The 57,671-nt window shown below is 68.9% G+C and carries 51 protein-coding genes and 2 pseudogenes (1 of these 53 running past the window's edge); 27 read left to right on the top strand and 26 right to left on the bottom strand.

The annotated features are described in order from the left end of the window. Positions 1 to 277: the final stretch of a hypothetical protein gene (locus ON37_RS15720; RefSeq protein ID WP_040720317.1), read on the top strand. It extends 977 nt beyond the left edge of the window; 277 of the gene's 1,254 nt are visible here — the last part of the coding sequence; its start codon lies beyond the left edge, outside the window; its stop codon occupies positions 275 to 277. A 159-nt stretch (positions 278 to 436) separates the two neighbouring features. Further along, complete coding sequence (gene nrdR, locus ON37_RS15715; RefSeq protein ID WP_040720294.1) at positions 437 to 913, top strand: transcriptional regulator NrdR; 477 nt, start codon at positions 437 to 439, stop codon at positions 911 to 913. Here the strand turns inward: nrdR and hrpA are convergent, their stop codons facing one another. Next, positions 914 to 5,044, bottom strand: coding sequence for an ATP-dependent RNA helicase HrpA (gene hrpA / locus ON37_RS15710; protein WP_040720293.1), 4,131 nt, complete (start codon positions 5,042 to 5,044; stop codon positions 914 to 916). 128 nt (positions 5,045 to 5,172) lie between these two features. Between hrpA and ON37_RS32950 the strand changes: the two genes are divergently transcribed. From ON37_RS32950 to ON37_RS15695, 4 genes are all read left to right on the top strand, one after another. Next, positions 5,173 to 5,358 carry a hypothetical protein gene (locus ON37_RS32950; RefSeq protein WP_157171464.1) on the top strand — a complete coding sequence of 62 codons (186 nt, stop codon included), beginning with the start codon at positions 5,173 to 5,175 and terminating at the stop codon, positions 5,356 to 5,358. 103 nt (positions 5,359 to 5,461) lie between these two features. Next, positions 5,462 to 6,094, top strand: a complete 633-nt coding sequence (locus tag ON37_RS15705) for a Pr6Pr family membrane protein (protein WP_040720292.1) — start codon at positions 5,462 to 5,464, stop codon at positions 6,092 to 6,094. Between the two features lie 123 nt (positions 6,095 to 6,217). Next, on the top strand, positions 6,218 to 7,441 hold the full coding sequence (locus tag ON37_RS15700; protein WP_040720291.1) for an aminotransferase family protein: 1,224 nt from the start codon (positions 6,218 to 6,220) through the stop codon (positions 7,439 to 7,441). Between the two features lie 155 nt (positions 7,442 to 7,596). After that, positions 7,597 to 8,232, top strand: coding sequence for a DUF5134 domain-containing protein (locus tag ON37_RS15695; RefSeq protein ID WP_157171463.1), 636 nt, complete (start codon positions 7,597 to 7,599; stop codon positions 8,230 to 8,232). Between the two features lie 16 nt (positions 8,233 to 8,248). Here the strand turns inward: ON37_RS15695 and ON37_RS15690 are convergent, their stop codons facing one another. The 3 genes from ON37_RS15690 to ON37_RS15680 form a co-directional block, all read right to left on the bottom strand. Then, a complete protein-coding gene (locus ON37_RS15690) occupies positions 8,249 to 8,944 on the bottom strand; it encodes a PhzF family phenazine biosynthesis protein (RefSeq protein WP_040720289.1) in 696 nt (231 codons plus the stop codon). Positions 8,945 to 9,044: 100 nt separating this feature from the next. Continuing rightward, the gene (gene ahpD / locus ON37_RS15685) at positions 9,045 to 9,584 is read right to left on the bottom strand and encodes an alkylhydroperoxidase, AhpD family (RefSeq protein WP_040720288.1); all 540 of its coding nucleotides are present in this window, start codon (positions 9,582 to 9,584) and stop codon (positions 9,045 to 9,047) included. A gap of 15 nt (positions 9,585 to 9,599) precedes the next feature. After that, positions 9,600 to 10,187: a peroxiredoxin gene (locus tag ON37_RS15680; protein ID WP_040720316.1), complete on the bottom strand. Its 588-nt coding sequence runs from the start codon at positions 10,185 to 10,187 to the stop codon at positions 9,600 to 9,602. A gap of 136 nt (positions 10,188 to 10,323) precedes the next feature. On the opposite strand from ON37_RS15680, the gene ON37_RS15675 reads away from it, so the two are divergent. The 3 genes from ON37_RS15675 (at position 10,324) to ON37_RS15665 (ending at position 12,855) form a co-directional block, all read left to right on the top strand. Then, a complete protein-coding gene (locus ON37_RS15675) occupies positions 10,324 to 11,232 on the top strand; it encodes a hydrogen peroxide-inducible genes activator (RefSeq protein WP_040720287.1) in 909 nt (302 codons plus the stop codon). A gap of 60 nt (positions 11,233 to 11,292) precedes the next feature. Next, positions 11,293 to 12,102 (top strand): MBL fold metallo-hydrolase, encoded by an 810-nt coding sequence (locus tag ON37_RS15670; RefSeq protein ID WP_040720315.1) that lies wholly within the window; start codon positions 11,293 to 11,295, stop codon positions 12,100 to 12,102. Positions 12,103 to 12,402: 300 nt separating this feature from the next. Continuing rightward, positions 12,403 to 12,855 carry a gamma-glutamylcyclotransferase family protein gene (locus tag ON37_RS15665; RefSeq protein WP_051031638.1) on the top strand — a complete coding sequence of 151 codons (453 nt, stop codon included), beginning with the start codon at positions 12,403 to 12,405 and terminating at the stop codon, positions 12,853 to 12,855. Between the two features lie 117 nt (positions 12,856 to 12,972). On the opposite strand, the gene speD is transcribed toward ON37_RS15665, so the two are convergent. The 4 genes from speD to ON37_RS15645 form a co-directional block, all read right to left on the bottom strand. Further along, complete coding sequence (gene speD, locus ON37_RS15660; protein WP_040720286.1) at positions 12,973 to 14,190, bottom strand: adenosylmethionine decarboxylase; 1,218 nt, start codon at positions 14,188 to 14,190, stop codon at positions 12,973 to 12,975. Between the two features lie 8 nt (positions 14,191 to 14,198). Next, entirely contained in the window at positions 14,199 to 15,311 is a 1,113-nt protein-coding gene (locus tag ON37_RS15655) for a type III PLP-dependent enzyme (RefSeq protein WP_444543879.1), read from the bottom strand. Positions 15,312 to 15,547: 236 nt separating this feature from the next. Then, positions 15,548 to 18,055: a DEAD/DEAH box helicase gene (locus tag ON37_RS15650; RefSeq protein ID WP_040720285.1), complete on the bottom strand. Its 2,508-nt coding sequence runs from the start codon at positions 18,053 to 18,055 to the stop codon at positions 15,548 to 15,550. A gap of 67 nt (positions 18,056 to 18,122) precedes the next feature. Then, positions 18,123 to 19,055 (bottom strand): PAC2 family protein, encoded by a 933-nt coding sequence (locus ON37_RS15645; RefSeq protein ID WP_040720284.1) that lies wholly within the window; start codon positions 19,053 to 19,055, stop codon positions 18,123 to 18,125. A gap of 252 nt (positions 19,056 to 19,307) precedes the next feature. Between ON37_RS15645 and ON37_RS15640 the strand changes: the two genes are divergently transcribed. Together ON37_RS15640 and ON37_RS32445 are read left to right on the top strand one after the other, a co-directional pair. Further along, positions 19,308 to 20,093: a DUF5642 family protein gene (locus ON37_RS15640; protein WP_157171462.1), complete on the top strand. Its 786-nt coding sequence runs from the start codon at positions 19,308 to 19,310 to the stop codon at positions 20,091 to 20,093. 1,107 nt (positions 20,094 to 21,200) lie between these two features. Continuing rightward, a complete protein-coding gene (locus ON37_RS32445; protein ID WP_157171461.1) occupies positions 21,201 to 22,499 on the top strand; it encodes a DUF4192 domain-containing protein in 1,299 nt (432 codons plus the stop codon). A gap of 23 nt (positions 22,500 to 22,522) precedes the next feature. On the opposite strand, the gene galE is transcribed toward ON37_RS32445, so the two are convergent. Together galE and ON37_RS15625 are read right to left on the bottom strand one after the other, a co-directional pair. After that, entirely contained in the window at positions 22,523 to 23,503 is a 981-nt protein-coding gene (gene galE / locus ON37_RS15630; RefSeq protein ID WP_040720283.1) for a UDP-glucose 4-epimerase GalE, read from the bottom strand. Between the two features lie 3 nt (positions 23,504 to 23,506). Further along, positions 23,507 to 24,193 carry an iron-dependent transcriptional repressor DtxR gene (locus ON37_RS15625; RefSeq protein WP_040720282.1) on the bottom strand — a complete coding sequence of 229 codons (687 nt, stop codon included), beginning with the start codon at positions 24,191 to 24,193 and terminating at the stop codon, positions 23,507 to 23,509. 251 nt (positions 24,194 to 24,444) lie between these two features. Between ON37_RS15625 and ON37_RS15620 the strand changes: the two genes are divergently transcribed. The 3 genes from ON37_RS15620 to ppc all read left to right on the top strand — a co-directional run bounded on the left by ON37_RS15620 (position 24,445) and on the right by ppc (position 31,249). Beyond that, positions 24,445 to 25,677, top strand: coding sequence for an acetoin utilization protein AcuC (locus ON37_RS15620; RefSeq protein ID WP_040720281.1), 1,233 nt, complete (start codon positions 24,445 to 24,447; stop codon positions 25,675 to 25,677). After that, positions 25,670 to 28,363, top strand: coding sequence for a bifunctional acetate--CoA ligase family protein/GNAT family N-acetyltransferase (locus ON37_RS15615; protein ID WP_040720280.1), 2,694 nt, complete (start codon positions 25,670 to 25,672; stop codon positions 28,361 to 28,363). The genes ON37_RS15620 and ON37_RS15615 overlap by 8 nt, the downstream gene beginning before the upstream one ends. 99 nt (positions 28,364 to 28,462) lie before the next feature. Continuing rightward, positions 28,463 to 31,249 carry a phosphoenolpyruvate carboxylase gene (ppc, locus tag ON37_RS15610; protein WP_085997305.1) on the top strand — a complete coding sequence of 929 codons (2,787 nt, stop codon included), beginning with the start codon at positions 28,463 to 28,465 and terminating at the stop codon, positions 31,247 to 31,249. 155 nt (positions 31,250 to 31,404) lie between these two features. Here the strand turns inward: ppc and ON37_RS15605 are convergent, their stop codons facing one another. The 3 genes from ON37_RS15605 to ON37_RS34185 all read right to left on the bottom strand — a co-directional run bounded on the left by ON37_RS15605 (position 31,405) and on the right by ON37_RS34185 (position 34,437). After that, positions 31,405 to 32,373: a sigma-70 family RNA polymerase sigma factor gene (locus ON37_RS15605; protein ID WP_040720278.1), complete on the bottom strand. Its 969-nt coding sequence runs from the start codon at positions 32,371 to 32,373 to the stop codon at positions 31,405 to 31,407. Positions 32,374 to 32,507: 134 nt separating this feature from the next. After that, positions 32,508 to 34,070, bottom strand: coding sequence for a DUF7782 domain-containing protein (locus ON37_RS15600; RefSeq protein WP_051031634.1), 1,563 nt, complete (start codon positions 34,068 to 34,070; stop codon positions 32,508 to 32,510). Between the two features lie 70 nt (positions 34,071 to 34,140). Continuing rightward, positions 34,141 to 34,437 carry a DUF3099 domain-containing protein gene (locus ON37_RS34185; protein WP_051031643.1) on the bottom strand — a complete coding sequence of 99 codons (297 nt, stop codon included), beginning with the start codon at positions 34,435 to 34,437 and terminating at the stop codon, positions 34,141 to 34,143. A gap of 389 nt (positions 34,438 to 34,826) precedes the next feature. Between ON37_RS34185 and ON37_RS15590 the strand changes: the two genes are divergently transcribed. The 3 genes from ON37_RS15590 to ON37_RS15580 all read left to right on the top strand — a co-directional run bounded on the left by ON37_RS15590 (position 34,827) and on the right by ON37_RS15580 (position 36,815). Next, positions 34,827 to 35,060: a DUF3039 domain-containing protein gene (locus ON37_RS15590; protein WP_040720277.1), complete on the top strand. Its 234-nt coding sequence runs from the start codon at positions 34,827 to 34,829 to the stop codon at positions 35,058 to 35,060. Between the two features lie 256 nt (positions 35,061 to 35,316). Further along, the gene (locus ON37_RS15585) at positions 35,317 to 35,958 is read left to right on the top strand and encodes a hypothetical protein (RefSeq protein WP_157171460.1); all 642 of its coding nucleotides are present in this window, start codon (positions 35,317 to 35,319) and stop codon (positions 35,956 to 35,958) included. Positions 35,959 to 36,050: 92 nt separating this feature from the next. Next, a complete protein-coding gene (locus tag ON37_RS15580; RefSeq protein ID WP_040720275.1) occupies positions 36,051 to 36,815 on the top strand; it encodes a hypothetical protein in 765 nt (254 codons plus the stop codon). On the opposite strand, the gene ON37_RS15575 is transcribed toward ON37_RS15580, so the two are convergent. Further along, a complete protein-coding gene (locus ON37_RS15575) occupies positions 36,725 to 37,846 on the bottom strand; it encodes a YihY/virulence factor BrkB family protein (RefSeq protein ID WP_083893018.1) in 1,122 nt (373 codons plus the stop codon). The genes ON37_RS15580 and ON37_RS15575 overlap by 91 nt on opposite strands. A gap of 251 nt (positions 37,847 to 38,097) precedes the next feature. Here ON37_RS15575 and ON37_RS15570 point away from each other — a divergent pair, with 251 nt between their 5' ends. Continuing rightward, positions 38,098 to 39,819 carry a DEAD/DEAH box helicase gene (locus ON37_RS15570; RefSeq protein WP_040720274.1) on the top strand — a complete coding sequence of 574 codons (1,722 nt, stop codon included), beginning with the start codon at positions 38,098 to 38,100 and terminating at the stop codon, positions 39,817 to 39,819. A 60-nt stretch (positions 39,820 to 39,879) separates the two neighbouring features. Here ON37_RS15570 and ON37_RS15565 read toward each other — a convergent pair whose 3' ends face one another. Next, positions 39,880 to 40,491 carry a TetR/AcrR family transcriptional regulator gene (locus ON37_RS15565; RefSeq protein ID WP_040720273.1) on the bottom strand — a complete coding sequence of 204 codons (612 nt, stop codon included), beginning with the start codon at positions 40,489 to 40,491 and terminating at the stop codon, positions 39,880 to 39,882. A 105-nt stretch (positions 40,492 to 40,596) separates the two neighbouring features. Between ON37_RS15565 and ON37_RS15560 the strand changes: the two genes are divergently transcribed. After that, on the top strand, positions 40,597 to 41,337 hold the full coding sequence (locus ON37_RS15560) for an SDR family NAD(P)-dependent oxidoreductase (RefSeq protein WP_040720272.1): 741 nt from the start codon (positions 40,597 to 40,599) through the stop codon (positions 41,335 to 41,337). Positions 41,338 to 41,368: 31 nt separating this feature from the next. Here ON37_RS15560 and ON37_RS15555 read toward each other — a convergent pair whose 3' ends face one another. Both ON37_RS15555 and ON37_RS15550 read right to left on the bottom strand, forming a co-directional pair. Further along, positions 41,369 to 41,914, bottom strand: a complete 546-nt coding sequence (locus ON37_RS15555; RefSeq protein ID WP_040720271.1) for an SWIM zinc finger-containing protein — start codon at positions 41,912 to 41,914, stop codon at positions 41,369 to 41,371. 1 nt (position 41,915) lies between these two features. Next, a complete protein-coding gene (locus tag ON37_RS15550; protein WP_040720307.1) occupies positions 41,916 to 43,670 on the bottom strand; it encodes a DEAD/DEAH box helicase in 1,755 nt (584 codons plus the stop codon). Positions 43,671 to 43,774: 104 nt separating this feature from the next. Here ON37_RS15550 and ON37_RS15545 point away from each other — a divergent pair, with 104 nt between their 5' ends. Continuing rightward, the gene (locus ON37_RS15545; protein ID WP_245553215.1) at positions 43,775 to 44,545 is read left to right on the top strand and encodes a TetR/AcrR family transcriptional regulator; all 771 of its coding nucleotides are present in this window, start codon (positions 43,775 to 43,777) and stop codon (positions 44,543 to 44,545) included. Positions 44,546 to 44,615: 70 nt separating this feature from the next. On the opposite strand, the gene ON37_RS15540 is transcribed toward ON37_RS15545, so the two are convergent. Continuing rightward, complete coding sequence (locus ON37_RS15540) at positions 44,616 to 44,810, bottom strand: DUF7455 domain-containing protein (RefSeq protein ID WP_030517230.1); 195 nt, start codon at positions 44,808 to 44,810, stop codon at positions 44,616 to 44,618. Between the two features lie 420 nt (positions 44,811 to 45,230). Here ON37_RS15540 and ON37_RS15535 point away from each other — a divergent pair, with 420 nt between their 5' ends. Genes ON37_RS15535 through ON37_RS15525 form a run of 3 tightly spaced genes read left to right on the top strand, consistent with a single transcriptional unit; the run spans position 45,231 to position 47,286 of the window. Then, positions 45,231 to 45,605: a DUF952 domain-containing protein gene (locus ON37_RS15535; RefSeq protein WP_040720270.1), complete on the top strand. Its 375-nt coding sequence runs from the start codon at positions 45,231 to 45,233 to the stop codon at positions 45,603 to 45,605. Positions 45,606 to 45,620: 15 nt separating this feature from the next. Beyond that, a complete protein-coding gene (locus tag ON37_RS15530) occupies positions 45,621 to 46,103 on the top strand; it encodes a cation:proton antiporter regulatory subunit (protein ID WP_040720269.1) in 483 nt (160 codons plus the stop codon). Positions 46,104 to 46,107: 4 nt separating this feature from the next. After that, positions 46,108 to 47,286, top strand: coding sequence for a cation:proton antiporter (locus ON37_RS15525; protein WP_040720268.1), 1,179 nt, complete (start codon positions 46,108 to 46,110; stop codon positions 47,284 to 47,286). Here ON37_RS15525 and ON37_RS15520 read toward each other — a convergent pair. From ON37_RS15520 to ppgK, 6 genes and pseudogenes are all read right to left on the bottom strand, one after another. Continuing rightward, on the bottom strand, positions 47,251 to 48,108 hold the full coding sequence (locus ON37_RS15520; protein ID WP_174362109.1) for a rhomboid-like protein: 858 nt from the start codon (positions 48,106 to 48,108) through the stop codon (positions 47,251 to 47,253). The genes ON37_RS15525 and ON37_RS15520 overlap by 36 nt on opposite strands. A gap of 94 nt (positions 48,109 to 48,202) precedes the next feature. Next, positions 48,203 to 48,475, bottom strand: a complete 273-nt coding sequence (locus tag ON37_RS34685) for a hypothetical protein (RefSeq protein WP_339374456.1) — start codon at positions 48,473 to 48,475, stop codon at positions 48,203 to 48,205. A gap of 135 nt (positions 48,476 to 48,610) precedes the next feature. Further along, positions 48,611 to 48,873 (bottom strand): annotated as a pseudogene (locus ON37_RS34680) (MHYT domain-containing protein); the annotation flags it as partial. A gap of 421 nt (positions 48,874 to 49,294) precedes the next feature. Next, complete coding sequence (locus ON37_RS15510) at positions 49,295 to 50,884, bottom strand: Na+/H+ antiporter (RefSeq protein WP_040720267.1); 1,590 nt, start codon at positions 50,882 to 50,884, stop codon at positions 49,295 to 49,297. Positions 50,885 to 50,980: 96 nt separating this feature from the next. Further along, positions 50,981 to 52,363 (bottom strand): RNA polymerase sigma factor, encoded by a 1,383-nt coding sequence (locus ON37_RS15505; RefSeq protein ID WP_040720266.1) that lies wholly within the window; start codon positions 52,361 to 52,363, stop codon positions 50,981 to 50,983. A 151-nt stretch (positions 52,364 to 52,514) separates the two neighbouring features. Next, complete coding sequence (gene ppgK, locus ON37_RS15500; RefSeq protein WP_040720265.1) at positions 52,515 to 53,273, bottom strand: polyphosphate--glucose phosphotransferase; 759 nt, start codon at positions 53,271 to 53,273, stop codon at positions 52,515 to 52,517. A gap of 118 nt (positions 53,274 to 53,391) precedes the next feature. Between ppgK and ON37_RS15495 the strand changes: the two genes are divergently transcribed. Beyond that, a complete protein-coding gene (locus ON37_RS15495) occupies positions 53,392 to 54,303 on the top strand; it encodes an inositol monophosphatase family protein (protein WP_051031632.1) in 912 nt (303 codons plus the stop codon). A gap of 47 nt (positions 54,304 to 54,350) precedes the next feature. On the opposite strand, the gene cei is transcribed toward ON37_RS15495, so the two are convergent. Then, positions 54,351 to 55,028, bottom strand: a complete 678-nt coding sequence (cei, locus tag ON37_RS15490) for an envelope integrity protein Cei (protein WP_040720303.1) — start codon at positions 55,026 to 55,028, stop codon at positions 54,351 to 54,353. Positions 55,029 to 55,540: 512 nt separating this feature from the next. On the opposite strand from cei, the gene ON37_RS15485 reads away from it, so the two are divergent. Further along, positions 55,541 to 55,843, top strand: a complete 303-nt coding sequence (locus ON37_RS15485; RefSeq protein ID WP_025351469.1) for a DUF4193 domain-containing protein — start codon at positions 55,541 to 55,543, stop codon at positions 55,841 to 55,843. 63 nt (positions 55,844 to 55,906) lie between these two features. On the opposite strand, the gene ON37_RS15480 is transcribed toward ON37_RS15485, so the two are convergent. Beyond that, positions 55,907 to 56,350, bottom strand: a complete 444-nt coding sequence (locus ON37_RS15480; protein ID WP_040720302.1) for a DUF3093 domain-containing protein — start codon at positions 56,348 to 56,350, stop codon at positions 55,907 to 55,909. Between the two features lie 228 nt (positions 56,351 to 56,578). Here ON37_RS15480 and dut point away from each other — a divergent pair, with 228 nt between their 5' ends. Together dut and ON37_RS30990 are read left to right on the top strand one after the other, a co-directional pair. Further along, positions 56,579 to 57,076 carry a dUTP diphosphatase gene (gene dut, locus ON37_RS15475; protein ID WP_083893017.1) on the top strand — a complete coding sequence of 166 codons (498 nt, stop codon included), beginning with the start codon at positions 56,579 to 56,581 and terminating at the stop codon, positions 57,074 to 57,076. Continuing rightward, positions 57,073 to 57,671, top strand: a pseudogene (locus tag ON37_RS30990) (hypothetical protein); the annotation flags it as partial. The gene dut and the pseudogene ON37_RS30990, both read left to right, overlap by 4 nt.

The raw sequence follows: 57,671 nt of genomic DNA, 5'->3' as shown, positions 1-57,671 counted from the left end.
CAGCTTCGCGCCGACCACGGTCTCGGCCGTGGTGAACGGACGCATGATGTCGTTGCGGACACCACTACCCGATTTCAACTGGGCCGACCGCGAGCCGCGGTGGACCTACATCACCGGTGATCTGGTGCCGTGCTACGAGCGCATGCAGGCCGATCCGCGGCTCGCGCAGCAGGTCCTGTCGGTGCCGTTCGCGGGCGATCTCGCCGCGGGTCGCCTGCTCAATCGCCTGCCGGATCTGCTCACCGATCTGACCGCGCAGTGGCAGTTGGCCGGTTGAACTGCGGACCCGCTGGGTCCGCCCGGCCCGGGGGAAATGCTGTCCGGGTATCCTGAAAGACGCTCAGGACATGTGTGGTGAGTCGGTTCGTTCGACATGACGGGTCGAGGGTAGGCAGCTCATCGCAGACCGACCGCAGGCATCGACGAAGGATCCCGGATGCATTGCCCGTACTGTCGGCACCCGGATTCGCGGGTGGTCGACTCGCGTGAGGCCGAGGAAGGTAGCGCGATCAGACGCCGTCGCGCGTGCCCGCAGTGCGGGCGCCGCTTCACCACGGTCGAGACCGCGATCCTTTCGGTGGTCAAACGCAGCGGCGTCACCGAACCGTTCAGCCGCGAGAAGGTGATCCGCGGGGTGCGGCGGGCCTGCCAAGGCCGCGAGGTCGATGACGATGCGCTGAACCTGCTGGCCCAGCAGGTTGAGGACGCGGTGCGCGCCAAGGGGTCGCCGGAGGTGCCCAGCCACGAGGTCGGCCTGGCCATTCTCGGTCCGCTGCGCGACCTCGACGAGGTGGCCTATCTGCGCTTCGCCTCGGTCTACCGGTCCTTCAGTTCCGCGGACGATTTCGAGCGCGAGATCGCCGACTTGCGCCGGCACCGGGCCGACCGATCGGTCGCGGCCGGCGCGGACTGATCACCGCGACCGACGGCCCGCCGGTGAGGTTGCGATGGCGTCGATCGCCTTGATGATCCGCTTGGCGGAGACCGGATAGGGCGTTCCCAGCTGCTGGGCGAACAGGCTCACCCGCAATTCCTCGATCATCCACCAGATTTCGGTCACATCGGCGCCGGCGCGGCGAGCTTCCGGCAGCCGATCGAGCAGCCGAGCGTAGGCGGTGTGCACCCGGTCCAATTCGGCGGCGCCCTGCCGATCGCGATCGGCCGATGCGGGGAGCGCGCGCAACCGCGCCTCGGCGGCGTTCAGGTAGCGGGGAATTTCCCGCAGCCGGGTGCTGCCGAATTCGCCGATGAATCCCGCGAAGACCAGATCATCGAGCTGTCCCGCCACATCGTCGGCGATGTCGCGGTCGGTGGTCTCCGACAGCGCCGCCCGCACCCGGTGCGCGGCGGCGAGAATCGGCACCACGAGGGTCAGGATGCGCGCGACCGTGCCGGCGAATTGCGGCCGGATCCGTTCGACCAGTTCGGCGAAGCGTTCGGGGCTGCGAACCGGGCCGCCGTGCGCGGCGATCAGCTCGTCGGCCGCACAGGCTCGGCAGTCCTCGATCAGGGCATCGAGCGAGCCGTACGGATTCTGGCTCAGCGCCAGCCGATCGGCGGCGGACAGACCGGCGGTCACCGCGCGCTGCGCCGTCGGCAACTCCCGTAGCAGCAGGGCGCGGGTACCCACCCGCATCGCGGCGCGCTGTGCCGCGGGGGAGGAGAGCACCCGCACCGCGACCCCGTCGTTCTCGCTGACCAGGGCGGGGTAGCCGGTGATGGTCTGGCCGCCGACCTCGCGGCGGATCGTCTGCGGTACGGTCCCGAGCGTCTGCGCGGTCCATACTGTGGCTGGTGGTCGTTCGGCCGCGCTGGTCGCCTTCGCCACCGACTGCGACACCTGCTGCGAGAGTTGGGTTTTCAACGCGGCGAGATTCTTGCCCCGGGCCAGGATCTCCCCGTCGGCGCCGGTCACCGCGAACGTCATCCGCAGGTGGTCCGGCAGTGAACCGGGGTCGAGATCTGTCGGCGCGATCGGCGTCGAGGCCAGCGCCGACAGTTCCCGTGCCAATCCGGTGCGTAGCGGTTCGGCCCGCGGCGTGAGCCGCGCCAGCGCCGCCCGCGCGAAGTCCGGCGCGGGAACGACGGTGCGCCGCAACTGTTTCGGCAAGGTCTTGATCAGCGCGGCGGCCAGCTCCTCACGCATACCGGGGACCAGCCAGTCGAAGCCGACCGCCCGGACATGAGCGAGCTGGGCGACCGGGATGTGGACCGTCACACCGTCGTCGGCCTGACCCGGCTCGAACTGATAAGTGAGGGGAAAACTCAACTCGCCTTGGCGCCAGCTGTCCGGGTAGGCGGCCGGATCCAGCGCGGCGGCCTGTTCGTTGACGACGGTCGCGGTCGAGAAGTCCAGCTGGTGCGGATCCTCGCGTTGCGCCGTGCGCCACCAGGTGTCGAAATGCCGCACCGACACCACATCGGCGGGAATGCGCTGATCGTAGAAGTCGAACAGCACCTGATCATCGACCAGGATGTCGCGGCGACGCGCCCGATGCTCCAAATCGGCGACGTCGTCCAGGAGTTCGCGATTGCGGTGGAAGAACCCGTGCCGGGTCTGCCATTCTCCCTGCACCAGGGCATGGCGGATGAACAGCTCGCGCGACAGCTGCGGATCGATCCGCCCGAAATCGACGCGGCGCTGAGTCACCAGCGGCACGCCGTACAGGGTGACGCGTTCGTAGGCCATCGCCGCGCCCCGGCGCGCGGACCAATGCGGTTCGGAGTAGCTGCGTTTGACGAGATCGCCGGCGAGACGTTCGGCCCACTCGGGCTCGATCCGGGCCGCCATCCGGCCCCACAGCCGCGAGGTCTCGACGAGTTCGGCGGCCATCACCCAGCGCGGTGGTTTCTTCGCCAGCGCCGAGCCCGGGAAGATCATGAATTTCGCCCCACGCGCGCCGAGGAATTCCCGCGATTCGGCCTCGCGGACCCCGATATGCGACAGCATGCCGGCCAGCAGAGCGCGGTGGACGGCATCGCCGTCCCACGGCAGATCGGATGAATCATTCTGCGCGGCAATCGAATCCGGAACCGACCAACCGAGGCTGCGGGTGATGGTGCGCAATTGTCCCTGCAGATCCTGCCATTCGCGGATCCGCAGATAGTGCAGGAACTCCTCCCGGCACATTCGCCGGAACTGGTTGGCGGACCTGGCCCGGCGCTGATCCCGCAGGTAGTCCCACAGCCGCAGGTAGGCCAGAAAGTCCGAGCCCTCGACGGTGAACCGGGCATGCTTGGTGTCGGCCGCCTGCTGGAATTCCGCCGGGCGTTCGCGCACATCCTGAATCGACAGCGCCGCGACGATCACCAGGACCTCGGCCAGACAGCCGTTGGCCTCGGCGGCGACGAGCATCCGGGCCATCCGCGGATCGACGGGCAACTGAGCCATCTGGCGACCGACCGGCGTCAGCTCGAGGTCGTCCCCGCCCTCCGGCGCCCGCACCCGGACCTCCGGTGCCGCCCCGCCGCCCGCCTTGCCGCCGCGCCGGCGTCGATTCCCTCGCGCCGGTGTGGTTGTCGCGGTCGAGTCGGACCGCCGGGCCAGGGCGCCCAGTTCCAGCAGCAGCGCGATGCCGTCTCGGATGGCACGGCGATCCGGCGCCTCCACGAACGGAAAACTCTCGATATCGCCCAGCCCGAGCGCGGTCATCTGCAGGATCACCGCGGCGAGATTGGTTCGCAGGATCTCCGGTTCGGTGAATGCCGGGCGGGCTTCGAAGTCGTCCTCGGAGTAGAGCCGGATACAGATGCCGTCCGCCACGCGGCCGCAACGACCGGAACGTTGCCGCGCCGATGCCTGCGAAATCGGTTCGATCGGCAGCCGCTGCACCTTGGTGCGCATCGAATACCGAGAGATGCGCGCGGTGCCCGGATCGACCACGTAGCGGATGCCCGGCACGGTGAGCGAGGTTTCGGCGACATTGGTCGCCAGTACCACCCGCCGACCCGTATGCGGCTGGAACACCCGATGTTGTTCGGCCGCCGACAGCCGGGCATAGAGCGGAACGATCTCGGTGCGGGGCAGTTTCAGGTCTCGCAGGGTATCGGCGGTATCGCGGATCTCGCGCTCACCGGACAGGAAGACCAGGACATCGCCGTCACCCTCGGCCAGCAGTTCCCGGACCGCGTCGGCGATGGCGTCGGTCTGGTCGCGCGGCTCCGCGGCGGCGCCCCGGGCCGACGAGCGTCCACCGCGCGGGGCGGATTCGGCCTCGTCCAGTTCGTCGTCGTCGCTGGTGGCCGACATCTCCGGAGCCAGTGGCCGGTACCGGATCTCGACCGGATAGGAGCGGCCGGACACCTCGACGATCGGCGCGGGCGTGCCCGAGTCCGGATCGGCGAAGTGGCGGGCGAACAGCTCCGGGTCGATGGTCGCCGAGGTGATGACGACCTTGAGGTCGGGCCGCTTGGGCAGCAGCGATTTCAGATAGCCGAGCAGGAAGTCGATGTTGAGGCTGCGCTCGTGTGCCTCGTCGATGATGATCGTGTCGTAGCGGCGGAGCAGGCGATCGCGCTGGATCTCGGCCAGCAGGATGCCGTCGGTCATCAGTTTGATCAGGGTGCGGTCGGAGGCCTGATCGGTGAACCGGACCGTATAACCCACCACGTCACCCAATTCGGTGCCGAGTTCGGCGGCGATCCGTTCGGCGACGGTGCGTGCCGCCAGCCGGCGCGGCTGGGTGTGGCCGATCGTGCCGCGGATGCCGCGCCCCAGTTCCAAGCAGATCTTGGGGATCTGGGTGGTCTTCCCGGAGCCGGTCTCACCCGCGATCACGACGACCTGATTCGCCGCGATCGCGGCGGCGATCTCGTCGCGATGCGCGGATACCGGCAGTTGTTCCGGGTAGCGAATCTCCGGGACGGCGTCGCGACGGGTCTCGATGCGGGCCTGTGCCGCGACGATCTCCCGGTCCAGCCGCTCGATCTCACCGTCGTCGCCGCGAACCTTGTCCAGCCGTCGGCGCAGCCGGTGTTCGTCGCGGATGGAGAGGTCGGCCAGGCGAGCGCGCAGCTCGCGAGCGGTGGCGGCAGTCGAGGTCATTGCATCGACCAGCGTAGCGAAACCGCGCGACCCGCCCGCTTCGGCGCTGGTCCAGCTCGGATAACCGAACTGTTGCTATCGCTGTGATCTTGTTCCGTCGGCCCGCCCAGGTATGTCACCATCGGCCCATGACTGCTGGTTCCGGAACGCCGATGTGGGTCCGCGCGCTGCGGGTGATGTCGGTACTGCTGGGCATCGCCGCTCTCGTCCGCGAACGCGTGCGCGCGGTCGTGACGACCGCTGCGCCCGCCCGGCACCGACCCGAGCGGGCAAGCGCGCAACCGACCCGGCGCACCTCCTTCGGGTCCGCGTAGCCGATGCCGATCCCGGTCGCCGGACGCCGGTCCGGCGACCGGGGCCCGCGCGGCGCGGGTGGGAAAACCACTGAGCTCGGGCCCGGTATGCGAGGATCGAGCGATGATCGCCCGTGCGGGGACGCCGATATGGATCCGAATACCGCGCCTCGCCGTCGCCGTCCTGGGAGCCGTTGCGCTGCTGTGGATTCCGCTTCGGGTCAGTGGCTCGGCGACCTTCTCGCTCGGTAACTACTTCAGCTACTTCACCGTCCAGTCCAATATCCTCGGGGTGCTGGTGTTGCTGATCGGCGGCGTCCTGGATCCGCGGTCGCCGCGCTGGCAGGCCGTGCGGGGTGCCGTGACGCTGTATCTGCTGATCACCGGTGTGATCTATGCCGTGCTGCTGGCCGGTATCGACGTCATGCTCACCGACAAGTGGGTCAACGACACCATGCATCGGGTACTGCCCATCGTGCTGGTCGCCGACTGGATCCTCGTCTCGGCCCGGTTGCGCGTTTCCCCGGCCCTGATCGTGGGCTGGCTCGCGTATCCGATCGTCTACTGCGGCTACAGCCTGATCCGCGGTGAGCTCGTGCACTGGTACCCGTACCCGTTCCTCGACCCGCGCGGGCAGGGCTACCCCTCGCTGCTGATCGGCGTGGTGATCCTGGCGGTGGTGATCACGATGATGGCGATCGCGGTGGCTTGGCTCGGCGCCGTGCGCGGGCGTCGCGACGCCGCCGTCCCGGTGTGACGTCGCGGTAGCCGACGGGTTGCGAGGAGTTCCTGCTCGTGCCCGGAACGGGTGGCGCGGGTAACCTGGCGGCGCGGGCGGGGGTTTGCCCGTGACCACCGGACGAGGGAACAGGAGCCGACCATGGGTGCGTTGTGGCACGGATTCGCGGATATGGGCGCAGTGGAACGCGACGGCGCATTCGTGGTGTCGCGCGGGGAGGGTGTCTACATCTGGGACGAGGCCGGCCGCCGCTACCTCGACGCCACCGCCGGGCTGTGGTTCACCAATGTCGGGCACGGCCGCCGCGAAATCGCCGATGCGGTGGCGGCCCAATTGTCGACCCTGGCGCACTATTCGAACTTCGGTGACCTCACCGCACCCGTGACGCAACGGCTGGCCGAGCGGCTGTCGGAGCTGGCGCCGGTACCCGGCAGCAAGATCATGTTCACCTCCGGCGGTTCGGATTCGGTCGACACCGCCGCGAAGATGGCCCGCCGCTATTGGCGGGAACTGGGCCGTCCGGAGAAGACCCTGCTGGTCGGCCGTCGGCTCGCCTATCACGGTATGCACGTCGGCGGCACGGCGCTGGCGGGGATCGCGGTCAATCACGAGGGTTACGGCGAGCTGATGGCCGACACCCGCACCGTCGATTTCGATCGCGCCCAGGCACTTCGGGAACTGATCGACGAGGTCGGGGCGGAGCGAATCGCCGCCTTCTTCTGTGAACCGATCATCGGCGCCGGCGGTATCCACCTGCCGCCGGAGGGATATCTGGACGAGGTGCGCCGGCTCTGCCGGGACAACGACATCCTGTTCGTCGCCGACGAGGTCGTCACCGGATTCGGTCGGATCGGCGGATCCTGGTTCGCCTCCACCCGGTTCGGTCTGGAACCGGATCTGATGACCACCGCAAAGGGGCTGACCTCCGGTTATCTACCGATGGGCGCGGTGTTCGTGGCGCCGCGGGTCGCCGAACCGTTCTTCGGCGGAGGGGTGTGGTTCCGGCACGGCTACACCTACGGCGGTCATGCCGGATCGGCGGCCGCGGCCATGGCCAACCTCGACATCATCGAGCGCGAGAATCTGCTCGACGCCAGTAAGAACGTGGAATCGCTGCTGCACGAACACCTCGCGCCGCTGGCGGGTCACCCCCGGGTGGCCGAGGTACGCAGCGGGCTGGGCGCGGTGGCCGGTGTTCAGCTCGCCGATCCCGCCGACGGTCCGGCGATGGTGAAAGCGCTTCGCGCACAGGGTGTTTCCAGTCGCGCCGCGGGGCAGGGCGCGTTGCAGATCTCGCCGGCATTCGTCATCGAGGACCAGCAGGTCGCGGAACTGGCGGCAGCGCTGGAACGCGCATTGGGCTGAGCCGGGCCCCGCTCCGGCGGGGTGGGATGTGCGTGATGCATCCGGCCTCGGCGCCGCCCCTGCGCCGCCGAAACCGAGCGGAGGGGCGGCGCGTACCACCGCGACATGCGAGCATGAAAGACGCGCGGAGGTGCCGCGGCGGAAGGCGGTGGGGTGTGGGCTCTTTCGTGACCGAGCACGCGATGCTGCGCTGGGCCGTGGCGGCGGCGTTCGTCGTCGCGGCGGCGATCGTGCTCGTGCGTCATCTGGCGGTGCCGCTCGCCCGGGAGGGCGCCGAGCCGACGGGTGCGGCGACACCGTGGTCGGCCGATCACGAATCCGATGCCGCGCACCTGTTGATGTGTCTGCTCATGCTGGCGATGGTGCTGTTTCCGGCCGCCGCCGCACCGGATGCGCTGCGTGGCGTGCTCATCGCCATGATGGTGGTGTACGCCGGACTGCTGCTGATGCGAATCGGGCACCGGCACACCGCCTTCGGCGGATCGTCCGGGTTCCGAGTTCCCGCGGTCGCCTACCATCTGGTTGCGGCCGGAGCCATGCTCTGGGCGACGGCGGGTCATCACCACGCGTCCGCCGAGGCGGGTACGGACCGGCTTCCGGTGCTGCCCGTCGCGATCCTCGCTGCCGTGTTCGTGCTCGATGCGGTGCTGATGCTGATTCCGCGCACGAGAACCATGCTGTGGCATCGCGTCTCGCATCCGACCGGGCCGCCCGGTGCGCTCGGCGCGGTGCCGCATGTGGTGATGGATCTGGGAATGGCCTATATGCTCGTCGCCGCGGTCGCGGGCTGAGCCGGTCGGCCGAACCTCAGATGAGAACCGGATGGTCGGCGACGACGCGGCCGCCCAGGCGGACCCAGCCGTCGGAATCCCATTCGGTGAACAACTGTGAGCCCGCGCCCTGTGTGATGATCAAGCTTCGCCGCAGCTGTGCGGTGAGCGCGATCGCCGCCGCACCGGTGGCTTCGTCCTCGGCGATTCCCAAGGCCGGGGCGAACATTCGAGCGTGGACCGCACCGCGCGCCTCGTTCGTCCACGCCCACACATAATGCTGTCCGTCGGTGAAATGCCGGGGATCGACCGTGTCGAGGAATGCGGCGTCGGAGAATTCGTCGAAGGTGAATTCGGGGGCCCATTCCGCACGGACACGGATCCAGATCAAACCGTCGTCGAGCATCTGGATCTCGACGGGACCGGCCTGGACGTCGATGATCTTCACCGGTTGGCCCCGGTCGGCCAGCCACCACGCCGCACCGACCGTGGGATGGCCGGCGAAGGGCAGCTCCCGGGTCGGGGTGTAGATCCGCATCCTGGCCCGTCCGGAGACCGGGTCGTCCACGACCACCGTTTCGCTGTGCCCGACGCGCGCCGCCAGCAACTGGTGATCGACGTCGGTGACCGCCGCCGCGCGCACGATGCCCAGTGGGTTGCCGAGCTTGCCCGTGACATCGGTGAAGACCCGCACCACCTCGACCTGCGCGCCGTCGCTCTCCCATTGGCTCATGCTGCCCCAGCGTACCCGCGGCAATCGGTGGTAGCAGGCCGTGAACGACACGATGCCCCCGTCCCGATCGACGGGACGAGGGCATCGGTGCGGGCGATGATCAGACCGCGGCGGCGGCGAGCGTCTCCTGGGCCTGGACGGCCTGGCCGACACCGGCGACGATCGCGGCCACCCGCAGCGCCTCGAAGATCACCTCGCGCGACACACCCGCCTCACGCAGGGTGTGCTCGTGCGCCTCCAGGCAGTGCTGGCAGCCGTTGATCGACGACACCGCGAACGACCACAGCTCGAAATCGGCTTTCTCGACACCCGGGTTGCCGATGATCTGCATCCGCAGACCGGCGCGCAGATCGTCGTAGCGGCCCTCCAGGAACGCCCGGCCACGGTAGAACACGTTGTTCATGCCCATGATCGAGGCGGCGCCCAGGGCGGCGTTGTAGGCCTCGGCCGACAGGGTGTCGGCGGCCTCTTCGCCGATCTCGCGCAGCGTGGTGGCCGACCGGGTGGCGGCCGCCGCGGCGAGTAGGGTGCCCCACAGCTGCTGTTCGTTCAGCACGGTCGAGCGTGCGATGGACGACAGGTTGAGCTTGAGGTCCTTGGCGTATTCGGGAAGCGAATTCTTCAGGTTCTCTACGGACACTGCGCGTTACTCTCCTCAGACGCTGGCGGCCAGTAGTTCACCGGCGTTGATGGTCGGGTCGCCCTTCTTCCAGTTGCAGGCGCACAGCTCGTCGGACTGCAGAGCGTCGAGCACCCGCAGCACCTCGTCGACGTTGCGGCCGACGGAACCGGCGGTCACCGAGACGAACTGGATCTCGTTGTTCGGGTCGACGATGAAGGTGGCGCGGTCGGCGACACCGTCGGCGTTCAGCACACCGGTCGCGGTGACGAGCTCCCGCTTGAGGTCGCTCAGCATCGGGAACGGCAGGGTCTTCAGATCCTCGTGCTGGGCCCGCCACTGGAAGTGGACGAACTCGTTGTCGACCGACACACCCAGCACCTGGGCGTCCCGGTCGGCGAACTCGTCGTTCAGCTTGCCGAAGGCGGCGATCTCGGTCGGGCACACGAAGGTGAAGTCCTTCGGCCAGAAGAAGACGATGCGCCACTTGCCGGCGTGGTCGTCACTCGAGATCTGGGTGAAGTAGTCGTCGGGCTGCTGCGCGTTCACCTTCGACAAGTCGCCGCCGATGACCGCCGTCAGGTTGTAGGCGGGGAACTGGTCGCCGATGGTCAGCAGAGCCATGTTGTCTCCTTCGTCGTAGTGGGACACGGGTGACGGGCCGCCTGGGTGCGGCGGGACACCGTCGAAGCATTCGCTGTCGATCATGCCCAAAACCCAGTAAAAGGTAAAGGTGATCAGTTGCACTACACTGATAGGCGTGACTGATCAGACTTATCAGCCCACCCTGTCACAGCTGCGTGCGTTCGTGGCGATCGCGGAGTATCGCCATTTCGGCACCGCTGCGGCTCATCTGAATGTGAGCCAACCCACGTTATCGCAGGCGTTGGCATCACTGGAAAACGGACTGGGTTTGCAGCTGATCGAACGCAGCACGCGGCGAGTTCTGGTGACCGCGGCGGGCAAACGGCTGCTGCCGCAAGCGATGGCGACGCTCGAAGCCGCCGACCGATTCGTCGCCACCGCCGCCGGCGACGGACTCGGCGGCACGCTGCGGATGGGGATCATTCCCACCGTGGCGCCCTATGTGCTCCCGACGCTGCTACCGGAGTTACGGCGTCTCCTGCCTGCGTTGGTACCGCACGTCATCGAGGACCAGACCGCGCGGCTGCTCGACGGCCTGCGCAGCGGCGTCTTGGACGTCGCGATGATGGCCCTGCCCGCCGATGCCACCGGGATGGTCGAGATCCCGCTCTACACCGAGGAATTCGTATTGGTGACACCGCTCGGGCACGAGCTGGCCGGACGCACCGATCTCGCGCCGGCGGCACTCGACGAACTGCCGCTACTGCTGCTCGACGAGGGGCACTGTCTGCGCGACCAAACCCTCGACCTGTGCCGCTCCGAGGAGGTGCGGCCGGGGCCGGTCGGTGATACCCGGGCCGCATCACTGACCACGGTGGTGCAATGCGTCGGCGGCGGCCTCGGCGTCACCCTGATTCCGGAAATGGCCGTGGCGGCCGAAACCTCCCGCGGCACATTGGATATCGCGCGATTCGCCGCCCCCGCGCCGGGGCGAACCATCGGCCTGGTCTTCCGCGGCTCCACGGCACGGGTCGAGGACTACGAGCAACTCGCGGAAATCATTCGCGCCCAACGTCCGAACTGAGAAATCGTGGCCCCGGACGCCCCGATTGACCGGCCGGTGAGCGTCTGGAACGCTCGGCGCGTGCGGATTCATCATCTCAACTGCGGCACCATGGCCTTGGGCATGGTGGACCACTGCCTGCTCGTCGAGACCAGGACCGGGTTGGTGCTGGTGGACACCGGATTCGGGCTCGACAGTGTCCGAGATCCGGCGCGCTTCGTGGGGCCCGGGCGCTACCTGCTCGGCATCCGTCCGGCCGAACACCACACCGCGATCCGGCAGATCCAGGCACTCGGCTACGACCCGGCCGATGTGCGCCACATCATCCTCACCCACCTGGACCTCGACCACGCGGCGGGCCTCGCGGATTTCCCGGAGGCCACGGTCCACGTCCACGGCCCCGAGTTCCGTGCGGCGACCGCGGGGCGGACGCTGGCGGAGCGATTGCGGTATCGCGCGGCGCAGTGGGCGCACGGTCCGCGCTGGATGGTCAACGAACTCGAGGGCACCGACGAGTGGTTCGGTTTCCGCGCCGTGCGCGATCTGCCCGGGGTGCCGCCGGAAATCCTGGTGGTCCCGCTACCCGGCCACACCCGCGGCCACATCGGAGTGGCGATCGACACGGGTGCGGGCTGGCTGCTGCACGCCGGCGACGCCTTCTACGTCGCCAGCGAGATCGACCCGGCCGGTCCGAAAACACCGCTGCTGTGGTGGACCTACGAACTCGGGTCCATCGTGCGCGGCGCCTATCAGGAAAACCGGCGGCGGCTGGTGGAACTCAACCGGAACCACGGTGCGCAGATCACCATCGTCAACTCCCATGATCCCGAGCTGTTCGCCCGCGTCAGCGGGAATTCGGTGCGATCGGCGGGGCACGGGGAGATTCGCTGACTCCCCGCGATCGGGCAGCGTTGCCCGCGAGCGATGCCGATCGCATGCGGACGGCGACCGCCGAGTGTCGGCGGCGAATGCGCACCCGGCTACACCGCACGGCATTGACCAGCGCAAACCGAGGCGGTGACCGAGGTCACGTTTACCCGATGTGAAGCCCGCGCGGCGCATTCGGCACAGTGGAGGGATGCGATACCGGTGTGCGAGCAGGAACAGGTGGGTCGTCCGAGCAACTGATCGGCGAATGTCGGTCGTGGCCGCGGGGGCGCGCTCGGTCCGCAGGAGTGAGGAGTGCCCGCGATGAGCGCGGCGAAGAAGCCGGCACCGCAACGCCGGGCCCGTCCGGACGATCCCGGGCCCGACTTGTTCGCCTACGGCACCCTGCAGTTCGGTCCGGTGCTCGAGGTGCTGCTGGGTCGCACTCCGGAGATGGATGTCGGGGTCGCCCGCGGGTGGCGGGTGGCGGCGCTGCCGCAGCGGCTGTATCCAGGTCTGGTCGCCGAACCGGGGCGGATGGCGGGCGGGCTGGTCCTGCGGGGCCTGACCGCCGCCGACTGGCGGATCATCGAGGCCTTCGAGGATCCCGAATACGATCTGCGGCCGATCGAGCTGATCGGGTACGACCAGCCCGTGCGCACCTTCGTGTGGTCGTCGGCGGTCACCGGAAACGACTGGTTGCCCGAGGTATTCGTCTCCCACCATCTCGACCGCTACGTCGAGCGCACGGCCGAATGGCGGCGTGAACGGGCCTGACCGACAGCAGGACCGCCCGGGTCCGGTTCCGGGCGGTCCTACTCGTATTCGCTTGGCGCGCAACGCGATCTCGCTGCGCTCGGGTGGGTGACCACACCCGGGATCGGCGGCCGGACGTCAGGCGCGGGCGGCGATCGCGCGCAGTGCGTGCGGTTCGATCGCGCCCCGGATCAGGGCCCGTTCGTCCACGGTCTCCGCACGGTAGGGCAGCTGCGGCAGCCGCTTGCACATCACCGCGACCGGATCGTCGATGCGTTCGGAGACCCCGAACAGGAACGTCCACTCGTGTTCGTCGCTGCCGTAGGGGACCACGGTGTCGAACAGGTCGGTGAACCGCTGCCAGGACCGCTTCAGGGTTTCGTTGCGCCACATGGTCGGGCAGCCGGCCTGCGCGGCGAGCACGCCGCCCTCGGCCAGCAGTGCCTTACATCGCGTGAGGAATTCCTCCTCGTAGAGGCGGTTGTGCTGGGCGTCCTCGACCCGCTCGTCGGGAAGGTCGATGACGATCACGTCGTAGCGGGTGCCGGCGGCCTCGGCCTCGGCCAGGAAGTCCCAGCCGTCGGCGTAGTGCATTCGGATCGCGCCCTCACCGCGGACCGCGGCCTCCAGGTCGGTGGGCGTATAGCCGTAGGGCAGATGCCGGGCGCACAGCTCGACCTCCATCCGGTCGATATCGACGTGGTCGACCCGCGTCGCCCCCGCGGCCACCGACATCTGGCTGGCCACGCCCTCACCGGAGCCGATGATCAGCACGTTGTCGAGTTTGGCGGCCAGCGCGTACGCCGGAACGAGCATCGCCTCGTGGTAGGTCAGCTGGGAGAACTCGGTGGACTGCCGATCGTCGTCGGAGAACAGCGAGATGCCCTGCGCGGTGCGGGCGATCACCATGTGCTGGAACGGAGTGCGCGCGTCGACGATCACCTCCGACAGGTCCCAGACCCGGGTGAGCCCCGCACCGACCGGCTCGTGCACCCGGCGGGCATGGTGCCCGCGCTGCACGACCTCCATGTGCACGCTCTGCGGGCTCAGGGCCTCCTGCAGCAGTTCGACCGCCTTGGTCGCGCCCGCGCCGATGCTGCCGCAGGTGAACACGTCGACGAAGATGTCGCCGGACTCCGGATAGGTGTGGATCGAGGCGTGCGATTCCGACAGCAGCGCCAGCACCGTCACCCCGTGCGGCTCGAACTTCTTGTGTACCACCTCGCAGATCGTCACTCCCGCGGCGAGCAACGATTGTCGAAGCGCTGTTTCGAGTCGTTCGAGATCGTCGCAGAGGGCTACGTCGACACCACCGAACTCGGCCAGCACGTGCCAGCCGGTGAATTCTGCCGTCATGGGCAAACTCACTCTCGCTCAGCGCCGATGACATGCACAGTCAAAGGCGGAAAACCGTTGAAGGACACCGACGAATAGCTCGCCGTATAAGCGCCGGTATCGAGGATCCGAACGGGATCACCGGCTCGCAGCGTGGTCGGCAGAAGGACTCGCGTGCGTTGATACAGTACATCGTCGCCGTCGCAGGTCGGACCCGCGATCACCGCCTCGTCGGCGGGGTCACCGTCTCGATCGGTCTCGATCCGGTAGGCGATGTACTCGTTCTCGGTCTCGGCCATGCCGTTGTAGCGGCCGATGTCGAGATACACCCAGCGCCGCCCGTCCGGCGCGATGCGCACGTTCACGACCTCGGCGTGGATCACACCGGCATTGCCCACCAGGGCGCGGCCGGGTTCCACCACCAGGTCGGTGTGCTCGGGCAGGTGCCGCGTCGCCGCGGCGGCGATCACCACACCCAGATCGGCCAGCTCCGGCGCCGGGTCGGCGTACGAAATCGGCAGGCCCCCACCGATATTCACCGACGCCACCGGAATGTCCTTGACCGCCAGCGCTTCGATGATGGCGGCAGCCTGCTCGATGCCGATCTGCCACGCGACCGGATCCAGCTGCTGCGAACCCACGTGGAAATAGGGGCCGCCCACTCGCAGGCCGAGGTCGCGGGCGCGCACCAGCAGTCGCACCGCCTCACCGGGCGCGCACCCGAATTTGGTGCCGAACGGGGTCTGCGACTGCGGCGCCGAGGCCAGGAACCGGCACTCCACCTCCGAGCCCGGTGCGAGTTCGGCGATGCGCTCCAGGTCGTCCTCGGTGTCGAAGGCGAACCGGCGCACACCCGCGGCGTAGGCGGCGGCGATGTGGGCGGCCTTCTTGATCGGATTGCCGTAGCAGAGCACCGCCGGGTCGACGCCCAGCGCCACACACATTTCGATCTCGCCGATACTGGCGACGTCGAATTCGGCGCCCTCGGAATCGAGTAGGCGAATGATCTCCGGCATCGGAGAGGCTTTGACCGCGAAGCGAATTCGTGCCGACGGGAAGGCCGCACGGAAAGCGTGGAAGTTGCCGCGCACCCGATCGAGGTCGATGACGAGATGAGGCGACTCGGGCGCGTTTGTACCGATCAATCTAAGGGAACTCTCTTTCTTCTGGGCAGCCTCCCGCTGCAGGCAGCGAGCGAGAGAGTATCAGCGCAAGGGCATGGGAAACGAACCGGAACGGGGTCGGCTTGATCACGCCCGGATGATCACGATCGGCGGCCGGTGCGCCGGATTCGATCAGATCCGCGCGTCGAAACCGGGTTTTCGGCGGCGGACCACCGTGGTTGCGGGGTCGCGACGGGCATCGACGATCATCGCGCTCATCCCGCGCTCACCGTCATCTCGTCGAAGACGACCTCGCCGGCGGCGTCGGATTCGGCCAGGTCGACCACCGCGTCGATCGACCAGCCGTGATCGCCGGCAGGGTCGTCGAGCACCTGGCGCACCCGCCAGAAGCCCCCGGCCTTCTCGATCCGGAACAACGCCGGCCCGCGGGCGTCGGGGCCGGTGCCGATTGCTCCGTATTCGGCGAAGTAGGGGGCCAGTTCCTCGGCCCAGTCCGGGCCGTCGTCGAATTCGCCGAGGTCGTCCCAGCGCTGCCGTGCGGCGAGCTCGATCCGCCGAAACATGCTGTTGCGCACCATGACCCGGAATGCGCGCTCGTTGGCCGTGATCGGCCGGACGGTGTCGGCGCCGAAGGCCAATTGGTCGTCGTCGGTCTCGGCGCCCGGGTTGGTCAACTGCTCCCATTCATCGAGCAGACTCGAATCCACTTGCCGCACAAGCTCACCCAGCCACTCGGTGATGTCCTCGAGTTCCTCGGTCCGAGCGGATTCGGGGACCGTGCGGCGCAGTGCGCGATAGGCGTCGGCCAGGTACCGCAGCACCAGTCCCTCCGAACGGGCCAGCTCGTACTGGGACACCAGTTCGGCGAAAGTCAATGAGCGCTCGATCATTTCGCGCACCACCGACTTGGGGGAGGGGCTGAATTCGGAGACCCACGGGTGCCCGGCACGGTAGGTTTCGAAGGCCGGCTCGATCAGCTCGGCCAGCGGACGTGGCCAGGTGATGTCCTCGATCAGCTCCATGCGTTCGTCGTATTCGATCCCGTCGGCCTTCATCTCGGCGATCGCCGCACCGCGCGCCTTGTGCTGCTGGGCGAGCAACAACCGGCGCGGATCCTCCAGCGTGGATTCGATGATCGACACCACATCCAGTGTGTAGCTGGGCGCGGACTTGTCAAGCAGCTCCAGCGCGGCCAGCGCGAACGGCGACAGCGGCTGATCGAGTGCGAAGTCGCGCTGCAGGTCCACGGTGAGCCGTGCCCGGCGGCCGGTTTCGTCCGGTTCGTCGAGTTGCTGGACGACTCCCGCGTCTCGCAGGGCGCGATAGAGCCGGATCGCCTTCAATATGTGTTTGCGCTGCGCCGGGCGTGGTTCGTGATTGTCCTCGAGCAGGTGCCGCATGGCGTCGAAGCAGTTGCCGGGCCGGGCGATGACATTGAGCAGCATCGAATTGGTGACCCGGAACCGGGACACCATGGGTTCCGGCTGCGCGGCCACCAACCGGTCGAAGGTGTCCTCCGACCAGGACACGAAACCCTCCGGAGGTTTACGCCGCTGGATTTTGCGCAACTTCTTCGGATCGTCGCCGGCCTTGGCCAGCAACCGAGCGTTCTCGACCTCGTGCTCGGGCGCCTGCACGACCACCGTGCCGACGGTGTCGTATCCGGCGCGCCCCGCGCGTCCCGCGATCTGATGGAACTCACGAGCCTTCAACCGCCGGGTACGCACGCCGTCGAATTTGGTGAGGCCGGTCAGCAGGACCGTGCGAATCGGCACATTGATGCCCACCCCCAGGGTGTCGGTGCCGCACACCACCTTGAGCAGGCCCTCCTGGGCCAGTCGTTCGACCAGCCGCCGGTACTTCGGCAGCATTCCGGCATGGTGCACGCCGATGCCGTGGCGGATCAGCCGCGACAGTGTCTTGCCGAATCCGGTGGCGAAGCGGAAGCCGCCCAGTGCCTCGGCGATCGCGTCCTTCTCCGCCTTGGACGCGAAATTGACACTGGTCAGGGCCTGTGCCCGCTCCAAGGCCGCGGCCTGGGTGAAATGGACGACATAGACCGGCGCCTGACTGGTCGTCACCAGATCTTCCAGCGTCTCGGTGATCGGGGTGCGCACATACGAGAACAGCAGCGGCACCGGCCGTTCGGAGCCGGTGACCACGGCGGTGGAACGGCCGGTGCGGCGTTCCAGATCGCGCGCGAAATGGTCGACCTCCCCCAATGTGGCCGACATCAGCAGGAATTGGGCGTGCGGCAGCTCGAGCAGCGGCACCTGCCAGGCCCAGCCGCGATCGGGGTCGGCGTAGTAATGGAATTCGTCCATCACGACCTGACCGACATCGGCGTTCGGCCCTTCGCGCAGCGCGAGATTGGCCAGAATCTCCGCCGTGGCGCAGATGATCGGCGCGGTCGGATTCACCGCCGCGTCGCCGGTGACCATCCCCACCTTGTCCGCGCCGAACACCTCGCACAGCGCGAAGAACTTCTCACTGACCAGTGCCTTGATGGGCGCGGTGTAGTAGGTGCGCCGACCCTGATTCAGCGCGGCGAAGTGGGCGCCGACCGCGACCATCGATTTGCCGGACCCGGTCGGCGTCGCGAGGATGACATTGGCGCCGGTCATCAACTCGAGCAGCGCCTCTTCCTGAGCCGGATACAGCGTCAGCCCCTGAGCGGAGGCCCACTCGGCGAAGGTTTCGTACAGCCAGTCGGCATCCACATCGGGCACGGCACGGTCGGGAACGAGTTCGGACAGCTGCACGTGCGTCCACGTTACCGGGCACCGGGCGAGCTACCGCAACGCCCGGTGCGCCGAGATGCCGGAGGCGTCAGCCGCGTGGTTCCTCGCCGTCGCCGAACTCGGTCTGTTCGGCCAGGAACCGTTCGAACTCCGCGCCCAACTCCTCGCCGGTCGGCAGATCGGCCTCGCCGGCGAGCAGGCTCGACCGACGCTCCTGCGCGGTGACGAAGCTGTCGTACTGCCGCTCGAGCGCCTGCACCACGGTCTCGACCTCGACGTTTCCGGCGATGTGCTCGTTGACCTGCTCGCGCACCCGCGCGGCGGCCTCACCCAGCGCGGCCAGCGGAAGTTCCAGGCCCGCGTTGTCGGCCACATTTTCCAGCAGGGTCTGCGCCGCCTCCGGATAGGCGGTCTGCGCCAGATAGTGCGGGACGTGCACCGAGAACCCGATCGACTCGTGGCCGTGCTGGCCCATCCGGTATTCCAGCAGCGACGACGCGCTGCCGGGTACCTGCAGTTCCCCGGGCCACCGCTGATGTTCGCCGATCAGGTCCCGGTCGCTGGCATGAGCGGTCACGCCCAACGGCCGGGTGTGCGGGATCGCCATCGGGATGGCGCTCAGGCCGATGCTGCGGCGCACGCCCAGCTGTTCGGCCAACAACCGCACCGCGGTCACGAACTTCTCCCAGCGCAGATCCGGCTCGATACCGGCCAACAGCAGGAAGGGAGTGCCGGCGGTATCGCGCAGCGCCCATAGATTCAGCTCGGGATCGGCGTAATCGGAGAAGTGGTCGGTCTTGAAGGTCATCAACGGCCGGCGCGAGCGGTAGTCGAGCAGTTCGTCGACGTCGAAGGAGGCCACCAGCTCGGATTCGAGACTTTCGCGTAGATGGGTGGTCGCCAACCGGACCGCGTGCCCCGCGTCGGTGAAACCCTCCAGTCCGTGCACCAGCACCGGACCCGCGCCGTCGGCCGAGGACAGCTGCGGAGCGGGGAACTCCAGCTCATACATACTGCTCATTTGCCAAACTCCCTGGTCAAGCCCTGTCCGCCTCAGTCGTTTTCGGTGGTGGCCCGGGGCTGGACATCGCCACCGCTCCACCGTCCAGGATACGCGTGAGGTTGCCGCGTACCGGTCGGCGTGTCAGTGGTGACATCCGCGGAAACCGCCGGTCCACCGGGGGATCCAACCTCCGCAGACTAGCGGTCGCGGACCGTGCCCGGCGGAGGCAGGCCACCTTCGTACGCCCTACCGGAGAGCACAACTCCGGATGTGGCAGTGGTATTCCCGGTGCGCGCGGCGTGGCAGATCGGCCCGGCCGTCGGAATCGGCCATAGTGAGGGAGTGAGCGTCCCGGATCCGCCGGCCTCGCGGAGGCGCCGCGGGTTCGGCCGCACCCTCGGGTACGCGGTGCTGAGCTGTGTGCTCGCCGCGTGCGGCTCGACGGTGTCCGGACATCCGCTCGCGATGCGGCAGAGCACCGTCACCCGGCATATCGGCGCCGACCTGCCGAGCCTGCTACCCGGCCAGGACCGCTTTCCGTCCGGCTACACCGTGGTCGTGCCGGCCGGTGATCGGGCCGCTGCGGCGGCGACCGACTTGTCGGCGATCCCGCCCGGCGCGAGCATCGATCCGCCGGTGTGCGCGCCGGAGCCCGTCGATCCCGGTCGCGTCGCGGTGGCGGTGGGTACCGACGCCGACACCCGGTCCACCATCACGGTCGTGCTGACTCGCACGGACCAGGCGTTGTCACAGCTGGGCGAGAAGTTGTCACGCTGCGCGACCGTCCGTGCCCGTCACGGTGCCATCGATCGGACGGTCACCACGCAACTGCTGCCGCCACCGCCGGCCGACGCCGACGACACCTTGGCGTTCGGCCGGTCCGTCGCCGGTTCGCCACCGGGCAGCGCGGCGGACCCCACGATCCGCTCGCTGCTCGCGCAGATCGGTGATGTGCGGATCGAAACGACCGCGATGACCTACGGTTCCGCCCGGCCCGATACGACCGGACTGGACCAGGTGTTCACCGCGGCCGTCGCTGCCGTCCGGAATCATTGACCACGCAGCGAGCGCGCTTTCCCCGGCGCAACCGTAACAGCCTGCACCGACATTCGACTGTGCCGCGTGTGCGTGTCGACGTGCTGCTGCACATCCGTCGCCGATGTCCACAGGGCAGATGAAAGCCCAGGTCAGCGAGCGGCGATAGGTTCCGCGATCGGCGAGGGTGGGGACATGACCACACCCACCGACCCCGCTCGACCCGACCAGCCCGTCCGCGGCGGTCAGGTCCACTCGGCCTCCAGTTGCTCCGACCGCTCGGCGAATACCCACACCCACGACGCGGCAGGGGCAGGATCCGATCTGCCGACTGAGCCCCGGCCGAGTCCGCAACGATCCGACGGCCATCGGCCCGCCGTTCCGGCATCGCCTTCTACAGCGGCCGTCGACTTCGGCGCATCCGCGAAACCCCCGGGGCCCGAGAAACATCCGGACGACGAGCGCGCAACCCGGGCGGTCGCCGACACCGTTGTCTCGCTCCCGGTCGGCTCGTGGGCAGGGGCCGGTGCGGAGGTATCAGGGTCGCCGGACGGTGCGACGCCGGACGGCGAGCCGGCGGCGGGGTCCCTGCTCGGGTCCGAACTCGGTGCCATCTCTCCGGCGTCCGTGGCGACCGGCTCCGACCCCCGCACCGAGTCGGCGTGCATGGGGCAGGCCGGCACGGGCGGCGCGATCGCGGCCGGGCGGTGCCGAGCCGTCCTGGGCCGCAATGGTATTCGGCGGCGGAGGAGGACGGACGTCACCCCGGTGCGGTGTCCACTGGCGGGCGGGAGTGGACGGGGAAACAGCTGCGACCCCGCCGCCGGGCGCGATGTCCCGCAGGTGATGTGCGCTCGCTCCGCCGGCGGATCGGACTGTACCGCTGCGGGTTTCGATGCCGGAGATAATGCTCGCGGGGGTGAGGGCGGTCGCGGGAATGCCGCGGGCCGAGGGTGCGGCGATTGCCGATCCGAGCACGCGTCCGGCGCAACCGAATCGGGCACCGGAGCCGGCGGCCGTGTGCACCCGGGGTCGCGGGCCGGTGCCGCATGCGGTGGTGACGGCCACCGGCCGGAGCGCCGGTCAGATGAGGGCGAGGAGCGGGCCTTCCACGGCGAGGTCGCCGGTGTGCCCGGGGCGGATCGTGCCGACGAGACGGTGGGATCGGACGCGCCGGGCGCGGAGGCGGAGTTCGCCTCCGGGACGGCGGCCGGTGGCGGCGGCTCTCCGGGCAACCGCCCGGTGGCGGGTGCGCCGGAGGTCGATCACGGTAGCGGCACGTCCGATGGATTCGAATCGCTCTGGGCCACAACAGCTTTGACAATGAACGAGCCGGGGGAGTTCATCGCCGCCGTGCCCGCCCTGCTGGGTTTTCGCCCGCACCGATCGCTGGTGGCCTGTCTGCTCTTGCGCTCGCAGAAGTATCCGGGAGCGGTGTATCTGGGGGCCGTCGCCCGGCACGATCTCGACGTCGCCGGGTGCGGGGCATGGGTACGGCTGGCCGGCCAGCTCGCCGCCATCTGCGGGCAGGAACAGGCTGTCGGAGTGGTGGTACTGATCGTCGACGATCGTGCCACCGTTCCTCGGCCGGGTCGGGCCGGACGTCGCTCGGCCCGGCACCGGGACCTCATCCGGACCCTGGACGGTGCGCTGCAGGCCGAGGATGTACTGCTCGCCGAGGCATGGGCGGTCGCGGACATCGCCGCCGGTGCGCATTGGTGGAGCGTGCTGGATCCCGAGGTCTCCGGTACCCAATCGGATCCGGCGGCCTCACCCGTCGCACTCGCTCAGGTTCTCGACGGCCGCCCGATCCGGGGGTCACGAACGGAACTGACCGCCACCATAGCGCCGGACCCCGAGCTGGCCGCCCGCGTCGACGAGGCCATCGACGCCGCCGCCGAGGCGGCTCGCCGGCGCTTCCGCCGGGAACTACGCAACCGGACACCGCGACGCTACAGTCGCGCGGCGCTGGAGATGGTGCTCTGGCAGATCAGCACGGTCGAATCCGGAGACGAACTGGATCCCCGCGAACTTGCCGATCTCGCTGTGGCCGTTCGTGACACCACCGTCCGCGATTGCCTGTTCGCGGTGGCATTGAGCGACCACGCCGCAGCCGCCGAAACGCTGTGGGCCCGAGCCTGCCGCGCGGTCACCGGCCCGGATCGTGCGGAACTGGCCACTCTCTACGGCTACAGCGCGTATACCCGCGGGGACGGGCCGCTTGCCGGCGTCGCCTTCGAAGCCGCCCTGCAGGCCGATCCCGCCCACCACATCGCGCAACTTCTCGATGCCGCGCTGCGTACCGGAATGCGGCCCGCGGACGTGCGCAAGCTGGCCGGCAGCGGTCGCGACATCGCGGCGGGGCTGGGGGTAGACCTGCACATCGCAGAGCCCGGCGAACCTCCCGTGGAAGGACCACGCGGATGAGCGCCGGAACGAGACCGAGCGAGCTAGCGAGCGCTGTGCGCGCGATCTCCCAGTGCCGCGAGGAAATCCCAGGCGTCGGTGACGATTTCGTCGAGGTCGTTGTGCTCGGGCTGCCAACCGAGCTCCTCGATCGCCTTGGCGCTCGAGGCGATCAGCACGGCCGGGTCACCCGGGCGCCGCGGCGCGTCCACCGCCGGGATCGGCCGTCCGACAACCCGCTCGCACGCCGAGATGACCTCGCGCACCGAAAAGCCCGTTCCACTACCCAGGTTGAAGATGCGGTGCTCACCCGGTCGCGACTGGGCCAGGGCCAAGGCGTGGGCCGCGGCGAGATCCCGGATGTGGATATAGTCCCGGACCGCCGTGCCATCCGGCGTGGGATAGTCGGTGCCGAACACCGAAATCGAATCACGGTGTCCCAGTGCGGTTTGCAGCACCAACGGGATGAGATGGGTTTCCACCACCCGGTTCTCGCCCAGCCCGCCGTAGGCGCCGGCGACGTTGAAGTAGCGCAGGCTGGTCGCGGCCAGGCCGTGCGCGGCCGCATACGACGTGATGGCATGGTCGATCGCCAGCTTGGAGGCGCCGTACGGGTTGGTCGGACGGGCCGGGGCAGATTCGAGAATCGGAACCTGCTCGGGTTCTCCGTATACCGCCGCGGTCGAGGAGAACACCAGGCGCGGCGTCTGCGACCGCCGGATCGCCTCGAGCAGGGCCAGCGTCTTCACCACGTTGCCCTGCCAGTACTTCTCCGGCTGCTGCACCGATTCACCCACCAGCGACTGCGCCGCGAAATGCAGGACACCGTCGAAGGATTCGGATTCGATCAGCTCGACTCCGGTGGTCGCGATATCGCCTTCGACGAACTTCGCACCGGCCGGCACCCCTTCGGCGTTACCGGTGGACAGATCGTCGACGACCACCACCTCATGGCCATCCTGAATCAGAACCTGCGCGCAGACCCCGCCGACATACCCGGCCCCGCCGGTCACCAGGAGTTTCATCGGTCAGGCCAGCCTGACCTGGACCGCATGGGCCATCTCGTCGGACAGTTCGAAACCCGAGTGCCCGGGCACCGAAATGATCACCACACCCGGCTTGGTTTCCACCGTCACGCGGGCGTCGGGCACCACACCGGCTTCGCGCAACTGGCCGATGACATCCGGATCGGCCTGGATATGTTCCGACAGTCGCCGGATCACCACCGCGGACACCTGGCCGGGCGGCAGATCGGAAAGCCGGACCAGCTTCTCGTCACCGGAATTGGGGGAGTTGACGCCCAGTTCGTCCAGGCCGGGGATCGGGTTGCCGTAGGGGGAGGTCGTGGGGTGGTTGAGCACCTCGAGCAGGCGCAGTTCCACCTCCTCGCTCATCACGTGCTCCCAGCGACAGGCCTCGGCGTGCACGTTCTGCCAGTCCAGGCCGATGACGTCGACCAGCAACCGTTCGGCCAAGCGATGTTTGCGCATGACGGCGACCGCCATCGCGCGACCCTTGTCGGTGAGCTCGAGGTGTCGGTCACCGGCGACCATCAGCAGCCCGTCACGCTCCATCCGCGCGACCGTCTGACTGACCGTCGGGCCGCTCTGCTCGAGGCGTTCGGCGATGCGCGCGCGCAGCGGCACCACGCCCTCCTCCTCGAGGTCGTAGATGGTACGGAGGTACATCTCCGTGGTGTCGACCAGATCCTTCACCTGTTACCCCTTCGTCGGCACGAATTCTACCCACGCCCGGCTGCACAATCGGCGTCAGCATATTTCGCACGCCCTGCGCGAACCTCGCCGATGCCTGCGCGCGCGAGCGGCCGCGCGCGGGCGACAGGCGCGCCCGGTGTCGTCATGCATTTCTACTGCATCACAACGACACCGTGGCCGGTCTGCTTCCCGTGTTCGTGCCGGTGTCGGCAACGCCACGGCGACAGCGCGCGGTGGGCTAGCGTGACGGTATGGCTGACGACGCCACCGTGGTGTGGACCGACCGGTTCCTGGACTACACCTGGACACCGGAACATCCGATGAAGCCGGCCCGGCTCCGATTCACGATGGCGTTGGCACGCGGGCTCGGACTGCTCGACGGCATCGAAACCCTCGCACCGGATCCCGCCGGCGACGGCGAGCTGTTGCGGATCCATACCGCGGCTTACATCGAGGCCGTGCGCCATGCCACACCGGCGCCACCGGGTACCACTCCGCCCGTCGCGCCACCGCACGGCCTGGGCTCGATGGACAACCCCGTTTTCCCGCACATGCACGAGGCGGCCTCGGTGATCGTCGGCGGAACCCTCGCCGCCGCCGGGGAAATCGCGGCCGGGCGCACGCGCCGCGCGGTGAGCATCGGCGGTGGCATGCATCACGCCATGCCGGACTCCGCCTCCGGGTTCTGCGTCTACAACGATGTGGCGGTGGCCATCTCGTGGCTGCTCGATCACGGGTTCGATCGCATCGCCTACATCGACGTCGACGTCCACCACGGTGACGGCGTGCAGCGGGCGTTCTACGACGATCCGCGCGTGCTGACCATCTCACTGCATCAGCATCCGGCGACCCTGTGGCCCAATACGGGATGGCCGGAGGAGACCGGATCGGGCGCCGGCGAGGGCACGGCGATCAATCTCGCCGTGCTGCCCGGCACCCGGGATGCCCAGTGGCTGCGTGGATTTCACGCCGTGGTGCCCGGAGCGCTGGCGGCGTTCCGTCCGCAACTGGTCGTCAGCCAGTGCGGGGTCGACAGTCATCGCGAGGACCCGCTGGCGGACCTCGAGCTGACCGTCGACGGTCAGCGCGCGGCGTTTCGGGCCATGCGCGACCTCGCCGACCGGTACGCCGAGGGCCGCTGGCTGGCCGTCGGCGGCGGGGGCTACGGGCTGGTCCGCGTGGTCCCGCGGGCGTGGACCCATCTGCTGGCCATCGCGCTCGACCGCGAGATCGACCCGGTCACCGCGACCCCCGAGCCCTGGCGCGAGCAGGTGCGCGCCTACGCACCGACCGTGCCCGCCCCGACCACGATGACCGACGGCGGTGATACCGCCTTTCTCCCGTGGGAGGGCCCCGGCGGGGCACTCGACACGGGCGATGCCCGCACCGACCGCGCTCAGCGCGCCATCGACACCTCGGTACTGGCCACCCGCCGCGCCACATTCGGATTGCTGGGCCTGGACCCGGAGGACCCTCGTGACTGACTCACCGACACCGGACACCGACAGCACGCCGGCCGACCCACCACCGCCACCGCAGCACTGGTTCGCCGATGTGCTCGCGGCCGATGGCGGAGTGGTCCGGTTGCGGCCGATCACCCCCGACGATGCGGAGCCGATGCAGCGGTTCCACGCCGCGCTGTCCGACCGGACCCGATATCTGCGATATTTCGGTCCCTATCCGCGGATGACCCCGAAAGACCTCTACCGCACCACCCACGTGGACTATCACAACCGGGTCGGGCTCGTGGTGGAACTCGGTTCGGTGATCATCGCGGTCGGACGATACGAACTGTTGTCCGACCGCGAAGGACCCCGCGCGGCCGAGGTTGCCTTCGTCGTCGCCGACGAACACCAGGGCCGCGGGCTCGGGTCGATTCTGCTGGAACACCTCGCCGGTGCGGCGGCCGAGAACGACATCGCCACCTTCGTGGCGGAAGTGCTCGCCGAGAACCACACCATGGTGACGGTCTTCCGCGAGGCCGGCTACCAGGTGCACCGCAGCCGTGACGGTTCGGTCCTGCATCTCGAGTTCGCCATCGACCCCACCGAGGCGCTCCTGTCGGTCCGGGATTCGCGCGAGCGGGCCTCGGAGGCCCGCAGCGTCGGCAATCTGCTGGCGCCACGGTCGATCGCCGTCATCGGTGCCACCCCGGCGGCCGGCCGCGTCGGCGGTGCGGTGCTGGCGAATCTGCTGGCGGGAGTGTTCCAAGGGCCGGTGTATCCGGTGAACCCGAATCGGGCATCCGTGCGCGGGGTCCGCGCCTATCCGACCGTGCACGACATTCCGGACGAGGTGGATCTGGCGGTGATCGCCGTTCCGGCCGAAGAGATCAAATCGGTTCTCGACGACTGTATGGCCAAGGGCGTGAAGGGCCTCGTGGTCCTGACCGCCGGCTTCTCCGAAACCGGGCCCGCGGGGTTCCGCGCCGAACGCGACCTCGTCGACGCCGCCCGCGGGCACGGTATGCGGGTGGTCGGTCCGAGCGCGCTGGGCATCGCCAACACCGATCCGGCGATCTCGTTGAACGCCACGCTCGCGCCGGTGCTGCCGGGGCGTGGCCGGGTCGGATTCTTCTGTCAGTCCGGTCCGTTGGGCGCGGCCATCCTGGCCGAGGCCGCGGCCCGGAAATTGGGGCTGTCCACCTTCGTCTCCGCCGGCAACCGGGCCGACGTCTCCGGCAACGATCTGCTGCAGTACTGGGATACCGATCCCGATACCGACGTCGTCCTGCTGTATCTGGAGACGTTCGGCAACCCGCGCAAGTTCTCCCGGATCGCGCGCCGGGTCGCGCGCACCAAACCCGTGGTCGCGGTGAGCAGCGGGCGCAACGCCGCCAACGCCCCGGTCAGTGGGTTGGAGCGTTCGCTGGAGCGCGACCTGTTCGCCCAGGCCGGGATCGTGCAGGTCGATACGATCGCCGAACTGTTCGATTGCGCAATGCTGCTGGCCTATCAGCCGCTGCCGGACGGGCCCCGGCTGGCGGTGGTCGGCAACAGCGCCGCGCTCGGCTGGCTCGCGGTCGATGCGGCGCGCGGGGAAGGCCTGCAGGTCGGGGAACCGACCGACCTGGGCCCGCAGGCCGAACCCGCGGACTATCTGACCGCGGTCGCGGCCGCGATGGCGTCCTCGGAGGTCGACGCCGTGATCGTGATCTTCGCCCCGCCGGTGCCGGTGGCGGTCACCGCCTTCGCCGAGGCCATCCGGGCGGGCGCGCAGGACGGGACCAAACCGGTCCTCACCACCTTCGTCGCCGACCACGGCATGCCCAATCTGCTGGCCGTCCGCGGCATCGGCGGAGCCGTCGACCGCGGCTCGATTCCCTCGTATCCGGACCCCGAACGCGCCGCGCGGGCGCTGGCCCGGGTACGCCGCTACGCCGCGTGGCGGACACGGCCGGCGTCGCTGGTGGTGCGGCCGAACGGGTTGGAGGTGGGGCGGGCGCGAGAATTGGTGGAGCAGTGGATGATTCGCCGCCCGGAGGGGGAATGGCTGGCCGATCTGGAGGCGGCCGAGTTGCTCGCCTGCTACGGCATTCGCGTCGTGGAGTTCCGCGAGGCCCGGGACGCCGAATCGGCCGCGGCGGCCGCCGCCGAGCTCGGCTATCCGGTGGCGGCGAAGGCGACCGGCGAGATGTGGCGCAGCCGGCCCGATTTCATCGGTGTCCGCCTCGATCTGTGGCGCGACAGCGCCGTCCGCCGCGCCTACGACGAATTGGCCGAGTTGACCGGCAACGAGGTGGTGCACATTCAGAAGATGGCCACCAAGGGTGTCGGCTGCGTCCTGCGCGTCCAGGACGACCCGTCGTTCGGATCGGTGATCGGATTCGGGCTCTCGGGCACCATCATCGACCTGCTCGGTGATCGGGCCTATCGAGCGTTGCCGCTGACCGAGGCGGAGGCGGTCGAACTGATCGATGCGCCGCGTGCCGCGCCGTTGCTCGACGGGCAGGCCGGGCCCGGCCGGACCATCGGTGAACCCGCGGACAAGGCCGCGCTGGCCGTACTGGCCCAGCGCATTTCGGCGCTGTGCGACGACCTGCCGGAGGTCCGGGAGCTGGCGGTGGAGCCGGTCCTGGCCTCCCCACAGGGCGCGGCGATCCTCTACGCGCGGGTTCGGATCGGTCCCGAGCCCAGTCGCTTCGACAACGGCCCGCGCCGCCTGGTCTGATCCTCGCGGCCCGGTCCGACCTTCGCCGCGGGGCACCCGCCATCCCGCCGTGACCGGCGCCACCGTCGATGGTGCATCGGGATGGTCGATACTGGCCGTATGCGCGAAGATCAGATCGAGAGCGCTACGGCGCCCCTGCGGGACGATATCCGGTTTCTCGGCGCGATCCTGGGCGAGACGATCCGCGATCACGAGGGACCCGAAGTGTTCGACCTCGTCGAACGGGTGCGAGTGGAAGCATTCCGGGTGCGCCGGTCGGAAGTCGAGCGCAGTGCCGTCGCGGAGATGCTGCGCGACACCGATCTCCGCGTCGCGATTCCGTTGATCCGCGCGTTCAGCCATTTCCTGCTGTTGGCCAACCTGGCCGAGGATCTGCAACGCGATCGCCGGCGCGCGGTCCACGTCGCCGCGGGGGAGCCGCCGCAGGAATCGAGTCTGGCCGCCACGTACCGGGCACTCGACCAGGCGCGCATCGACGGGGCGGTCGCCGCCGAGGTGCTCGAGGACGCCCTGGTGTCGCCGGTGATCACCGCACATCCCACCGAGACCCGCCGTCGCACCGTCTTCGACGTGCAAGCGCGAATCACCGAACTGATGCGTCGACGCGCCCGTTATCGTGCGGACGAACCCGAGTACGCCGTCATCGACCGCGACATCTGGCGCCAGATCCTCACCCTCTGGCGTACCGCGCTGATCCGCTTGGCGCGCTTGCGGATTTCCGACGAGATCGAGGTCGGGTTGCGTTACTACGATCTGACTCTGCTCGAGGTCATTCCGCGCATCAACGCCGAGGTGCGGGCCGCACTGCGGGCGCGCTGGCCCGGGCACGACCTGCTGACCAGGCCGATCCTGCGCCCGGGTTCGTGGATCGGGGGCGACCGGGACGGCAATCCGAACGTCACCGGGGAGGTGGTCGAGCGCGCCACCCGCCGGGCGGCCACGGTGATCTTCGGCCACTACTTCGACGAGCTTGTCGCGCTGGAGAAATCGCTGTCCCAGTCGATTCGCCTGGTCCCGATATCGCCCGAGCTGGCGAGACTGGCCGACGCGGCGGGCGACGATTCGCCGCAGCGTGCCGACGAACCGTATCGCCGGGCGATCCGCGGAATCCGGCTCCGATTGGCGGCAACCGCGCGGCGCGCGCTCGGATCGACCGTGGACCTGCCGTCGGTCGCCGAACTGGCCGTGGACCAACTCGACCGCGCCGACCCCTACGACGGCCCGGCGCAGCTGCTCGACGACCTGACGGTCGTCGACGCGTCCATGCGGGCATCGGGTGACGGCTTGCTGGCCGACGACCGGCTGGCCGCGCTGCGCGGCGCCGTCGAAACCTTCGGCTTTCACCTGCAGGGCCTGGACATGCGGCAGAACTCGGAGGTCCACGAACAGGTGGTCGCCGAATTGCTGGCCTGGTCGGGCGTGCACTCGGACTACCGGAGCCTGTCGGAACCGGAGCGGATCGACCTGCTGGCAAGGGAATTGAGCACCCGTCGGCCACTGCTCGGTCCGCACGCGCGGCTCGGTGAACTCGCCACCAAGGAACTGGGTGTGGTGCGTGCCGCGCGGGCCGCGTTGGACGCCCTCGGCCCGGACACCGTGCCCAACTACATCATCAGCATGTGCACGTCGGTCAGCGATATGCTCGAGGCCGCCCTGCTGTTGAAGGAGGCGGGGATTCTCGACCCGGGCGACGAACAGACTCCGCCGCATTCCCCGGTCGGGGTCGTTCCGTTGTTCGAGACCATCGACGATCTGCGCGGTGGCGCGGCCACGCTGGCCGCGGCACTGGAGGTTCCGGCCTACCGGCGCCTGGTGGCCGCGCGCGCCATGGCGCAGGAGGTGATGCTGGGGTATTCCGATTCCAACAAGGACGGCGGCTATCTGGCGGCCAACTGGGCGCTGTACCGGGCCGAACTGGACCTGGTGGACATCGCCCGCAAAACCGGAATTCGCTTGCGGCTGTTCCACGGTCGCGGCGGAACGGTGGGCCGCGGCGGTGGCCGCAGTTACGACGCCATCCTCGCGCAGCCGGCCGGCGCGGTCCGCGGTTCGCTGCGCCTCACCGAACAGGGTGAGGTGATCTCCACGAAATACGCCGAATCCGGTTCGGCCCATCGCAATCTGGAATCGCTGGTCGCCGGCACGCTCGAATCGTCGCTGCTGGACGTGGAAGGGCTGGGTACGGAGGCGGATGCCGCGTACCGAGTGTTCGAGGAATTGGCGGAATCGGCGCGCCGGGCCTACTCCCGGTTGGTGCACGAAACACCAGGATTCGTCGACTATTTCCGCGCCTCCACGCCGATCGCGGAAGTGGCCGACCTCAACCTCGGCAGCCGCCCGGCATCCCGCAAACCCACCAATTCGGTATCCGATCTGCGTGCCATCCCGTGGGTGATGGCGTGGAGCCAATCGCGTGTCATGCTGCCCGGCTGGTACGGCACCGGCACTGCGGTCCACGAGTGGGCCGGATCCGACCCCCAGCGCTGGCAGACCTTGCGTGAGCTGTACCGGCGCTGGCCGTTCTTCCGCACCGTGATGTCGAATCTCGCTCAGGTGATGGCCAAGGCCGATATGGACATCGCTGCCAGCTACGCGGAGCTGGTGGCGGATACAACCTTGCGCGACACCATCTTCGGGATGATCCGCGCGGAATTCGACCGGACCGTCGACGCCCATGCGGCGATCACCGGTAGTGACCAGTTGCTGGCCGACAATCCGGCGCTGGCCGAATCCATCCGCAACCGGTTCCCGTATCTGGAGCCGCTCAATCAGATGCAGGTCGACCTGCTGCGCCGGCGCCGCGCCGGCGACGATTCCGAATTGGTGGAACGCGGCATCCTGTTGACGATGAACGGCCTGGCGACGGCGCTGCGGAACTCCGGATAGCCGCACTCGGACGGCTGGCCACGACAGCACGCCGGCCGACGGGTACGCCCCGGAGGGGGAGGGGCGCACCGGCGTCGGCCGGCGCTGCGGAGGTGATCGGTCGGATCACCATGGTGGGGCTGGGCCGGATTCCGGGCGGCCCAGCGTCTTGCGACCTAGCTGGCGTAGGCGCGCAGGCGGTCGGCCCGCTCACCCTTACGCAGCTTGGCCATGACTTCGCGTTCGATCTGGCGCACCCGCTCGCGCGAGAGACCGAACAGTTTGCCGATCTGGTCGAGAGTGCGCGGCTGCCCGTCGTCGAGTCCGAAGCGCAGGCGGATGACCTGCTGCTCCCGCTCGTCGAGGGTCGCCAGCACGCTGCGCACATCGCGGTGCATGAGGCCGGCGATGACGGCGCTCTCGGCGGAGGTGGCCTCCGAATCCTCGATGAAGTCGCCCAGCGGGGCTTCCTCGTCGTTGCCCACCGGCATATCCAGGCTGACCGGATCACGGCTGTGGTCGAGCAGATCGGCGATCTTCTCCACCGGAATGCCCGATTCGGCCGCGAGTTCCTCGTCGCTGGCCTCGCGACCCAGCTGCTGATGCAGCTCCCGCTTGATCCGGGCCAGCTTGTTGACCTGCTCGACCAGATGGACGGGCAGTCGGATGGTGCGGCTCTGGTCGGCCATACCGCGAGTGATGGCCTGCCGGATCCACCAGGTGGCGTAGGTGGAGAACTTGAAGCCCTTGGCGTAGTCGAACTTCTCCATCGCGCGGATCAGGCCCAGGTTGCCTTCCTGGATCAGATCGAGCAGCGGCATGCCGCGCCCGGTGTAGCGCTTGGCCAGCGAGACGACCAGGCGGAGGTTGGCCTCGAGTAGGTGCTGGCGGGCGGCTTGGCCATCGCGGACCAGAATCGCCAGATCGCGCTTGCGAGTGGCGGACAGCCGCTTGCCGGTCTCCAACAGGTGTTGGGCATAGAGGCCCGCCTCGATGCGCTTGGCCAACTCGACCTCGTCGGCGGCCGTGAGCAGCGCCGTCTTACCGATCCCGTTCAGGTACACGCGTACCAGGTCGGCGGCGGGGCTCTGGGCGTCGAGGTCCGAATCGATGGCGCGCACTCCAGTGGTGGCGGGGCTTGTCATGACTTGCCTCCTGTCGGTGGTGTCTCACTCCGATCAACGGACCCGACACTGGGAAAGTTCCCCGCCCTGGCGCCGATAAACCGTGCTGAGCTGCGGCTTTCGCAACCTCCGTCTGAGAAGTTCCTAAGAAGGAATCAGGCGGGCGCGACGACGTGCGCGATGTCGGTCGCGGTCGTGGCGAGCTCGTGCGGAGCGATCAGCCCGTGTCGCACGAGTCCGGCGATCGCCGACAGCGCCTCGGAACGGAATTGCGGGGTGGCGGGGGTGCCGGTGTGGCCGATTGCGAGCAATTCGACCAACTCGTCCAACGGCAGACCGTCCGGGCGCATTCCCGCCAACAGGGCCGCGAGGGTGTCGTCGATCTCGTGCTGCCACCGCGGGCCGTCCCCGCGATGCAGCCGGACCACCCGCTCCTGCCACCCCTCGGGACCGGGCAGCAGGACGCGCTCCAAAGCGGTGGCGGCCTCGACCGTGAAGCGCGCCCGCCATGCGATGTCGTTGTCGGCGGCCACCGAGCGCAGCCAGGCCGAGCGGCGGAAGTACGCCGGAGCTTCCGATCCGAGGGGGTCGTCGAAGCCGTGGGTGAGATCCTCGGCCAGCACCTCGGTGGATCCCTCGATCGCCCGCAGGTAGACGAAGCCGAAGCCGATGCCTTCGACACCGGCGGCGTCGAAGGCGGCCAGCCACTGGTCGGCGCGCCGCTGTGCCTGCGCGTCGCGCGGATCCAGGCCGGCATCGCGCAACCAGGTGCCCACGTACAGCGCGGGATCGGCCACATCGCGCTGGACGATCCAGGCATCGACGCCGTGATCGGGCAGCCAGCCGGCGACCCGGGTCCGCCAGTCCTCGTCGCCGGTGTGGATCCAGGAAGCGAGCATCGCCGCCGTGCCACCGGGATTCAACAGTGCCGGCGCTTGCGAGACGACGAGTTCGCTCGCCCCGTCGAGTGCGAGCCCGGAATCGCGGTAGGTGTGCTCGATGCGAGCCGGCCCGACGACGAAGGGCGGGTTGGCCACGATCTGATCGAAGCGCCGCCCGGTGACCGGCTCGAACCAGGAACCCTCGACCAATTCGATGTCGAGTTCGTTGAGTGCGGCGGTCGCCTCGGCCAGCCACAGCGCCCGCCGACTGACGTCGGTCCCGGTCACCGTTCGCGCGTACCCCGCGGCGTGAACGGCCTGCACCCCGCAGCCGGTGCCCAGATCGAGAACCGAACCGACCGGCTCGGTGGGGGTGGCGCGCAACAGCGACAGCGACGCCTGGCCGACGCCGAGCACATGGTCGGGGCTCAAGGTGCGCCGCTGCATCGAATCGTCGAGATCCGACAACACCCAGCGGGTGCCGGACCCGAGGTCCAGTGGCCGCAGATCCAGGGCAGCGCGGACCTCGTCGCCATCGCGGGCGAGCAGGCCGGCGGCGACCGCACGGTCGATGTCGAGCGGTGCGAAGGCCGTTGCCACCTCTGCTTCGGGCAGGGCGTCGCCCAGGAGCAGCAGCCGGATCAGCGTGCCCAGTTCACCGGCGTCGCGGGCGGCGCGGCGTACCGGCACCGGTTCGGACCGGCCGAGTGCGGCATGCGCGTCGGCTCCGATCGCGTCGAGCACGGTGTCGGCGTCGTAGCCCACCCGGATCAGCGCGGCACGAAGCGCGGGGGCGAGTGCGGTGAGCAGGGATGCGGTCGTCGAGTCGGCAGGCACAGCGAAACTCTGCCACCGGGGTCCAGCCCTGTGCTCGCCGGGGCCGACGCGGACTCGGGCCGCCGACCGCTCAGCCGTCGATCGATCGATGCTGCCCGGACTCGAGCGCCTTCGCCGCCCGCCGCTCGTCCCAGCGGCTGGGCTCGTCCTTGCGGCGCGGTGGGCGGTCGTTGGCGATGAGGACCGCGATCCACGGCAGCGGAATCGATACCCCGATGATCGCCAGGGAGATCAGCGCGTTGCTCCACAGGCCGTAGGCCACGGCGGCCAGCACCAGGCAGGGGATGCGGAAACCCATCAGGATCATGTAGCGCTTGACCCGGTCGCGATGCTGCTGCTCCAGCGACGGCGCGGCCTCGGTGATCAGCGCGGGATGTTTGTCCTCGCCCGGGAAGAACCCACCGGAGGGCCGGGCGGGCCGGGGTACCGACCCGGGCGGCCGACGTTCGAAGGTCGGCTGGGGCCCGCTGCCGGTGTCGTTCGCCCGGGCGTCCGCGTCCTCCGAACCGACCCGCCCGGGGCCCGACGTCCGGGACTCGGGAGCTGGATCGGCGGAGTCGCGGTCAGACTGCATACTCCGAGTCTTCCACTCCGCATGATCGAATGCACACGCGCCCAGCAGGCTGGGGCCCGGCGGCTCCGGGCGGCGATCGGGCCGTTCCGGGCGTCCCCGGTAGGCCGGGTCGCGCCCGGATCGCCGACGGGTTCGGCTACTCCCGCCGACCTCCGGCGCACGGCGATGGCAGAATCGATCGGGTGAGCACCGACACCTTGATTCGGCCGGATACGACCACCGACGAGTCGACCGACAACGACACCCCCAAGTACTTCCACTACGTGAAGAAGGACAAGATCGCCGAGAGTGCCGTCATGGGCACCCACGTGGTGGCCTTGTGCGGTGAGGTGTTCCCGGTGACGCGGTCGGCCAAGCCCGGTTCGCCGGTCTGCCCGGAATGCAAGCGCATCTACGAAATGATGAAGAAGGACTAGCCTTCGCCGACTTTCGTCCGCCCGACGGTTGACCGTCGGGCGGTACTGCACGGCCACGGCGAGCTGTGACGTGCTCGTCGGCGGGGTCCCGACGCACGACATCGCCGCCTTCGATCGGATCGGGTCCGCGTCGCGGCCGAATTGGGCTCGCCGACCGGCCTTTTCGTGAGGGTCTGCCGTCGCGATGCGGTGTGCCGCGCGGAAGGCTCCCGTCAGTGGCGATAGTCGACCGGCCGGCGGCTCCTAGGCTGGATTCATGGCTGGCTCGGAAACTCCGTGGTCGAAAGTGACTGAGCCACGGGCCCTCTCGGTGGGCGAGGCTCGTCATGATCCGGCCGGCGAGGCCGGTCGTGATTCGGCGAGCGAGACCAGCCCCAGCTCGACCGGCGAAACCGGCCATGCGGCCGAGGCCGGGTACGACCCGGCCGCCGGGCCGTCTGTTCAGGCGGAGCCGAGCGGCGGTCCCGCGCTCGCGCGGTGGGCGCAGACGATCGTCCTCATCGGATTCGGTGTCGTGGCCGTGCTTTTCGTGGCCTTGCTGCAGAACGTGTCGTGGTCGGTAGGGACTCCCACCGTCTCGACCGCCTCGACCACCGCGACCACCAGTGCAGCGGCCACCGCCGCTGCCGGAGCGGCGGAGCGGCCCGCGGCCTCGGGCCCCTTCTCGCTCGGCGGCATCACGGTCGGGGCGGTCGTCGGCAACGACGGCGGTGTTCTGCGAGTGCGCAGTCCCGGCGGCAACATCGTGACGGTCCACACCGATGCCACCACCAAGGTCCTCGTCTTTCCCGGATCGAAGGTTGCCGACATCGGCCCCGGTTCGATGGTGGCCGTCTACGGCGACGAGCGATCCGACGGTTCCATCGAGTGCACCCTTCTGATGGGCCTTTCCCTGTAACCCGGTGCCAGGTCACCCCGAACGCACCCGATGCTCCCATCGGTGGAAATAGACTAAACGGACATATCTCCGGTTCCGGCTACGCTCGGGCAATGGCATACCCAACCCGCGACGGGTCGAGCGATGCCTCGCACGAACCCGATGCCTCCGCCGGCCGGCCGATCCGTGGCCGCCTCGATCAACTCGGCCGGCCCGGCCCGCTCCGGCGGACGTGGGCGCCCTGGAGTGCCATCGGCGCCGGTGTCGTGACCCTCTTCCTGCTGTTCCGTCCGTGGCTGAAGGCGAGCGGTCCGGACGGGCATGCGCGAACCGACGCCTTCGGGCGCATCGAAGCCAGCACCCTGCAGCTGACCGCGTGGTCGCAGCAGCACAACAGCACGCCGCAGATCAGCGGGGCATGGGCCATTCTGGCGGCGACGGCCATCGTCGCCATGTGCGTTCTGGCCCTGGTCAGCATTCGCGCGCGGACCGAGGCCGCGGCGCGATACACGGCGCTGTGCGCGGTCGTCTCCGCCGCGCTGGTCCTGATCACCTTGGTGTACATCAACGCGCAGGCGGCCGACCTGAAGGCCATGACCGCGCGCAAGTACGACATGGGCGGCCAGATCGGCTCTTTCATGGCCTGGGTGTTCGGCAACGGCTCGCCCGTGGTGCCGGGCCTCGCGCGCAAGAGCTTCTCCACCGCGGCATTGACCCCGTGGGGAATGGTGGCCTGTGCCCTCATGCTGATGTCGGCCGTCGCCGTCGTCGTGCAGTGGGCGGCGGATCATCCGGCGGGCCGGATGCGCTTGCGGTTCCGGTCGCCGATCGTGCCCGCCGCGGAATCGAAGCGGGCGGATTCGCCGCCGGCCGACTGATCCGGCGCCGTGGTGCGATCCGGCCCGCCGGCCGGGGAGCTCTCGGCCGATGCCGGCGAAGCCTGTTCGGCCGATCGTGAGGCGGCCGCGGCAGGTTCGGCGGGTGGCGGCGCGGCGGCTGCGACGCGTTGCCGGCGCCGGGCCCACCATTGTTTGAGCTGTTCGAAGCGGGTGGCGCGGGCGGGCCAGAATTCCTGCACGGTGGCGTTGAACTCCGCGCCCAGAATCACGGCGAAGGCCAGGAAGAAGGTGAACAGGAGGAAGGCGATCGGCGTGGCCAGGGCGCCGTAACTGACGCCCGCGCGCGCCGCGTAGGTCAGATATCGCCGCAGGATGTCGCTGGCGGTCATGAAGAAGATGCCGGCCACCAGCGCGCCGCCGAAGAGCCGGTGCCACGGCAGCGATCGGTGCAGGGCCAGCTTGTAGAGCGTGGTCAAGCCGACGATCAGCAGCAGGCCGGCCGCCGGATAGTAGAAGTTGTCGATCAGGCGCAGCCCCGGCTCGCGCCAGCCTTCGGGGAGTGCCCGGCCGATCAGCGTCGGGCCCAGAGCCACGAGCGGCAGCACGAACACCGCCGCGACGAGGAACAACAGATACAGTCCGAGCGCGAAGATCCGCTGCCACACCGGATGGCGGGCATCGGCCTGCCCGTGGGCGGCGACGATCGCGTCCACGAAGGTCGCCATCGCCGACGACCCCGCCCACAGCGACAGCACGAAACCCACCGACACCACCGCGCCGCGGCCGCGCTGCAGCACGTCACGGACGGTCGGCGCGATCATCTCGTCGACGACGTTGGAGCTGAACAGGTTCCGGCTGAAGCTGATGATCTTGCCCTCGACGATGTGCACGGTGTCCGGGCCGAACAGGCCGCCGACGTAGCCGATACTGCCCAGCAATCCCAGCAGCAGCGGGGCCAGGGACAGGGTCTGCCAGAAGGCCGCGGCCGCCGATTTGGCGAAGATCGAATCGGCCCACGCCTTGACCGCGACGCGCGCGATCACCGCCCAGACACGGCGCAACACGGCCATGAGGTGACCGCGCAGGCGCCGGGTGATCGGCGCTGCACCGGGGGTGGGGGCGGGGTGCTCGGAAGACATCGTGAGTACAGCATTGCCCACCGGTCGCGCGCGGGCAGCAACAGGCTCCGAACGTGTCGCACGTGTTCTGCCGCACAGCCCCGATGGGTCCGGCGAGGTGAGCCGGGGCGGGTCCGAATTCGTGGCGAACGAGGCGGTGTCGAATTGGCACGCTGTCGGTGCCGGTCGCTACTCTCTGTCGAGTGACTTCGGGTGGTGGCGGTTCGTTACGAGCATGGCAGCGCAGAGCACTCACCAGATATCTGACGACCAAGCCGCGCGATTTTCTGGCCGTGGCCACGCCCGGCGCCGGTAAGACCACCTTCGCGCTGCGGTTGGCGACCGAGTTGCTCACCGATCGAACGGTCGACCAGATCACCGTGGTCGCGCCCACCGAGCATCTGAAGCATCAGTGGGCCGCCTCGGCGGCGCGGGTCGGGATTCAGCTGGATTCGAATTTCTCCAACAGCACCGGCGGGACCTCCGGCGACTTTCACGGTGTCGTGGTCACCTATGCGCAGGTCGCCTCGCATCCGTTCAAGCATCGGGTGCGGACCGAGAACCGGCGCACGCTCGTCATCCTCGACGAGATCCACCATGCCGGTGACGCCAAGAGCTGGGGCGATGCCGTCGCCGAGGCCTTCGGTGACGCCACCCGCCGATTGGCGCTGACGGGCACCCCGTTCCGCAGCGACGACTCACAGATCCCGTTCGTGAACTACGAACCGGACGAATCGGGCTTCCCTCGATCGAGCGCCGACTACACCTACGGCTATTCCGAGGCACTCGCCGACGGCGTGGTCCGGCCCGTGGTCTTCCTCGCCTATTCCGGTGAGGCGCAGTGGCGCGACAGCGCGGGGGAGGAGTATTCGGCGCGGCTCGGTGAGCCGCTGAGTGCCGAGCAGACCGCCCGGGCCTGGCGCACCGCGCTCGATCCGGCCGGCGACTGGATGTCGAAGGTCCTGGCGGCGGCCGACACCCGGCTGCGGCAACTGCGCGCCACCGGCATGCCCGATGCCGGTGGGTTGGTGATCGCGACCGATCAGGAGAAGGCCCGCGACTACGCCGAACTGCTGGAACATATTTCGGGCTCGAAACCGGCACTGGTGCTGTCCGACGATCCGACCTCCTCGAAGCGCATCGGCGAATTCAGCAACAACACCGATCCCTGGATGGTCGCGGTGCGGATGGTGTCCGAGGGGGTCGACGTCCCGCGTCTGGCCGTCGGCGTCTACGCCACCAGCGCCTCGACCCCGCTGTACTTCGCCCAGGCCATCGGCCGCTTCGTACGCGCCCGGCGGCCCGGCGAGACGGCGAGCGTCTTTCTGCCGTCGGTGCCGGTGCTGCTCGATCTGGCGGCGCAGCTCGAGGTGCAGCGCGACCATGTGATCGGCAAACCGCACCGCGAGAAGAACGCCCTCGACGACGAACTCCTGATCGAGGCCAACAAGCAGAAGGACGAGCCGGGCGAGGAGGAACGCGCCTTCGTCGCTCTGGCCGCGGACGCCGAATTGGACCAGGTGATCTACGACGGCGATTCCTTCGGCACCGCGACCTTCGCCGGCAGCGACGAGGAGGCCGACTATCTCGGCATTCCGGGACTGCTCGACGCGGAGCAGATGCGGGCGCTGTTGCGCGATCGTCAGAGTCGGCAGATCCGGGAGCGCAGTGCTGCCGCCACGGTGACAGAGATGCCGGGCGCCGGACCGTCGGCGGCCGCGGCGGCCGAGCGCGTCGCCACCGCCGACCGGCTGGGCGAGCTGCGGCGCGAACTCAATTCGCTGGTCGCGATGCACCATCACCGCACCGGCAAACCACACGGCGTGATCCACGGCGAGCTGCGCCGCGAATGCGGCGGTCCGCCGACCGCCTTGGCTACCGCCGATCAGCTCTCCCAGCGCATCGCCGCCCTGCGCCGCATGTAGCCGGTCCGATCGCGGTCCGGGTCCGGCTGAGAACCCGTGCAGCGCAATGGATGCCGATACTCAGTGGGCAGCGGCGACCGGCTCCGGCCAAGCCTGGAGCGCGCGGTCGATGGTGCGGCCCAGCCGGGGCCCGTCGACCCCGTCCGCGGCCTGGACCGACAATCCGAACAGCACGGCGGTGTAGAAGTCGGCAAGCCCGGCGATATCGGCCTCGGCGTCCAGATCGCCGTCCCGGATGCCGCGCTCGAGCCGCTGCCGCACGGCTTCGGTGGTGTGGCGGCGGCGCTCGGCCAGGAAGTCACGGACCGCGCCGTTGCGGGGGGCGGCGGTGTGCCCGGCAACCACCACCAGACAGCCGCGCGGGGTGGCGGGATCGCAGTAGGCGGACGCGTTGTCGCGCAGCATCGCCTCGATCGCGGCGCGCGCCGTCGGCGCGGTGTGCAGCGCCCGGTCGGTGTAGCTGCCCTCGGTCCGGCCGTAGAGCTCGACCGCCTCGCGAAACAGCTGCTCCTTGGACCCGAAGGCCGCATACAGGCTCGGCGAGTTGATCCCCATCGCGGTGGTGAGGTCACTCATCGACGCGCCTTCGTAGCCGTGTTCCCAGAACACCTCCATGGCCCGGCGCAAAGCGGTGTCGCGATCGAATCCCCGTGGGCGTCCCCGTTCGGCCATCGTCGAACCTCTTTCTGTATCGATCATTAAATATATCTCTTGACGGCAAGGGGTCGAACCTGCTTGGCTATTTTTGTACTGATCGACACAAAAATAGGAGTGCAGATGAGTGAGTCGACCGGAGCAGTGGCCCTCGTGACCGGCGGAAGCCGAGGGATCGGTGCGGCGATCGCGCGGCGGCTGGCCGCCGACGGCGCCGATGTGGCGCTCACCTACCGCAACGGCGCCGAGGCGGCCGAAGCCGTGGTCGCCGACATCCGGGCCGCCGGCCGGCGGGCGCTCGCGGTGCGCGCCGACAGCGCCGACGCCGAACAGGTCGTGGCGGCGGTCCACCGCACCGCTGCCGAGCTGGGCGGTGTCGACATCCTGGTCAACAACGCGGGAATCTTCCCGGCCAAGCCGTTCGCCGAATTCACCGTCGCCGAAGTCGACGAGGCGCTGCACATCCACGCCCGCGCCGCGTTCGTCGCCGCGCAGGCCGCGCTGGGCTATATGGATCGCGGCGGGCGAATCATCAGCATCGGCTCCAACCTGTCCGACCGGGCGCTGTTCGAGGGACTGACGCTGTACAACCTGAGCAAGTCCGCGCTCAACGGATTCACCCGGGCGCTGGCCCGGGAACTGGGCCCGCGCGGAATCACCGTCAACCTGGTCCAGCCCGGGTCCACCGACACCGACATGAACCCCGCCGCCGGCGGCCATGCCGAGAACCAGCTCCGCTTTTCCGCGCTCGGCAGTTTCGGCGAGGCCGACGACGTCGCCGGTGTCGTCTCGTTTTTGGCCGGCCCGGCCGGTGCCCGCCTGACCGGGGCCACGCTGACCGTCGACGGAGGTACCAACGCCTGATCGACGGGCGGCACAAGCCGGGTCGGCGCGGTCAGCGGGTGAAGAACAGCGCCGGATCCACGCTGTCGAGGGGTGTCCAGCGGGCGGGCGCGGCCGTGTGGCCGGCTGCCCGCCCGCCGGTGCGGTATCCCTGGAGATCCAGTGTCAGCCAAGGGTTTTCATCCACCTGGCGGGCCAGTGCGTAACAGGTGGCGAGCAGGTGCAGGCAGCGGGGCGTACGCGCCGAACACGAGCAGTCCGAGTGCGCCAGCCGCGGTGTCGGCACGAGATCGGCGGCGGTCAGGGCGGTATGGACCGCATCGGTCAATTCGACAGTGTGGGCGGGGATATGTGCCGCGATGGCGGCGACCCGGTCCGCGGGCAGTGCCTCGAGTTCCAGATGGGTGACCGAGGCCTGCCCACCCCGATGGATCCGGGCTCGGACCGAAGTCCCGTCGAGCTCCAGTTCCACCCCGCCGTGGCGGGCGATACTGCGTGCCCGAGGCAGAAGCGGTTCGGGACGGGCGGCACTGATCGGCTCGGCCAGCCGGACCCAGCCCATTCCCCACGGTGTGTAGCCGAATTCGTTGTCGGGCATGTCAATTGCCTCGTTTCCGGCGCAACACCGCCAGGAGATGATCGTCGTCGAGCCGGGCCAGCCGCGACACCGCCGACCGCCCGTCGCCGCTGCCCAATCCGGCCAGCGCCGCCTTGCGATCGTGCATGCCGGCGATATGTTCCTCCACGGTGGTCGCACTGGTCAGGGTGGTGATCGTGACCGGGCGGGTCTGGCCGATCCGGTGGGCACGGTCGGAGGCCTGGGCCTCCACCGCCGGATTCCACCACCGGTCGTAATGGATCACGTCCGCGGCGCGGGTCAGGGTGAGACCGGTGCCCGCGGCCCGCAGGCTCAGGATCAGGACCGGCGGCCCCTGCGGCGACTGGAATTCGGCAACCAGATCGGCCCGTTCGGTGGTCGACAGCCCGCCGTGGAAAACCGGCGCCGCGATCCCGAACTGCTCGGCGCAATGCCTCGCCAGTAGTTCGCCGGTGCGCCGGTACTGCGTGAAAACCAGGGTGGCGCAGCCGAGTTCGAGGTTGTTGGCCAGAATGTCGGCACACACGTCGAATTTGCCGCTGCGCCCGGCGAGTTGCGCGAGATCGCCGGTAATCAGTCCGGGATGGTTGCAGACCTGTTTGAGCGCGGTGAGCGCGGCCAGCACCCGCGCGTTGCGCTCGGCGCCCGCGCCGAATCCGTCCGCCTCGGCGCGGGCGAGCACTTCGTCGTAGAGCCGCTGCTGCTCCTCGGTCAGATCACACACCAGGTCGGTGTGGAGCTTCGGTGGGAGCGCCGCCGCGACCTGAATCTTCTTCCGCGCCAGGACGATCGGCTCGATCGCGTCGTGCAGACGCCGCACCGCGACGGCGGAACCCTCCTCGACCGGGCGGACGTAGCGGCGCCGGAAGCGGGCTTTATGGGTGAAGGCGGCGGGGGTTACCAGATTCAGCAGCGCCCACAGTTCATCGAGATGGTTCTCCACCGGGGTCCCGGTGAGTGCTACCCGCGCCTGGGTGGTCAGGCCGCGCGCGGCGCGCGCGACCTGGGTGCGGGGATTCTTCAGGATCTGCGCCTCATCGAAAATCGCCGTCGCCCAACTCGTCTCCGCCGCCACCGGGGCCTGGCCGCGCAGCGTCGGATATCCGCAGACCACGACCGCGCCCGGCGCCGCGCCGTCGATGGGTCCGCCGCGCCACGCCCGCGGACGCAGATCCGGCGCGAATCGCGTGATTTCGTGCACCCAGTTGCCGACCAGCGAGGTCGGGCAGACCACCAGCTGGGGTCCCTTTTCGGCCCGGCCGAGGAGGAAACCGATGGCCTGCACCGTCTTTCCCAGCCCCATCTCGTCCGCGAGGACGGCTCCGCCGTGTTCGGCGGTGGCCCGATGCAGCCACGAGATTCCACGAGCTTGGTAGGGCCGCAGTCGCGCCCGCAGCGCATCGCCGAGCTCCCGGTCGATTCGTTCGGTGGCCAGAAAGGCGTCGACCGCACGATCGGCGGACACGATCGCCGTCGCCGCGGCGTTCGGCACGGCATGCGCCGCGGGCGGCAAGACTTCGGGACCGCCGCCCGCGTGCGCCACGGTCCGCCAGGCCGCCAGGGAGGGGCCGGCCTCGGGGACGTCCGCGGGGAGGTCACCGGGGTCGATCACCGCGCATTCGACCTCCTGCACGGCGATGGTCGTGCCGTCGGGGGTCGGTATCGCGAGCCGAACGGTCTCGCGCTGTCCGGCCGGGGCCGGACCCGGCGCCCGGCCGGACCAGGTCCACAGCGCGAAGGCGTGCCGATCGGGCAGATAAGTGGCATGTGTGCTGTGCAGAACGACCCTCCGCTTAACTCCGTATGGCGTACGGAGTATTATAACCACGTACGCCGTACAGAGATTCCCGAGGAGGGGATGTGACCCGGAAATCGGCCGCGGACCGTGCCGGACAGGTGATCGCTCTGCTGTGGCGCCACGAACTTCCGGCGCGTCCGGCGATGCGGGGGCCGAAACAGACGGTCGAGGTGGACGCGGTGATCCGCACCGCGGTGGAGATCGCCGACCGCGACGGCTACGCGGCGGTGTCGATTCGTGCGGTGGCGACCGCGCTGGGCTTGCGGCCGATGAGTTTGTACACCTATGTCCCGGACAAACAGGCGCTGGTCATCGCCATGGTGGACCGGGTCGCCGAGGAGGACGCGCCGATCGATCCCGAACTGCCGGCCCGGGAACGGCTCGCCGCCATCGCGCGTGGTGTGCGCGCCGAACTGCTCGGGCATCCGTGGCTGCTGGAGGTGCCGCCGTGGCGGTTGGACCTGGGACCCGGGCGGCTGCGCCGCTACGAGCGGCAGCTGACCGCACTGGCGGATCTGGGGCTGACCGATGTCGAGATGGACCGCACCATCGCCGTGCTCTCCGATTTCGCGACCGGCAACGCTCGCACCGCTGTCGCGGCACGGCGCGGCGCCGAGGAGATGAGCGACGCGCACTGGTGGCAGGTGCACGGGCCGCTGCTGACCGAGGCGATGGCCGGGCAGCATTTCCCGCTCTCGGAGCGGGTGGGCGCCGCGGTCGGTGAGCAGTATCAGGCACCGGGTGATCCCGACGGGGCCTTCGAATTCGGGCTGGCGCGGCTGGTGGAGGGTCTGGTGCGAACCCTGCGGGTCCGAGCCGTGCCGTCCGGATAGGAGAGTCCGGATATGAGAACGGGCGGCCCGAGGGCCGCCCGTGGGCTGACAGGGGACGTGAGGAGCCGGACTACAGCGCCGGCGCCGACTCGGTGTCGATGACTGCCTCGAGTTCGCGCAGACGCTCCATGTGCTCGTTCGCGTGATGCTGGCAGAAGAGCAACTCGCCACCTGCGGGAAGTGTCGCGCGGACGCGCGCCGCCGCCCCGCAGCGGTCGCAACGGTCGACCGCAGTCAGTGGGGTGCTTGTCAGTGTTCCTGGCATGACTCCTCCGTCCTGGCTCCCGGCGCAGAATGCCGTTCGCCTGGTGTGGGGCCCACGGTCCCTTCCGCGGGCTCGCTACCGCTACTTCCCAGCAGTGGCTGATGACTACTCTGTCAGACGTTCGGGACGGGGGCTTTGTTCCCGAAGATGTTTGTATGTGTTTTCCCTAACATGACCAGGTATTTCGCTGTGGGCGAACACCATGGCCACCCTTGGGAACCTCGGTTCACCACCTGTGGTTCAACACTCCGGTAACAGGCCGATCCAGTTGTCTGCCGGCAGATTACCCGGCGTATCCGACAATCAACCGTCCAATTCGCTCGGTGCGGCGGGTCGCCCGCGCGCGCTGGGTAGGGTGCAGCCGTGACCACCGACGATGTTGCCCAGCCCACACCGCGACCGCAAGAAGCCAACCGCCCCATGCTGGTTCACCTGTGCACGCTCGCGGAGTGGGAACAGGCGCAGCGCAGCGGCGAACGGGTGGCGCCTTCGCTCGCGACCGAGGGGTTCCTGCATCTGTCCGCGCCGCATCAGGTGCATCTGCCGGCGAACCGGTTGTTCGCCGGCCGCGCCGACCTGCTGCTGCTCTGGATCGACCCGGATCGTCTCGAGGCGCCGGTGCGCTGGGAGCCGGGTGTGCCCGAGGATCCGGATTCGATGCGGTTTCCGCACCTGTACGGGCCGCTACCCGCCACAGCGGTGATCGGCACCAGTTACTATGCCTGTGATGAAAAGGGGACATTTCCGGCACTCACTGCCGATCCGGAGCTGTGGCCGGCATCTCGAAATCCTTGATCTAGGCTGGATTTCGTGAACGTCGACGTGACCCAGCTGCCCGGAATTGGCGTACGCAAGGACTTCGAGGCTCGGTCCGGCCGCCGGATCGGCGTCGTCGCCCACCGCGACGGCGGCATCGACCTCATCGTGTCCAAGCACGACGATCCCGACGACTGCGCGGCGCAGGTGCCGCTCACCGTCGACGAAGCCGCGGTGCTGGCCAATCTGCTCGGCGCACCCCAGTTGGTGGAGAAGCTGCGGGAGGACCATCGCGATCTTCCCGGTATCACCACCCGCCAGCTTCCGATCGGCGACGATTCGCCCTATTCGGGCCGTTCCCTGGGCGAGACCCGGATGCGCACCCGCACCAAGGCCTCGATCGTGGCGGTGATGCGGGCCGGGCAGATCTACCCCTCGCCCGGTCCGGACTTCGTTCTCGTCGCGGGAGATCTGCTGGTTGTGGTCGGAACCCCGCAGGGCCTGGATGCGGCCCTCGAGATTCTGACCGACGGGTGAGCCGGTGGAATCGACCGCACTAGCGCTGTTCGAGCTCGGAGCGGTCCTGTTCGCCCTGGGGGTTCTGGGGCGCGTCGCAGGGCGTTTCGGCATGTCCCCGATTCCGCTGTATCTGCTCGGTGGTCTCGCCTTCGGTGAGGGCGGGGTCATGACCGTCAAGGCCGCTGCCGAATTCGGCCATCTCGCGGGCGAAATCGGTGTCGTCCTGCTGTTGTTGCTACTCGGCCTGGAATACACCGCGCCGGAACTCATGACCGGAATGCGCAAATCCTGGCTGGCCGGTCTGCTCGACATCGTCCTCAACGCGACCCCGGGCGCGGTCGTGGCGCTCATCCTGGGCTGGGGACCCACCGGGGCGATCACCCTCGCCGGCGTCACCTACATCTCGTCGTCCGGAATCGCGGCGAAGGTGCTCAACGATCTCGGGCGGCTCGGTAACCGGGAAACCCCGGTCGTGTTGTCCGTCCTGGTCTTCGAGGATCTGGCGATGGCGGTCTACCTGCCGATCCTGACGACACTGCTGGCCGGAGTGGGCTGGCTCGCGGGCCTGCGGTCGCTGGCGCTCGCGCTGCTGGTGATCACCGTGGTCCTCGTCATCGCGCTGCGCTACGGCCGCTACGTCTCCGCGATCGTGGACAGCAAGGACCGCGAGGTGTTCCTGCTGCAGCTGCTCGGCGCGGCTCTGCTGGTCGCCGGAATCGCCTCGGCGCTCAACGTTTCCGCGGCTGTCGGCGCCTTCCTGCTGGGCATCGCGATCTCCGGATCGACCGCACAGAGCGCCGCCAAACTGCTCGAGCCACTACGAGATCTGTTCGCCGCCATCTTCTTCGTGGCCTTCGGCCTCAACACCGATCCGCAGAAAATTCCGCAGGTATTGGGCTGGGCCGTGCTGTTGGCGGTGATCACCACCCTCACCAAGATCGGTACCGGCTGGTACGCGGCCCGGCGGCAGGGGATCGGCCGGCTGGGTCGCGCGCGAGCCGGTGCCGCCCTGGTCGCCCGCGGTGAGTTCTCGATCGTCATTGCGGGACTGGCGGTTTCGGTGGGCGCCGTCGAAGGTAAGCTCGCCGCCCTGGCCTCGGCGTACGTCCTGCTGATGGCGGTTCTGGGACCGGTGGCCGCGCGCGTGGTCGAACCGGTGGTGCGGTCAACGCAGCGTCGGCTCGCTCCGGCCGCCGGCTGACGGCTCGTCGTCGTGGGCCGGGGACCGCGGGTTCGGCGGAGCCGGCGCCTCGGCGGCGGTCCGGGTTCGGCTCGCGTCGGCTCGCTGCCGGTCCCGGATCCGCTCCAGCCGCCGCGACAGCGCCACCGCGACGGCGCCGACCAGAAAGCCGATGAGTAACGCGGTCAGGTGACCGTAATCGGTGAACGTGCGGCCGTGCCAGGCGGCGAAACCGAACCACACGAGCAGTCCTGCCGCCCATACGCTGCGCGGGGTCCCGCGCAGATGGTAGGTCAGCGCGGCCAGTACCGCGGTGAAGCCGTATGACGACCCCACATCGGAGGCGACCACCACCCGCAACGGGATCAGCTCGTGGTGCACCGCGAAGGCGATGCCGGTGACCACGACCAGGGAAGCGCCGACATGGCCGCAGGCGAAGACCATGATCCACCGCAGCGTGCCGAGCCAGCGTTCGGCGAACGCCATCACGGTCAGGAATCCGAGGATGGTGACCCACGGAAATCCGCCGTCGGTCCAGAACGCCGAGGCGACCAGCACCTGAACGGGTTCACGGCGCATGTTGTGCAGATTCGTCGACGCGGACAGAATCAGCCGGTGCCCGGCGAAATCGCTGATTCCGCGCAAGGTCCACCACGTCACGAACAGCGTGAAGGCATAGGCGCAGGAGGCCGGGGCCCCGGCCAGGTGGTCGTGGACGGCTTTCCCGGCGCGATAGATCCGGTCGGGGCCGTGCCACCAGTCCAGTATCGGCCGCCGAACGGACGCGAGATCGACGGTCCGGATCCACGGGGACCGGTAGTGATTCAATGCGGAGGACGCCACCCAGCCAGTGTCGCCCGCGCTGCGCCCTGGTGCGTGGCGACCCGCGCAATCGGGCCGCGGACGCGGGCGCATCCCGGGTTCGGCGAGCCGGGCGTCACCAGCGGCGGTGCTGCGGTCCGTCCTCCACGGGGGCGCGACGGTCCCGCGGTGGGACACTCTCGGCCACCGGCACGTCCGTCGACGGGGTGCGGCTGGGCCAGTACCGGCTGGCGCGTTGGCCGCGGATCCGCGACAGATCCGGCTCGTGGATGTCGGTGATCCCGACCTGCAGGAACAGCAGCAGGGTCACCATGCTCACGCCGATGATCAACGGCGTCAGCAGCTGATGGGCCTGCGCACCGGACGGAGCGCTCATATGGTCGGTCATATGCGCCTGCATGGCGTACATGCCGGTGTAGTGCATACCGCACACCGCGACGCCCATGATCATCGCCGAGCCGATCGTCGCCGGCAGGCCCTCGACATGCAGGGCGAACCACAGGGCGGCGGTCGCGGCAACGACGGCGATCACGATCGAGGCCAGCACCACCCACGGTCGTAGTGCAGTGCCACATCGGTTTTCATCGCGTACATCCCGGCATAGTGCATGGCGGCCACGCCGAGGCCCGTGATCGCTCCGCCGGTCAGGAGCGCGGAGGTGCCGCCCCGCCGGCGCAGCACCAGGGACAGTCCGATCCACACCACCGCGACCGCGATCGCCGCACTGATCAGAGTGATCGGGATGTTGTAGCGAATCGTCGCGCCGTGCACCGAAAAGCCCAGCATGGCAATGAAGTGCATCACCCAGACGCCGGTGCCGCCCAATGCGATCGCCGCGGTGACGATCCACCCGCGGTGGCCGGGGTTGGCTCGGGCGCGGACCATGCAGCGCAACGCGAGCAACGACCCGATGACGGACATGACATAGGCCAGCACGGGCGTCAACCACCCGTAGGTGAACTGGTCGATCTGAAGCATGCGGACTCCTTGCCAGAATCGTCGTCACCGCATCACACGCCGGTGACGCTCCGCACACTAGCGATATACCCGCTGGTAGTAAATTTAGAGAAGCATTGTCCGGGAAATTAGCTCGTATTTGCTGAGCTGTGTGCCCAGCTCGCAGTGGATGGGTCGGAGCCGGTGGCGGATCATCGGTCCTGTTCAGCACGGTTGACGAGGCGTCCCGGTCGGCGGCACCACCGCAATCTCACAGCAGCGGGGGTGGGCGCAGATCCAGGCGGCGCATCACCCGGTCCACCAGATCCGGCGGCATATCGGGTTCGCGCCGCGCGGCCAGCGCTTCGCTGCGGCCCGCGTCGAGAACCTCGTTGCTGATCGTGCGCAACTTGCCGGTCAGCCGCATCGCGTGTTCCACGGCCTTGCTTCCGTCGGCGGCCTCGGCGGCCTCCGGATCCGCGCGCACCAGCCGCCGTTCCACGCTGTCGCGCAGCCGCTGGTAGACCTCGTCGGGCAGATCCTCGTTGTCGGCGATCTCCTCCAGCCGGACCAGTTCGGCGCGCAGGATCCGCGTCCACAGCCGCCGTTCCAGGTCCCGCTCGACCTCGGTATCGGCCTGCACCCCGGTCCACCGAACCACCAGGGGCAGGGTCGGCCCCTGCAGCAGCAGCGTGAACAGGACGACGACGAACGAGATGAACAGCACCTCGGTGCGGCCGGGAAAATCCGCGCCGGCATCCGTGGTCAGCGGCAAGGCCAGCGCCAGGGCCACCGTCACCACCCCGCGCATCCCGGCCCACCAGGTGACCACCGTTTCGCGCCAGGTATAGGGCTCGTCCACTCGTCGGCGTCGCCACCAGCCACGGAACAGCCCGGTACTGGCCAGCAACCACAGCAGCCGCAATCCCACGACGACGCCGACCACCGCCGCCGCGCCGCCCAGCAGCCGCGGCCAATCCGGTCCCGTGGTGGCCAGCACGGTACTGAGCTCCAGGCCGACCAGTCCGAAGGCGAATCCGGTCACCAACATGTCGATGACGTCCCAGAAGGAATCGCCCACGATCCGGTAGCCCACATCGCTGAAATCCGTTGCCGCATCGGTCAGATACAGGGCGCACACCAATACGGCCAGCACCGCCGATCCGTGCGCGGCCTCGGCCAGGCCGTAGGCGGCGAACGGCAACAGCAATCCCAGGGCGACCTGCCACGGCGCTTCGGTCAGCCGCCGCATCAGGGCGCTGCCGGCCCAGCCCAGCGCCAGCCCGACCGCCACCGCGACCACCGCGGACACGACGAAATCCACCGCGGTTCGCCAGGTGGAGAAATGTCCGGTGACCACCGCGTGCACCGCCACGTCGTAGATCACGACGGCCGTCACGTCGTTGAACAGTCCCTCGCCCTCCAGCACGGCGACCAGACGCCGCGGCAGCCCGAGCCGGTCGGCCATCGCGCTCACCGCCACCGGATCCGGGGGCGCCACCACCGCGCCGAGCGCGAAGGCGGTGCCCACCGGCAGGGCCGGGTACCAGAGATGGAAGATCGCCGCGACCGCGGCCGCCGTCGCCACCACCAGGCCGACCGCGCGCAGCAGAATCGCGCCGGCGTTGGAGGCGAACTGCTGCCAGGAGGTCCGGCGCGCGGACGCGTACAGCAGCGGAGGCAGCACCAGCGGCAGGATCAGATCCGGCGCCAGCGCGATATTCGGGACGAACGGCAGCACGGCCATGATCAGGCCGAAGATCGTCATCAGCACCGCGGGTGCCAGACCGATACGTCTGCCCAACGGCTGCGCCAGGATCGTCGCGAACGCCAGTACGAACACCAACACCAACTGATCCACGACAGCCCAGCCTATTGGCCGCGCGGTGCCATGGCCCGCACATACGACGATGGCGCCGAGGTCGAGCCTCGGCGCCATCGTCGTAGCGGTTCGGTATCAGTCCAGGTAGTCGCGCAAAACCTGGGAGCGGCTGGGGTGGCGCAGCTTGCTCATGGTCTTCGACTCGATCTGCCGGATGCGTTCCCGGGTGACCCCGTACACCTGGCCGATCTCGTCGAGGGTGCGCGGCTGGCCGTCGGTCAGGCCGAAGCGCAGCCGGACCACGCCCGCCTCGCGTTCGGACAACGTCTCCAGCACCGACTGCAACTGGTCCTGCAGCAGTGTGAAGCTCACCGCGTCGACCGCGACGACCGCCTCGGAATCCTCGATGAAATCGCCGAGCTGGGAATCGCCCTCGTCACCGATGGTCTGGTCCAGCGAGATGGGCTCGCGCGCATACTGCTGGATCTCGAGGACCTTCTCCGGGGTGATGTCCATTTCCTTGGCGAGCTCTTCGGGCGTGGGCTCGCGACCCAGGTCCTGCAGCAGCTCACGCTGGATCCGCCCCAGCTTGTTGATGACCTCGACCATGTGCACCGGAATGCGGATGGTGCGAGCCTGATCGGCCATCGCGCGGGTGATGGCCTGCCGAATCCACCAGGTGGCGTACGTGGAGAACTTGTAGCCCTTGGTGTAGTCGAACTTCTCCACCGCGCGGATCAGACCCAGGTTGCCCTCCTGGATCAGGTCCAGGAACGCCATACCGCGGCCGGTGTAGCGCTTGGCCAGCGAGACGACCAGCCGCAGGTTGGCCTCGAGCAGGTGATTCTTGGCCCGGTTCCCGTCGCGCATGATCCATTGCAGGTCGCGGCGGGTGGCCACGGGCAGCTTCTCACCCTTGTCCGCGAATTCGCGCAGCTTCTCGGTGGCGTAGAGGCCGGCCTCGATCCGCTTGGCGAGTTCGACCTCCTCTTCCGCGTTGAGCAGCGCGACCTTGCCGATCTGCTTGAGGTAGGCGCGCACCGAGTCCGCGGAGGCGGTGAGCTCGGCGTCCTTGCGGGCCTGCCGCAGCGCCTCGGATTCCTCCTCGTCCCAGACGAAGTCGCCGGAGGCCTTGTCCTTCTCCGACGGCTCGTCGGCCTCCTCGTCCTCGGCCTCCTCCTCGGCGACCTCTTCGACCAGGTCGTCGCCCTCATCGCTCAGATCGTCCTCGGAAACCTCCAGGTCGCCCAGGTCGTCGAGTTCCAGCGACTCGTCGTCGAGAGGTTCGTCGGTCTCGTTGTCCGCACCGGGGGCCGCCTTCTTGGTGGTGGCCTTCTTGGCGGGTGCTTTCTTCGCAGCCTTGGCTCCCGCCTTCTTGGCGGGTGCCTTCTTCGCGGCGGCCTTCTTGGCCGGGGCCTTTTTTGCGGCAGCCTTGCGGACCGGCCGTGCTGCGGTGCTTTCTGCGGAGTCGGCAGCGTCGGCCGATTCGGCGGTCTGTCGGGTATTCGTGGCTACCACGTACGCCCTTTCGTGACGGTCTCGTGCGGCGTCACGCCAGAGTAATCATCCGGCGGAGCGGTTCTGTCGGGGTTAAACCCGGCTCTCGTGCCGGGGTCGTTTTCCGGCTCACCGCCGGTCTCGTTCCATTGTAACTATCGGCAACGAGTGCTCACGGTGCGATCCCGCTATCGACGGCCATCGCGGCGCCGACGATACCCGCGGTATTCCGCAGATGAGCGGCCACCACGGGAGTCCGATTGGCCAGCAAGGGGATCCAGTGTTCGGCATCGCGGCTGATCCCGCCGCCGGCGACGAAGACCGTCGGCCAGAACAGATCCTCGAGGGTGATCAATACCTTGGACACCTCCGCGGCCCACTCCTTGTACGACAAATTCTTTCGTTCCTTCACCGAGGAGGCCGCCCGATGTTCGGCCTCCTTGCCGTGCACCTCGAGATGACCGAGTTCGGTGTTCGGAACGAGAACGCCGTGATGTAGCAGCGCCGAGCCGATGCCCGTCCCGAAGGTCAGCAGCATCACCAGGCCGTCGATATTGCGGGCGGCGCCGTAGCGGTCCTCGGCCAGGCCCGCGGCGTCGGCGTCATTGAGGACCACCACGTCGCGCCCGCCCAATGCCAGGGAGAACAGCTGACGGGCGTCGGTGTCGATCCAGCTCTTGTCGATGTTGGCGGCCGTGCGGGCGATGCCGTTGACCACCACGCTCGGCAGGGTCAGTCCGACCGGACCGTCCCAGTCGGCCTTGGCGACGAGTTGCGCGACCGTCTCGGCGATGGCGTTCGGGGTGGCGGGATGCGGTGTGGAGATCTTGATCCGCTCGTGGGCGAGGTCACCGGTGGCGAGGTCGACCACCGCCCCCTTCACCCCACTACCGCCGATATCGATTCCGAATGCTTGCCCCCGAGCGGACATCGCGAACTCCCTCGTTCCCTGTGGTCATAGGCCGATGACGGTGCCAGCGGCACGTTACACCGCGGGCGGCGCGCCGCCGCGCGAGAGCGGATGCGAGTCCGGACGGATCTGTGGTCGGATGGAAGCCGTGCCCGAGACGAATTCACCCGCCGAGATCGGCGACCCGCCCGTCCTCGACCCCGCCGACATCGCCGAATTACGCCGTGTCGCAGTGTATCTGGCCGAAACCGCGGCCGCGCACGTGCGTAACCGCCGCCCGGAGGTATTCGGGCCCGGCCGCTCCGAGGACGGGTCGGTCCGTACCAAATCGACCCCGACCGACCCGGTCACGGTGGTCGACACCGAAACGGAACGGCTGATCCGGTCCCTGCTGGCGCAGGCCCGGCCGGGCGAGCCGGTTTTCGGCGAGGAGGGCGGCGGTAGCCTGGGCGGGGACACCGAGATCGTCTGGGTGGTCGACCCGATCGACGGAACCGTCAACTTCGTCTACGGCATCCCGGCGTACGCGGTCTCGGTGGCGGCGATGCGCGGTGGCCGTTCGGTGGCCGGCGCCGTCGTCGATGTGGCCGCAGCGGTGACCTACAGCGCCGGACTCGGCGCCGGCGCCACCCGGACCGAATCGGACGGCACGGTGATTCCGTTGCGCTGCAACGATGTCGACTCCGCGCGGCTGGCGTTGGTGGCGACCGGCTTCGGCTACGGTGCGGCCCGCCGCGAGCGGCAGGGCGAACTGGTGGCGCGGCTGCTGCCCCGCGTGCGCGATATCCGGCGGATCGGCTCGGCCGCCCTGGATCTGTGCATGGTGGCGGCCGGACGCGTGGACGCGCACTACGAGCACGGCCTCAACCCGTGGGACTGGGCGGCCGGCGCCCTGATCGCCGCCGAGGCGGGCGCGGTGCTGCGGCTGCCGGGGGCGGATTCCACGGGGGCACAGGGCGAGCTCACCGTCGCCGCGGCGCCCGGTATCGCCGACGAGCTGGCCGACCTGTTCGAGCGTCTCGGGGTGAGCGCGCCGATCCCCGAGCCCTGAGCCCTGAGATCCGCCTGCCCGAATGTCGCCTGTCCGCCGGCGGGGCGTCAGCAGCGGGCGGTGCGGGCGGCCTCCAGCAGTGCGGAGTCGACGTCCGGACCGCCCGGCGCCGGATTCTTCAACGCGCGCAACACTTCCTCGGCGTCGGTGCTGGGCTGCAGATCGTTGCCGAACAGCGAGCCGAGCGCGAGGTCGACGGTGTCGTCGGTGCGCTGATCCTCGATCAGCTCCGCGCAGGGAGCCACCAGCTGCACCGACGCGGCCGCCGGGCGCCCGTTGACCCCGTACCGGATCTGGCCGGTGCATACCAGATCGCCGTTGACATACACCTGGTCGTTGCCGAATACCGGCGCCGGCGGGCTCGCAAAGCCGTAGTCACCGAGTTTCGACGCGATGTGTTCGGCGAGGCCGCGCTGACCCGAGGCGTTCAATACCCGGACCTTGGCCTGCGCCAGCGGAGCCGGTTCGACATCGTGCAGTCGTGACGGCGACACCACCTGGCCCAGCTGCGCCGGTTGCGGCGCGTTCGGATCCGCGGCGGGTGCGGGCGAATTGCAGGCCATCGCGGTATGGCCGGTATCGGCGGTGGTCAGCGCCTTGATCCACACGATGGCGCAGATGAGGGCCAGCACCGCGATGAGCGCGACCCACGGCTGGTAGCGGCGTCGCAGAAATGGGCGGCCCTTGGCGTCGACCGCGCTGCCTTCGGTGATCAGTGAAACCACACGCACACCTTACGAGTTGACGGGCCACAGTCACGCATGCGGACACCTCGCCCGGCGCTGCGGCGCGGAAATCGGGTCCGGATGCGATAGAGATATCGGCGTGACGAGCAACCGAAGGCCGATCCGCATCGCGGTCGGGTCACGCCCGGGGAAACCGGGGAACACGGGACGGCCGCATAACGTGTCCCGACCGGGGTCGCAGTGACGATTACCCGTCGGTTTCGACTCGCTTGTGTTTTGATTGCGACTTTTGCTCCAGGGTCCGCTATTGTCTGGCGGCCCGATTCGAATCGGCTGATGTGAATCAGGGAAGCGATTTCGGGAACAACCAGGACATGTCCTGCGTTGACCGAGCGCGATCCGGTATGGATCTCGGTGATCCGGCCGGGCGGCGAGCGGTGTACACGTGACGTGCACCACGGCGGGACGGTGGTCGCCGAGCCGATTCCGAAAGGGATCGACGCGGTGGGGCCGGTCCGGGATATACGGAGTAAGGACGAGGGGAAGACGACATGGCAACCGACTATGACGCACCTAGGCGCAGTGAATCCGACGAGGTGTCGGAGGACTCGCTCGAGGAGCTGAAGGCTCGTCGCAACGAGGCCGCGTCCGCCGTCGTGGATATCGACGAATCCGATACCGCGGAGTCGTTCGAACTTCCCGGCGCGGATCTGTCCGAGGAGGTGCTCTCGGTCCGGGTGATCCCGAAGCAGGCCGACGAGTTCACCTGTTCGAGCTGCTTCCTGGTTCACCACCGCAGCAGACTCGCCAGCGAAGCCGGCGGGCAGATGATCTGCATGGATTGTGCAGCCTGAGCGGAGAATCTCCGCGGCGGGCACGACAGAACGAAACGACGACGAACAACCCGGCAGGTTCCGTCAGCCCGCGCTCGGCACGCCGAGCGCGGCCAGCACCTGCTCGGGTTTACGCGTGCTGACCAGCCAGTACGGAGCGGGATCGTCCGGATCGTCGAGGACGAGTAGGACCATGGGCCCGATCCAGGGTCGATGCTGGACGAATGCGGCCGGGTCGAGCTGACGACCCAGCGCCGCGCTCTTGGCGCTGGCCGGAACCGCCACTGCCCGGGATACATACGTTACCGGCAGGTGGGCCCGGTCCGCGCGTAATTCGAGGATGCCGTCGGCATCCGGCGCCACTTCCACTCGGTGGCGGCTGACCCACAGCAGCGCCCACACCGGAACCGGGAACAGCAGGACGTAGGGCAGCCAGGCCCGGATCCCGGGAGCGCCCATGTGAATCTCGGCAGCGAGCAGTCCGGTGATGCCCAGCGCTATCGGCCACCACCACAGCGGCACCCACAGCCGTTCGGAATAGACGGGGGCTGGGGCGCTGCCCGACGCGGGCGCGGCGGACTCGTGCGGAGGCGTGGACTGGGACTGGTCGGACACCACATCAGACTAGGTCAGGCCGACATATTCGATACCGCCGGGAGCCGCTGCGGCGCACGCCACACCGGGTCCGATGCACACCGCCGAGTCGCGGCCCGGCGCTGCCACGATCATGGCGCGCAACGCGTAGGCTCGCTGGACGTGACCGGAATTGCACCCATACCTCTGCTGCGGCTAGATCCCGGCGTCCCGGTGCCCACGCGTGCGCACCCCGGAGATGCCGGTGTGGATTTGTGCACCACCGAAGACGTCATCCTGGAGCCGGGCGAGCGGGTGCTCGTCGGTACCGGAATCGCCGTCGCGTTGCCGGTGGGCACCGTCGGCCTGATCCATCCCCGGTCCGGCTTGGCGGCGAAGACGGGTCTGTCGATCGTGAACACGCCGGGCACGGTCGACGCGGGGTACCGGGGCGAGATCAAGGTCTGCCTGATCAACCACGACCCGCGCACGCCGATCCAGTTGCGTCGCGGCGATCGGATCGCGCAACTGCTGGTGCAGCGGGTGGAGTTGGTGGATTTCGTCGAGGTCGAGCAACTCGACGAGACTTCGCGTGGCGCAGGCGGTTACGGGTCCAGCGGTGGCCACCACAGCCTGACCCGGCAGACCGGCGGGCCGGACATCGCCGGAGGGGAGGTATGACCATGTTCGGCCGTGGCGATCATCGCTCCGATCACGATGCGGAGCGCGAGGATTTCGCCCCCGACGATTTCGGCCGCGACGAATTCGGCTACGGTGCCGCCGCTCCGGAGTACGGCGATGCCCGGGCCTATTACGCCGAAGGCGGTTACGCGCAACGCGCCGGTGCTCATCACGCCGCCGACCCAGGGGAGGGTTATCACGAACCCGCTTATGCGCCGGGCTATTCCGAGCCGCAGTACCGGCCCGAACCGCTTTCCGAGCAGCCCGGCGGACGGCACGGCCGACACGGCCGGCCCGACCCGGAGCCGGTAGTACCGGGCTATCCGGGCGATCATCCGCACCCGGGTGCACCCGGGGGGCGTGCCCCCTCCGGTGAATATCGTCGAAATGGGTTCCCCCCCAATGGTTTTTCGCACGGCGACGCCCTGGGTGACGCGGCCTTACCCGATCCGCGCGATGTCGAGGACACCGGGCCGATTCCTCGAATTCCGGCGGGCCCTCCTCCCGGTCGCCCCGCACCGGGGGGGACCGGCGCGATTCCGCGCACCCCGGCCGGTCCGCTGCCCGGCGGTTCCGGTCCGATTCCGCGTCGGCC

The sequence above is a fragment of the Nocardia veterana NBRC 100344 genome, from assembly GCF_000308855.1.
In the GTDB taxonomy this organism is placed as follows: domain Bacteria; phylum Actinomycetota; class Actinomycetes; order Mycobacteriales; family Mycobacteriaceae; genus Nocardia; species Nocardia veterana.
The sequence above is the reverse complement of the archived record's forward strand: the minus strand, read 5'-3'. Positions and strand labels throughout refer to the sequence as shown.

Bases quoted from the DNA above. Each gene is read 5' to 3' on its own strand.
- nrdR (WP_040720294.1), top strand. From the start codon at position 437: ATGCATTGCCCGTACTGTCGGCACCCGGATTCGCGGGTGGTCGACTCG.
- hrpA (WP_040720293.1), bottom strand. From the start codon at position 5,044: ATGACCTCGACTGCCGCCACCGCTCGCGAGCTGCGCGCTCGCCTGGCC.
- ON37_RS32950 (WP_157171464.1), top strand. From the start codon at position 5,173: ATGACTGCTGGTTCCGGAACGCCGATGTGGGTCCGCGCGCTGCGGGTG.
- ON37_RS15705 (WP_040720292.1), top strand. From the start codon at position 5,462: ATGATCGCCCGTGCGGGGACGCCGATATGGATCCGAATACCGCGCCTC.
- ON37_RS15700 (WP_040720291.1), top strand. From the start codon at position 6,218: ATGGGTGCGTTGTGGCACGGATTCGCGGATATGGGCGCAGTGGAACGC.
- ON37_RS15690 (WP_040720289.1), bottom strand. From the start codon at position 8,944: ATGAGCCAATGGGAGAGCGACGGCGCGCAGGTCGAGGTGGTGCGGGTC.
- ON37_RS15680 (WP_040720316.1), bottom strand. From the start codon at position 10,187: ATGGCTCTGCTGACCATCGGCGACCAGTTCCCCGCCTACAACCTGACG.
- ON37_RS15665 (WP_051031638.1), top strand. From the start codon at position 12,403: ATGAGCGCGGCGAAGAAGCCGGCACCGCAACGCCGGGCCCGTCCGGAC.
- speD (WP_040720286.1), bottom strand. From the start codon at position 14,190: ATGACGGCAGAATTCACCGGCTGGCACGTGCTGGCCGAGTTCGGTGGT.
- ON37_RS15645 (WP_040720284.1), bottom strand. From the start codon at position 19,055: ATGAGCAGTATGTATGAGCTGGAGTTCCCCGCTCCGCAGCTGTCCTCG.
- galE (WP_040720283.1), bottom strand. From the start codon at position 23,503: ATGAAACTCCTGGTGACCGGCGGGGCCGGGTATGTCGGCGGGGTCTGC.
- ON37_RS15620 (WP_040720281.1), top strand. From the start codon at position 24,445: ATGGCTGACGACGCCACCGTGGTGTGGACCGACCGGTTCCTGGACTAC.
- ppc (WP_085997305.1), top strand. From the start codon at position 28,463: ATGCGCGAAGATCAGATCGAGAGCGCTACGGCGCCCCTGCGGGACGAT.
- ON37_RS15605 (WP_040720278.1), bottom strand. From the start codon at position 32,373: ATGACAAGCCCCGCCACCACTGGAGTGCGCGCCATCGATTCGGACCTC.
- ON37_RS15585 (WP_157171460.1), top strand. From the start codon at position 35,317: ATGGCTGGCTCGGAAACTCCGTGGTCGAAAGTGACTGAGCCACGGGCC.
- ON37_RS15580 (WP_040720275.1), top strand. From the start codon at position 36,051: ATGGCATACCCAACCCGCGACGGGTCGAGCGATGCCTCGCACGAACCC.
- ON37_RS15575 (WP_083893018.1), bottom strand. From the start codon at position 37,846: ATGGCCGTGTTGCGCCGTGTCTGGGCGGTGATCGCGCGCGTCGCGGTC.
- ON37_RS15565 (WP_040720273.1), bottom strand. From the start codon at position 40,491: ATGGCCGAACGGGGACGCCCACGGGGATTCGATCGCGACACCGCTTTG.
- ON37_RS15560 (WP_040720272.1), top strand. From the start codon at position 40,597: ATGAGTGAGTCGACCGGAGCAGTGGCCCTCGTGACCGGCGGAAGCCGA.
- ON37_RS15555 (WP_040720271.1), bottom strand. From the start codon at position 41,914: ATGCCCGACAACGAATTCGGCTACACACCGTGGGGAATGGGCTGGGTC.
- ON37_RS15540 (WP_030517230.1), bottom strand. From the start codon at position 44,810: ATGCCAGGAACACTGACAAGCACCCCACTGACTGCGGTCGACCGTTGC.
- ON37_RS15535 (WP_040720270.1), top strand. From the start codon at position 45,231: ATGCTGGTTCACCTGTGCACGCTCGCGGAGTGGGAACAGGCGCAGCGC.
- ON37_RS34685 (WP_339374456.1), bottom strand. From the start codon at position 48,475: ATGACCGACCATATGAGCGCTCCGTCCGGTGCGCAGGCCCATCAGCTG.
- ppgK (WP_040720265.1), bottom strand. From the start codon at position 53,273: ATGTCCGCTCGGGGGCAAGCATTCGGAATCGATATCGGCGGTAGTGGG.
- ON37_RS15495 (WP_051031632.1), top strand. From the start codon at position 53,392: ATGGAAGCCGTGCCCGAGACGAATTCACCCGCCGAGATCGGCGACCCG.
- ON37_RS15485 (WP_025351469.1), top strand. From the start codon at position 55,541: ATGGCAACCGACTATGACGCACCTAGGCGCAGTGAATCCGACGAGGTG.